Genomic DNA, 57671 nt, shown 5'->3' with positions numbered 1-57671 from the left:
TTGATCAGACCGGCTGCGCCCGAAGCGGATTCGGTGTGACCGATGTTGGTCTTCACCGAGCCCATCAGTAGCGGCCGGTCGGCGTCGCGCGAGGCGCCGTAGGCGGCGGCCGCGGCCTGCACCTCGATCGGATCACCCAACGGGGTGCCCGTCCCGTGCGCCTCGAGGTAGTCGACGTCCCCGCCGGCCAGACCCGCACGAGCCAGCGCCATCCCGATGAGCCGTTGCTGCGCACCACCATTGGGCACAGTCAAACCGCTGGACGCGCCGTCCTGGTTGACCGCGCTGCTGGTGATCACCGCGCAGATCCGGTCGCCGTCGCGCTCCGCGTCGCTCAACCTCTTCAGTACGAGGATTCCGCAGCCCTCGCTGCGCACGTAACCGTCGGCGGAGGCGTCGAACGTCTTGCATCGGCCCACCGGGGAAAGCATCCGCGCGCGGGAGGCCGCGATGACCGTCACAGGACTCAGCAGGACGTTCACTCCGCCGGCCAGCGCCATGTCGCAGTCGCCGGACCGCAACGCCTGGCAGGCCTGATGGACGGCCACCAGCGCCGAACTGCATGCGGTGTCGATCGCCACCGCCGGTCCCTCGAGTCCCAGCGCGAAGGCGACCCGACCGGAGATGGCGTTGAGCGCATTGCCGGTGATGAAGTGCGGTTCGATCTTGTCGATCGACTCCGATGACAGCAGATGCGCGTATTCGTTGGCCGCCACACCGGTGAAGACTCCGGTTCGGCTGCCGCGCAATGCGGCCGGCGAGTACCCGGCGCGTTCCAGGCCCTCCCACGCCGTTTCGAGCATCAGCCGCTGCTGCGGCTCGATCCAGACGGCCTCGCGGGGCGAGATGCCGAAGAATTCGGGATCGAATCCGTCGATTTCGTCCAGGAATCCGCCGAACCGGGTGTAGGTCTTGCCTGGGGCGTCCGGATCCGGGTCGTAGAACTCGTCGATGTCGAATCGGTCCTCCGGGACCTCCCGGATCGCGTCGACCCCTTCGGACAGCACCTGCCAGAACGCTTCCGGGTCGGGCGCGCCGGGGAAACGGCAGGACACCGCGACGATCGCGATCGGTTCGTCCGTGCGGGTCGTCACCACCGCTGCCGGCTGGGACCGCGTTTTCGAGGACGTTTGATCGCGGAGCTCGAGCACGTCGCCGAGCAGGTAGTCGGCCACGTCGGACAGCCGTGGGTGATCCATCGCCAGGGTGGCCGGGACCTGCTTACCCACCCCTTCCTCGATGCGCCGACGCAATTCGACCGCCATCAACGAATCCATGCCGAGATCGAAAAACCCTGCGTCCTCGCGGATCTCGGCGGCGTCGACGCGGGTCACCTCCGCGACCGCATCACGCAGATAATCGGTCAACAGTTTCTTGCGCTGCTGTACCGGAGCGGCCGTGAGCCGGTCGACCAACGGGGTGTTCCCGGCCGGCGTCGCTGCGGGCACCGCAGCGGGCACCTCGCGCTCCAGCTCCGCCAGGAACGCCCGCCGACCCGCTTGCTGGTAGAGCGGCAAGAAGCGGGTCCAGTCGATTCGGGCCACTACTCCGTGGGCAGCGCCCCGCGCCGAGGCGGCCGCCGCCACATCGGACAACCCCGCAAGCGCATCGGCTGGTGCCAGCGTACGGATCCCGCGCTGATCCAGTCGCGCACGAGATTCCGCGTCGGCCATACCGGCCGCCCACGGCCCGAAGTTGACGCTCACGCCGAGGATGCCCTGTTCGCGCAGCCGCCACGCCAGCCCGTCCAGGAAGGCGTTCGCCGCGCCGTAGGCGCTCTGGCCGAATCCACCCCACACCGAGGCGATCGAGGACGTGCTGAGGAAGAAGTCGAGCTTCAGGTCCGTCGCCGCCTCGCTCAAATGCCAGGCGCCCCAGACTTTTCCGGCGAAGACGCGATCGACCTCGGCATCGTCCAAGGCGCTCAGGGGCGTGGTACCGATCTCCCCCGCGGCATGGACGATGCCGGCCAACGGCGGCAACTCGGCCTGCACGCCCGCCAGCAGGCGTGCGACGTCGTGCGCGTCGGCGACATCGGCTGCCACGACCCGGATTTGGCAGCCGTGCGCCTCACCGAGTGCGTCGATGCGCTGTCGGACCGCATCGGTCGGCGCGCGCCGACCGGTTAACACCAGATGCCCGGCGCCGTTGGCGGCCAGGTGCCCGGCGATCTCCAGCCCGATCGCACCCAGCCCGCCGGTCACCAAATACGTTGCGTCATTGCGCAATTGCAGCGACGTGCCGCTCGGGGTCTCGGTGCGCCGAACCAACCGGGGAACGTAGACCGCCCGATCACGCAGCGCGAGCTGGTCTTCCCTGATCGCCGCGTCGTCCGCGGGGGCGATCCGGTCGATGAGCGCAGTCCATTCGTCGGCGGTCCCCGCTGATAAGTCCGCGAGTCCGCCCCATACCTGCGGCAGCTCCAGCGATGCGGCGCGACTGAAGCCCCACAGGCTGCTCTGGTGCGGCGCCACCGTGTCCGTATCGGTGACGCGCTGCGCGCCGCGCGTCACGACCCAGATGGGACTGCGCAACTGCGCGGCGACCGCGGCACGAAACAGCCGCCGCGTCCCGCCGAGGATCCGGTGCTGCATCCGCAACAGTGAGCGCATCGACGGCGTGGTCCCCGCCTCCAGGGCCGCGGCATGCACGACGCGAAGCGTCGAATCGTCCGCAGCGGCGGCGCGAAACACGCCCACGAGGTGTTCCTCGTCCGCGTCGGACACCGGCAACCCGATGACCTCGAATCGGTCGTTGCGTGCGGTCAGCGCGTCGACCAACGGCTGGACCGCGTCGGTACCGTCGGCGACGATGACCCACCGCGACTCCCCGCCCACGTCTGCCGGTGACGGCTCGGCGGTCGATGTGTCCCAGCGGATCTCGTAGCGGTCGTTCTCGATGGACCGGGTGGTGCGCTGTTGATTGTGTTGTGCCGCAAGCTTGGTGAGCACCTGCAGGGTCTGATGATCGCCGCTCGCGCCGTCGAGCAGCGTCGCGAGTTCCTCGATCCGGCCGTCCTCGAGAAGGCGGACCGCTTCGGTGCGCGGCCCACCGACGTCGCGGCGTTGGTCGGGGCGCTCGCGGTCGTCGCGGAACCAGTACTGACGCCGCTCAAAGGGATAGGTGGGCAGGTCCAGCTTGCGTGCGTGCGCCTGCCCGAACGCCGCGAAGTCGGGCAGGTGGCCAAGGACATACGCGTCGGCAACCGCTTCGGTTATCTGCCGGTGGTCGGCGGTGTTACGGCGCAGCGACGTGATCGCCCGCGGTGCGGTGGCCGGGTCGGGCCATGCGCTCAGGGCCGAGGCGGTGAGCACCGGTCGCGGGCCGATCTCGAGCAACACCTTGCAGCTCAGCTCGGCGAGGGTGCGCACGCTCTTGGCGAATTCCACCGGCTGGCGCGCGTGACGGCGCCAGTAAGCGCCATCGAGCTTCACGCTGCGGCCCAGCGCCGCTCCGGTGCGGTTGTCGATCAGGATTCGTTGCGGCGCTTTGAAGTCGAACCGCCCCGCATACGTTTCGAATTCGTCGAGGATCGGGTCCAGCAGCGCCGAGTGGAAGGCGTGGCTGGTGTCCAGCCAGTCACACCGAACACCGTCGGCCGACACTGCGGCCACCGCCCGCTGCAGGTCCGCCACCGGACCGGACAACACGGTGTTGGCGCCGTTGTAGGCGGCCACCGACAGGCTGGGGAACTCGTCGGTGAGTCGCTCGACCCGCTCGGCGGCGGTGAAGACCGCGACCATCCGGCCACCCGAAGGCAGGCTGCCGAACAGACGACCGCGTTCGGCCATCAGCAGGGCACCGTCCTCGAGACTGAACACGCCCGCCACGCAGGCCGCCGAATACTGGCCGACGCTGTGGCCCAGCACCACGTCGGGCTCGAAGCCCCACGACTGCCAAAGCCGGGCCAGGCCCATCTCCACCGCGAACAGTCCGGGTTGCGCGTAGGACGTTTGCTGCAGCGTCGCTTCGCCGTCCGGGCCGTCCGCATCGAAAACAACGTCCAGCAAAGGCCTTTGGAGAACGTCGGCAACCGCGGCGGCGCACCGATTCAGCGTCTCGGCAAACACCGGCTCGCTGTCGAACAACTCTCGAGCCATGCCGGGGTATTGGCTGCCCTGACCGGTGAACAGCCACGCGGTCTTCGGTGGCTCCTGCGATTCTCCGCGGAACAACCCCGGTGCCGGGCGGTCGTCCGCCAGAGCGCCGAGTAGTTCCAGCGCGGATTCTCGCGAGTTGACCACCAGCGCGGCCCGCTGCTCCAGGTGTGCCCGACCCGCCCCGGCGGTGTAGCACACGTCCGCGAGGGTGGCCTCGGGGTGCGCGCTCAACCAGCTGCGGTAGTCGGCCGCGAGCCGCGCCAACGCGGCGGGCGTTCGCGCCGAAAGCGGGAGGATGCTGAACCGGCGGTGCCCGGAATGCTCGACCGGAAGCGGTGCCGGGGAAACGGGTTCCGTTTGCTCGGGAGCTTCGGAGAGAATGACGTGAGCGTTGGTGCCGGCGAAGCCGAACGAGCTGATGCCGGCAATGCGCGGCTCTCCGTTGCGTTCCCAGGCGGTGGGCTGCTCGACGACCTGCACCGCGAGCCGGTCCCAGGGGATGTGGGGCGACGGGTTCTCGAAGTGGAGGTGTTGCGGGATCAGTTCGTTCTCGAGCGACAGGATGACCTTGATCACCCCGGCGATGCCCGCGGCCGCTTCCAGGTGTCCGATGTTCGTCTTCACCGAACCCATCAGCAGCGGCCGGGAGGGTTCGCGCCCGGCGCCGAGCACCGCGCCCGCGGCCTGCGCTTCGATGGGGTCACCCAGCGACGTCCCGGTGCCGTGCGCTTCCAGGTATCCGACGTCGCGTGGTTCGAGGTCGGCCCGCTTGAGCGCATCGGCGATAACCCTTTGCTGGGCAACGCCATTGGGTACGGTCAGGCCCCCCGAGGCGCCGTCCTGGTTGATCGCACTGCCGCGGATCACGGCGCGGATCCGATCGCCGTCGCGGATCGCGTCCTCCAGGCGCTTGATCACGATGACGCCGCAGCCCTCGCCGCGCACGTAGCCGTCCGCGGCCGCATCGAATGTCTTGCACCGGCCGTCAGGGGCGAGCATGTGCGCGCTGGAGAACGTGATCATGGTCGCCGGGGTGAGCAGCACGTTCGCGCCGCCGGCCAGCGCCAGGTCGCATTCCCCGAGGCGCAGCGCCTGGCACGCCTGATGGATCGCCACCAGCGACGAGCTGCACGCCGTGTCGACGGCGACGGCCGGACCCTGCAGTCCCAGCCGATAGCTGATCCGGCCGGCGGCCGCGGCGTTCGAGGTCCCGATGGCCATGTAGGCCTCGATTTCGGGGTACGTCAGCTCGTCGGATGCCATTCCCAGGTAGTCGTGCGTGGCCAAACCGACAAAGACCCCGGTGTTGGTGTCAGCCAGATCGGTTGGCGCAGTGCCTGAATGCTCGACCGCGCGCCATGCCGTTTCCAGCAGGATGCGGTGCTGCGGGTCCATCAGCCTGACCTCGCGGGTCGACATGCCGAAGAACGGCGCGTCGAATCCCGTTACGTCATCGACGAAGCCGGCACGACGGGTGACGACCTTGCCGGGCGCCCCCGGTTCGGGGTCGAAGAATTCGTCGACGTCCCAGCGGTCTTGCGGCACTTCGGATATCGCGTCGCGGCCGTGCTGCAACAGATCCCAGAACTCGTCGGCATCGGCGGCTCCGGGGAATCGCGCCGCGTAACCGATGATCGCAAAGCCCGATGCCGGCTTGCCCAGACCTTCGACGGATGCCATGCGCTTGTCCTCTCCTGGCCGGTCACGATCGATCCCCACGGGACGCCGGTTGCGCTCGGAAGATCTTTTCCGGAGGCCGGCGCCGTCCCCGCAGCGCCGCACCGCGCAACGACAGCCGGTGTGACTGCCGCCCTGCGTCCCCGTCCGGCCGTTCGATCGCCACAACGGCCTGCCGGATCCGTGAGCGAGTGTAGGCGGTGGCTCGCGCACGCCTGCGACGGCGATCACTCGGAGGGTTTATCTTGGTCTCGCCGCCAGGGTGGCCGTGGTCGTTGCAACCGAGGAGGACGAAGTTTTGCGCATCGGGAAGATTACGATCGGCGCACTCGGTGATTGGACGGTGACGCCCGGGTCGGTGATCTCCTGGCACCCGACGGCCGCGGCGACCGAAAAGGTCAGGCACGCGCCGGTCAGCTCCGTGCCGGTCAGCTACATGCAGAGCCAGCATCTTCGCAATTACTGTGAACGGACCGCCGCGGGGCTGAATTTCTCCCGCCAGATCATCGCTACCTGTGAAGTGCCCGGGACGTGTGACGTTGCCGCCATGAACCATGCCGTCAACGCGTATCTGCGCCGGCACGACACGTTCCGCAGCTGGTTCGAGCACACCGCTGACGGAGAATTCATCAGGCATACCGTCGACGATGCCGACGCTATCGAATTCGCCCCGATCGAGCACGGTGAGATGACTCCCGACGAAATACACGCTCACGTCGTGGCCATTCCGAATCCGCTGGAGTGGGGCTGCTTCACCTTCGGGATTATTCAAAGCGAAGACCGCTTCACATTCTTTGCCGCCATGGATCATGTCCACGGGGACGCGACGTTGATTGGCACCACGATGATGGAGGCCAACGGCATGTACACCGCGTTGAGCGGCGGCGGGCAGGCGCTCACCCTTCCCGATGCCGGCAGCTTCGATGATTTCTGCACCCGCGAACGCGAGTACACGTCAAAGCTGACCGTCGATTCCCCCGAGGTGCGCGCGTGGATCGACTTCGCCGAAAACAACGATGGTGGCTTTCCCGAGTTCCCGCTCCCGCTGGGCGACCCGCAGGACTCCAGTAGCAGCGACATGACGTCCGAACTCCTGATGGACGCGGCACAGACCGAACGGTTCGAATCGGCCTGCGCGGCGGCCGGCGCACGGTTTGTCGGCGGCCTGTTCGCCTGCCTCGCCTTGGTGGAGCACGAATTCACGGGTGCCCTCACGTATTACGGGCTTACTCCCAGGGATTCCCGCAACGCCACCGACAATTTCATGACGCAGGGTTGGTTCACCGGTTTGATCCCCATCACCGTGCCCATAGCTGCCGCCTCGTTCGGCGATGCCGCGTGGGCGGCGCAGGCGTCCTTCGATTCGAATCTGGATATGGCGAAAGTTCCCTATTACCGCGTGTTGGAACTCGCGCCGTGGTTGCGCTGGCCGCAACCAAACTTTCCGGTGTCGAATTTCTTTCATGGCGGCGCCGCTCCGCTGAATGCCATTCTCGCCGCGGCCGACATGGGGTTGGCGAACAACATCGGAATCTATCCCGACGGCCGATATTCATACCAGCTGACCATTTACATATTCCGCTACGGGGAAGGCACGTTCATGGCGATCATGCACCCGGACAACCCGGTCGCCCGGAAATCGGTTGTCCGCTACCTGGAGGCGATGAAGTCGGTCTGCGTGCGGGTCGCCGGCAGCGGGAGCTGGGGACGCGTCGCGTAGCGTGGAGCACTTCGATGGCTCGTGAGGCGAATTTGCGTGGTGTGACCGGGCTCGGGCGGGTGCGGCCGAGAGTCCCCGGCGGGCACGCCCGACGGCGCCGAGCGGGGATGAGGGCGATATGCGACGGCTAGCCGATTTCGTGGTGCGGTGGCCCTGGGCAGTGGTGGGGATCTGGATTGCGATCGCCGTCGCGCTACCCCTGACTTTTCCCTCGCTGGGCGAGATGGCCGAGAAGCATCCGCTTGCCATCCTGCCCAGCGATGCGCCCTCGAGCGTGACCGCTCGAAAGATGACCGAGGCGTTTCACGAGTCGGGCTCAGAAAACCTGCTGTTGGTGGTGTTGACCGACGACAAGGGGCTCGGCCCGGCCGACGAGGCCGCTTACGGCAAAGTGGTGGATGCGCTGCGCCGCGACACGCGCGATGTCGTGATGCTGCAGGACTTCGCCAGCACGCCGGCGTTGCGCTCCGTCGTCACCAGCAAGGATCACAAGGCGTGGGTGCTGCCGGTCGGCGTCGCTGGTGAGTTGGGCACGCCCCGCTCGTACGCCGCCTTCAACCGGATCGGCGAAATCGTCAAGGGGGCGCTTACCGGCACATCGCTGACGGCAAACCTCACCGGCCCCGCGGCGACCGTCGCCGACCTCACCGACGCGGGCGCTCGGGACCGGATGCCGATCGAGTTGGCGATCGCGGTGATGGTCCTGATCGTCCTGCTGGTGATCTACCGCAGCGCGGTCACCATGCTGCTGCCGTTGCTGACGATCGGGATATCCCTGGTGATCGCGCAGGCGGTGGTAGCGGGCTACTCCCAACTGACCGGCTCGGGCGTCTCGAACCAGTCCGTTGTGTTCTTGAGCGCCATAATGGCCGGAGCCGGAACCGATTACGCCGTCTTTCTGATCAGCCGCTATCACGATTACCTGCGGTCGGGCGCGACTCCCGATCACGCGGTCAAGCGCGCCATGTTCTCGATCGGAAAGGTGATCGCCGCATCCGCGGCCACCGTCGGTGTCACCTTCCTGCTGATCAGCTTCGCCCGGATGGGTGTGTTCAAAACGGTCGGCGCGTCGTCGGCGATCGGGATCGGTGTGGCATTCCTCGCCGCGTTGACGTTGCTGCCGGCAGTCCTGGTGCTTGCGGGACGGCGCGGCTTGGTCAAGCCGCGGCGCGAGCTGACCGCCCGGTTCTGGCGGCGGTCGGGCATCCGCATCGTGCGACGACCGAGGGTCAACCTGGTTGCCAGCGTGCTCGTGTTGATCATCCTGGCCAGCTGTGCCGGCCTGGTGCGATACAACTACGACGATCGCAAGGCGCTGCGGGCGTCCGCCCCGAGCTCCATCGGGTATGCCGCGCTGGATCGTCACTTCCCGGTGAATCAGTCGATCCCGCAGTACATTTTGGTCCAGTCCCCGCACGACCTTCGCACGCCGAAGGCGCTCGCGGACTTGGAGCAAATGGCGGACCGGGTCAGTCAATTGCCGAATGTTGCTGCGGTCAGCGGCATTACGCGTCCCACCGGCAACGTGCCCGAACAATTCAGGGCCACCTATCAAGCGGGCGCTATCGGCACCCTGCTGGCCGGCGGGTCCACGCTGATCAAAGACCACACAGGCGACCTCAACCGGCTGGTAGATGGGGCCGGGACGTTGGCCGACAACCTCGGCAACATGCGGGGCCAGGTCATCCAGCTCGCCGCCGGCGTCCAGGAGCTGGAGACCGCCTTCTCGTCGACGAAGAACCAGTACACCGGCGACGCGCTGGTGAAAGAGGTCGATCTCGCGGCCCAGCTCGTGGACCATGTCAACGCGCTCAGCAACAACATGGGCTGGAACTTCTCGGCGGCCAAGAACATGTTCGCCTGGATCGGCCCGGTGCTGGGGGCGCTACAGGGCAACCCCCGATGCGACGTCGACCCCTCGTGCAGCGCCACCCGCGGGACATTCGAGCAACTGGTCGGTTCGCGCGATCAAGCAGACCTCGACGCCATCAATGACTTGGCGCACCAGCTGCAGGAATACCCGGACAAGCACGCGCTGAAAGCGTCGGCAGACCGCCTGCGCGCCGCATTGGCAAAGCTCACCACCGTGCTGCATTCGCTGGGGATGGACAAACCCGGTGGCCTGCAGTCGAACCTGAACACCTTGCAAGATGGCGCTAACCGTTTCGCCGGTGGCAGCCGGCAAATCGCCGACGCGGTGGCTCAGGTCGTCGACCAAGTCAAACAGCTCGGCAGCGGGCTCAACGACTCAGCGGCGTTTCTGTTGTCGCTGAAACGCGACGCGGCGCAACCGGCCATGGCCGGATTCAACATCCCACCCCAGCTGCTGCACCTGGCGGAATTCCAGAAGGCCGCCAAGGCATTCATCTCGCCGGACGGCCACTCGGTGCGCTACGTGGTGCAGACCAAACTCAACCCGTTCAGCACCGAGGCCATGGATCAGGTCAACGCGATCGAAGCGGCCGCGCGGGGAGCCCAACCGAACACCGCACTGGCGGACGCGACGGTGTCGATGGCCGGCTACACCGTCGCCCTCAAGGACACGCGCGACTACTACCAACACGACATCAAGTTCATCATCACGGTGACCCTGCTGGTGGTGCTGGTGACCCTGATCGCGCTGCTGCGTGCGATCGTCGCCCCGCTGTATCTCGTTGCCTCCGTGGTCATTTCGTACTTGTCGGCGGTGGGGATCGGGGTACTGGTGGTGCAATACCTGCTGGGTCAGCAACTGCACTGGAGTGTGCCCCCGCTGGCATTCGTGGTGCTGGTCGCGGTGGGTGCCGACTACAACATGCTGCTCGTCTCGCGCATGCGGGAGGAGTCGCCGCGCAGCATGCGTTACGGCATCATCCGGACCCTGGGTTCGACGGGCGGGGTGATCACCGCGGCGGGTCTGATCTTTGCCGCCTCGATGTGTGGTCTCTTGTTCTCCAGCATCAGCACCGTGGTCCAGGGCGGTTTCGTGATCGGGGTGGGAATTTTGCTGGACACCTTCTTGGTGCGCACCATCACGGTTCCCGCGATCGCCGCCCTGGTCGGGCGGGCGAATTGGTGGCCCTCCCGAGCGGGTGCGGTGGGCGCGCGGCGGCCGACGTCGCGGTTACCGGAGGGACGCGCCGAGGCGCAGCCCGGTTAGCACCCGTAGGGGATGTGTGTGAGACTACGAGGCGGATTCGAGCGGTAGGAGTTGGGATGAAGAAACTGCTCGCAGGAGTTTCGGCGCTGGTAACCGTAGCTGCCACAGGATGTTTCGGCGTCAATACCGCGACGGCTGACGACGCGCCGATCGGCGGTCCGCCGACCCCGGGGGCGCCGGGCGACCAGACGGCGTTCGCCCTCGGCGGCGCTCACGTTGCGGGCATCCCCTACGACGAATACATCCGCCAGGAAGGCGCCCAATGGTTCCCCGGCCAGCAGCGCCAGATCGTGCCCTACCCGGCGGGCCAGATCCAGGGCCACGTGCTGGAGCGACTCTTTCCGGGCATCGGCAAGCTCAATGACCAGTTCCCGGGTCTGGGAGTGGACGGCCCCAGCATCGGTGAGTCGGTCGTCGAGGGCATAGACAACCTCGATGCCGCGGTCCGCACCGGCCGCCCGGGCACGGCGATCGGCCTCTCCGAGGGCGGGTTCGTGGTCGACGGCGAGCAGGCCCGGCTGGCGACCGACCCGACCGCTCCCCCGCCGGACAGACTGAACTTCGCCACGTTCGGCGACCCCATTGGGCATCACGCCTTCGGGCAGAGCTTCCTGACCGCTATGTTTCCGGTCGGCAGCGTCGTTCCCGCACTCGACTACACCATGCCACCGCAGTACGAAAGTCAGTACGACACAAACAGATTCGTGGCGGCGTATGACTTGATCGCCGACTTCCCGGACCGGCCCGACAACATGTTCGCCCTGGCGAACACGCTGCTGGGCCTCGCCACCGGTCACACGGCGGTGGCTTTCACCAACCCGAGCATGGTGCCCCCGCAGAACATCAGGACGACGATCAACTCCAGGGGCGCGAAAGACACGACGATCATGGTTCCCGAAAAGCACCTTCCGCTCGTCATGCCGCTGGCCTACCTGGGGATCTCGGAAGACACGCTGAACAAGCTGGACGCCATCCTGATTCCCCGGGTGAATGCGGGCTACTCGCGAAACGACGACCCGGCGACCGCTCCGGTGCAGGTCGACCCGGTGCACGGCTTCGACCCGGCGCAAGTCATCGCGCCGGTCAACCAGGCCGCACTGGGCAGTGGCGATCCACTTTCCCAGATCGTCAGCGGAGCCACGTCCGCGCTGTCCAACGGCACCGGCTAGACAACGCGCCATGTCTGGATCATCGATTCTTGCCATGCTGCACGGGCGTGCCAGCCTGCGGCCCAACGACGTGGCGTACACGTTCACCGATTACTCCGACGACGCCGACGGCGTTGCGCAGAGCCTCACGTGGTCGCAATTATCCCGCCGGACCTTCAACGTGGCGGGCGAGCTCGGCCAGCACGGTTCGGTCGGTGACAGGGCGGTAATCCTGGCGCCGCAGGGCCTCGACTACATCGCGGCGTTCCTGGGATCGATGCAGGCCGGGCTCATCGCGGTTCCGCTTCCGCTGCCGCATCGCGGCTCGAGCGACGAGCGGGTCAGCGCCGTCCTCGCCGATACGTCACCGTCGATCGTGCTCACCACGTCCGCGGTCGCCGAAGATGTCGCCGAGTACGTCGATCGGGCGCGCATGGATGATGTCCCGAAGATCGTCGAAATTGATTCGATGAATCTGGACGCCGATCGCCAAACCGCCGTTCCGGCAACCGTTTTGCCCGACGTCGCGTATCTGCAATACAGCTCGGGTTCGACCCGAACCCCGACCGGTGTGATGATTTCGCACCACAACCTGCAGGTGAATTTCGAGCAGCTGATGCGCAGCTTCTTCGCCGACTCCCGCAGAAAAGCCCCGTCGGACACCACGATCGTCTCGTGGCTGCCCTTCTACCACGACATGGGTTTGGTGCTGGGCGTGTGCGCGCCGATCCTGGGCGGCTGGCGCGGTGACCTGATGAGTCCCGTCGCGTTCTTGGAGCGGCCGGCAAGATGGGTGCGATCCCTGGCCGCGAACACGTCTTCGTGGTCGGCCGCCCCCAACTTCGCCTTCGACCTGGCGGCCCGCAAGACCAGCGACCGTGACCTGGCCGGACTCGACCTCGGCGGCGTGCTGGGCATCATCAGCGGCGCCGAACGCGTCGAGCCGGCCACCCTGAGCCGCTTCGTCGATCGGTTCGCGCACTTCAACTTTCGGGACGACATGATGCGTCCGTCCTACGGCTTGGCGGAGGCAACCGTCTTCGTGGCCAGTGGCACCTGGAGTGACGAGGCGACGGTTCACTTCGATATCGACGAGCTGTCCGCGGGCCGCGCAAAGCCGTGCGCGGCAGGCGCCGGCTCGTCGCTGGTGAAATACGAACCGCCGCAATCCCCGGCACTGCGAATCGTCGACGGCGACACCGACCGCGAGTGCCCGCCGGGGGTGGTCGGCGAGATCTGGGTGCGCGGCGCCAACGTGGCCGAGGGGTACTGGCGCAAGCCGCCGGCAGAACAGCGCTGCTTCGGCGCGACGCTCGTCGACCCGTCGCCGGGTACGCCGGACGGGCCATGGCTGAAGACCGGTGACCTGGGTTTCATCCACGAGGGTGGGCTGTTCATCGTCGGCCGCATCAAGGACCTGCTGATCATCCGGGGACGAAATCACCATCCCGAGGACATCGAGGCGACGGTCCAGGAGATCACCGGCGGTCGGGTCGCGGCGATATCGGTTCCGGTGAACAGCACCGAGAAGCTCGTCACCGTCATCGAGTACAAGAAGCGAGGCGACTCCACCGAGGCGGCCATGCACTCGCTAACCTCCGTCAAACGCGACGTCACCTCGGCGATTTCCAATGCGCACGGCGTGAATGTGGGAGACCTCGTGCTGGTGCCGCCCGGCTCGATTCCCACCACCACCAGCGGCAAGATCCGGCGCGCCGCCTGCGTCGAGCAGTACCGCCGGCAGCAATTCGCCCGGTTGGACGCCTGAGCCGGGGCTACGGGCGCGCTACACGATGCCGATGGTGGTGACCGTCCTGGTGATGGCGCTGGCCGTCAGCGTCGAACCGTTCCGAGTCGGAATGACCGTGGTCATGCTGAACAGGCCCAGACCGGCGCTGCAACTGCTTGCGTTCCTGTCCGGCGGTTTCGCCATGGGAACGGCGGTGGGGCTGGTTGTCTTGTTCGCCTTCCGACGCGCCATGCTGGGCTCGAACTACTTCGCGTTGCCCAAGGTGCAGATTGTGGTCGGCCTGCTGGCGCTGACGGTCGCGGCGGTCGTGGCCACGAATCTCCCCGCGCGGTTGGGTGCGCGGCCGACGGGATTGGCCTCGCCGGTCCAACGTTTGCTTAGCCGGCATTCGCTGGCGGTCGCCGGCATCGCCGGCCTCGGCATCGCATTGCCGTCGGTCGACTACCTTGCCGCGCTGGCCGTCATTCTGGCCTCCGGGGCGACGGCCCTGACGCAGGTCGCGGTGCTGTTGATGTTCAACGCCGTGGCCTTCGCCCTGATCGAGATTCCGCTGCTGGCCCACCTGCTGGCGCCCGAGGCGACCGCCACGCGGGTGGCGGCGCTGCATGAATGGATTCGCTCGCGCCGGCGCGTCGACGTTGCGCTCCTGCTGGCCGCGGCCGGTTGCGCTTTCCTCGCGGTCGGCGCGGCCGGCCTTTGACCCTTCGTCAACCGACGCGTCACCGCTGAGAAGATAATGAGTCCAATCCGCACCGGCAAAGGAGCCGCGATGAGCAAGGCAAGCACCGACCGTCCGCTACGCGTGATCCAGTGGACGACCGGCAACATCGGTCGGCGTTCGCTGCACGCCATCATCGGGCGACCCGACCTGGAACTGGCCGGCGTGTACGCACACGGCGCCGACAAGGTCGGCGTCGACGCCGCCGACCTGGCGGGCTGGCCGGAGCCGACTGGGGTGCGGGCGACCAACGACATCGATGCGCTGCTGGCCCTGGGCGCCGACGCGTGTTGCTATAACCCGTTGTGGCCCAACATCGATGAGCTGGTGCGGCTGCTGGAATCCGGAGTCAACGTGTGCACCAGCGCCGCGTGGATCACCGGCGGGAAGCAGACACCGCAGGACCGCAAACGCATCGAAGATGCTTGCCGGAAAGGCAATTCGACAATCTTCGGCAGCGGTGCGCACCCTGGCATGACGAACATGGTGGGCATGGTGCTGTCCGCATCGTGTGAGCGCGTCGACGAGATCCGGATCACCGAGTCGGTGGACTGCTCGACCTACGAATCGGCGGAAACCCAGACGGCCATGGGCTTTTCGCAGGATCCGGATACCCCCGGGCTGGCCGAGAACGTCCGGCGCGAAAGCGAGGTCTTCGCGGAGTCGGCCGCGATGATGGCCGACGCGATCGGGGCGAAGCTGGACAAGATGACCTTCGACGTCACCTTCACCGCGGCCACCGACGACTCCGATCTGGGCTTCATGAAGATCCCCGCCGGAACGGTCGGCAGCGTCTACGGCTACCACCGCGGCTGGGTCGGTGACCGCAACGTCGTCAGCGTCGGGTTCAACTGGACCATGGGCAGTCACGTCGTCCCGCCCAAGCCCCTGGAGCACGGGCACGTCATTCAGGTGTTCGGGCTGCCCAACATGCGAACCGTGTTGCACTGCCTGCCGCCCAAAGACTGGACAGAGCCCGGATTCATGGGGCTGGGAATGATCTACACCGCGATGCCGGTTACCAATGCCGTCCCGGCGGTGGTGGCCGCCGAGCCGGGAATCGTGACGCTGGCGGATTTGCCGCCGGTCACCGGTCGGCTCGCGCACTAGCGTATGCCGTACGCCACAGGTGGTGGCCCCAGGAGGAACGCTTGCGTGCACTAAGGTTAATATCCCCAACTGAGCAAATGTTCCGTTGACAGTGGTGTCGTCGGCGACGGTTGGTGAGCTTTGCGGAAGGCGGTCAGGTGGTGGCTAGTCCAGACTCGGGTACCCGCCCCGGCCTTCTCAGCCGCGTATTGAGACGAGCGTGGATCCCGCTGGTGCTGGTGGTCGTTCTGTCACTGTCGGCGCTCATCGTGTCGCGACTGCACAAGATCTTCGGCTCGGAAGATCTCAACGCAAACGCCGGCAAGGGGATCGAAATCGTGCAGTTCAACCCGAAGGTCGTCGTCTACGAAATCTCCGGTGCCCCGGGCACCACGGCGAACATCAACTACTGGGACGAGAACGCCAACACGCATCAGGTCAACAACGCCGCCCTGCCCTGGTCGACCACCATCTCGACCACGCTGCCCTCGGTGAGCGCAAACATCATGGCGCAGAGCGACGGCAGCACGATCAGCTGCAAAATCACCGTGGACGGCATTGTCCGGGACAACCAGAATTCCGCCGGCCATAACGCCCAGACCTTCTGCCTGGTGAAGTCCGCATGAGCGACGTGCACAATCAGACCGAGCGCGACCTGAACGCCGCCGACACCGGCCCGATCGGCACCCGGGGGTTGTCGAAGGCCGAGCGCGGCCATCGGCCCTACCTCCCCCACGCAATCCGCATCTTCGCGATACCGATCATCATCGGGTGGGTCGCGATCACCGTGTTGGTGAACGTCATCGTGCCCACGCTGGAGAAAGTCGGCGAGGCGCACTCGGCGCCGATGACACCGCTCGACGCGCCGTCGATGAAGGCGATGATGCGCCTGGGCCACAACTTTCACGAGTTCGACTCCAACAGCACCGTCATGATCGTGCTGGAGGGTCAGCATCCGCTGGGCCCCGACGCGCACCAGTATTACGACAAGCTGATCCGGCAACTTCGCCAGGATCCCAAGCACATTCAGCACATTCAGGACTTTTGGGGCGACCGGCTGACGGCCGCGGGCGCGCAGAGCGCCGACGCCAAGAGCGCCTATGTGCAGGTGAACCTCGCCGGTAACCAGGGCACGACGCTGGCCAACGAGTCGGTGGACGCGGTTCGCAAGGTGATCGACGAGAACAGGGCGCCGCCCGGTGTGAAGGCCTATGTCACCGGTCCCGCTGCGCTGTCCGACGACATGCACATCATCGGTAACGCCAGCCTGGCCAAGATCACGCTGTTCACCCTTGGTGCCATCGCGATCATGTTGCTGCTGGTCTACCGGTCCATCGTCACCACGCTCGTGCAGCTGTTCATGACCTTTGTCGCGCTGGCCTGTTCGCGCGGGGTGGTCGCGGTTCTGGCGTATCACAACGCATTCGGGCTCACCACCTTCGCGGCCAACATCCTCACCATGCTGGCCATCGCCGCGGGAACGGACTACGGCATCTTCCTCGTCGGCCGCTACCAGGAGGCGCTGGCCGCCGGCGAGGATCGAGAAGAGGCGTACTACACCACATTCAAGGGCGTCGCCCCGGTGGTGTTGGGTTCGGGCCTGACAATCGCGGGCGCGACCTATTGCCTGAGCTTTTCGCGGCTGCCGTGGTTCAACACCATGGGCGCGCCCGTGGCGATCGGCATGCTGGTCGTGGTGCTCGCCGGTATCACGCTGGGCCCCGCGGTGGTTTTTGTCGGCAGCCGCTTCCACCTGTTCGAAAGGCAGGCCAAGCGTGGTCGGCTGTGGCGCCGGGTGGGCACCGCCGTGGTGCGTTGGCCCGCACCGGTTTTGGCCGTCAGCGCGGCCATCGTGCTGGTCGGCATGATCGCCCTGCCGAGCTTCCACACCAGCTACAACGACCGCCACTACCTGCCGCTGTCAGCCCCGTCCAATCAGGGGCAAGAGGCCGCGAATCGGCATTTCTCCGAAGCGCGGATGAACCCCGACCTGTTGATGGTCGAGTCCGACCATGACATGCGCAACCCGGCCGACATGCTGGTATTGGACCGGGTGGCCAAGAACGAGATGCGCACGCTGGGCATCGCCATGGTCCAGGACATCACCCGGCCGCTGGGCATTCCGATCCAGCACAGCTCGATCCCGTTCCAGAACAGCGTCCAAAGCCAGACGACGATGCAGAACATGAGCTTTCTCAAGGAGCGCATGAACGACATCCTCAAGATGGCCGATGATCTGCAAACCCAGATCGACACCACGCAGCGCCAATACGAGGTGTCGCTGGATCTGGCCAACGCCGCCGACGACAGCGCGAAGACCACGGCGGTGACGTCGCAGATCACCGACACCCTGCGCGACCACATCGCCGACTTCGACGACACCTTCCGCCCGGTCCGCACGTACTTCTACTGGGAGAAGCACTGCTACGACATCCCGCTGTGCTACGGGCTGCGGTCCCTGTTCGACACTTTGGATGGCTTCGATCAGCTCGCGGAGCAGTTCCATTACCTCACGGGCGACATCCAGCACACCGCCAAAGCAACCCATGATCTGAATGCGTTGTTCCCCACGCTGATCACCACGCTGAAGACCACCCGGGGCATCACGCTGACGCTCTACCAGACGTTCAAGGCGATGATCAATCAGATGGAGGCGATGAGCAATACCGCCATCGTGATGGGGCAGAGCTTCGACGCGTCGAAGAACGACGACTTCTTCTACCTGCCGCCGGAAGCCTTCGACAACCCCGATTTCCAGACGGGTCTTCGGATGTTCTTGTCACCGGACGGTAAGTCGGCGCGGTTCTTCATCACCCATCAGGGCGATCCGATGTCGCCGGAGGGTATCGCGCGGGTCGATGCCGAACGCACCGCCGCGCAGGAGGGGCTGAAGCAATCCTCGCTCTCGGATGCCCGGGTGTATCTCGGCGGAACCGCCGCGACGTTCAAGGACATGGCAGACGGCGAGAAATACGACCTGATGATCGCCGTGGTGTCGGCCCTCACGCTGATCTTCATGATCATGCTGCTGCTGACCCGCAGCGTGGTGGCCGCACTGGTGATCGTCGGCACCGCGGCCAGCTCGATCGCGGCGTCTTTCGGTCTGTCCGTGCTGATTTGGCAGGACCTATTCGGCATCAGGATCCACTGGATCGTGATGGCGCTGTCGGTCATCATCCTGCTGGCCGTGGGATCCGACTACAACCTGCTGCTCGTTTCCCGGTTCCGCGAAGAGATCCATCGCGGGCTCAAGACCGGGATCATCCGGTCGATGGCCGGTACCGGCGGTGTGGTGACGGCGGCGGGTCTGGTGTTCGCCTTCACCATGGCGTCCATGTTGGGCAGCGATCTGCGGGTGCTCGGTCAGTTCGGGTCGACCGTGTGCATCGGTCTGCTGCTCGACACGCTGGTGGTGCGCACGCTGCTGATGCCCTCGATCGCCACCCTGCTCGGACGGTGGTTCTGGTGGCCGCAGGTGGTGCACCCCCGTGGGGATAACGCACGACGGCCGGTGAGCGCCTGATTCGTTAGTGGCGCTCGTAACTACTCCGGCGGCAGCGCCACGGTGACCGCGACCGCGCCCGCACCGACATGCAGCGCGAGCACCGGTCCCAGCTCGGTGATGATCGCCGGTTCGCACGCCGGCAGCCGCTCGCCCAGCGCTGAGGCCACCTCCCGGGCGCCATCCGGGTTGTCGACGTGATGCACCGCCAGGGCGGCGGCATCGTTGCCGACGACCTGGCAGACCCGGTCGATCATTGCCTCGGTGGCATGGCTGACGGTGCGGACCCGTTGGGCCAGAACGAGTTTGCCGTCATCGATACGCAACAGCGGCTTGAGCGCCAGCGCGGTGCCCAGCCACGCCTTCGCCCCGCCGATGCGTCCGCTGCGGCGCAGGTTGTCCAGGCGGTGCACCACGATGAAGGCATGCCCGCGGTCCACGGCCGCGTGCGCGGCGTCCGCGACGGCGTCGAGGCTTGCGCCGTCGGCCGCCGCCCGCGCCGCGGCCAGCGCGACGAAGCCGGTGCCCATCGCGGCCGACTTCGAGTCGACGACCCGCACGTTCGGGTCCAGGTCGGCCGCGGTGCGTTCGGCGGCCCGGCACGTTCCCGACAGCGCCGACGAAATGTGTACGGCCACAACGCCGTCGGCGCCGCTGTCGGCCAGCGCCTGCTGATAGGCGTCGGCGAGTTCGGCCGGGGTGGCCGCCGCGGTGGTGGCCGCCAGTTTGTAGATGTCATCGGGAACGTCGTCCACACCGTCACGCAGATCCGCGCCGTCGAGCAAGATGTGCAGCGGCACGACCCGGATTCCCCACTTTTCGAGCAGGTCGGCCGGCAGCCGTGCCGACGAGTCGGTCACCACCATGACGGTCACCAGCGCTACCCGCGGGGCTTCTCGTTGGGCACGCCGGCCTGATTGCGCGGCGCCTCCTCATCGCGCTGCGCGTCCCCCGCAAGCGGGAGGTGCCCCCGCTGCATCGTTGCCACGCCGGCCTCGGCGAGCGCCTTGAGCATCAACTCCGCGACCGCCTGGTGGGCTTCGAAGTTCCAGTGAATCCCGTCCGGGTTTCCCCGACCGCTCATCACCTGTTCGGCGACAGCGGCTTTCAGATCGACCAGGGGCACGTTGTGGTTTTGCGCCCATTCGGTGATGGCGGCCGCCGTGCCCGCGCGGCCGTGGTGGGCCCGGCCGTAGGTGTCGGCGATGTGCACCGACGGCAGCGACGCCACGATCGGAATACCGGGCCGGTTGAAATCGATTGCGCCACGGGTCTGTTCGAGGTAGTCCGCACTCAGGTGTGGTGGCAGCGCCGATCTGGCCACCGGCGAGAGCCTGGGCTGCAGCCAGCCATAGCCGTCGCGGACCCAGCGCCGCAGCCACGGCGGCCGCACATAGCGGATCAGCTCGCGCAGCGCGGTGGGCAACACCGACGGCAGCGAATCCATGCCGCCGGTCGCGAAGATGACCGCGCCCGCCCTCGGTAGCGCCGCCCACGCCCGCGGGTCCTGGGTCGCCGCCCACCAGATGTCGCGGCACGTCCACCCGATGCGGCCGATCAGCTCGACGTCCCAACCCAGCTGCGCAGCAACGATATTCGGCCAGATCCGGGGATCGTCGGCGGGCAGCCCTCCCGTCGGGCCGTAATAGGCCAGGGAGTCGGCGAATATCAGCAGGGTGGGCTTCGGCGGCCGCTCAGAGGACATCGTTGGACACCTGCGCCGAAGCGTTCCACACATCCAGACGCCAACGGATGCTGTCGAATTCGTCGGCCGGATCGTCGTTGTGGCCGGACAGCTGCACCCAGCTGGCATTGCCCATGCCACCCAGGATCGGCCAATTGGCGACGGGAAGCTTCAACAGCGCGGCCGACAAAGCGGCGATCAGCCCGCCGTGGGCCACCAGCACCACCGGGCGATCGGGCCCGTCGGGCTCGCCCCACTCCGGCTCGCCGGTCACCAGTTCGGCAACCAACGGCACGCTGCGAGCGGCGACGTCGACCCTGCTCTCACCGCCGTGCGGTGCCCAGGTGGCGTCTTCGCGCCAGGCCAGCCGGGCGCCGGGGGCCTGTTCGTCGACCTCGGTGTGCGTCATTCCCTGCCAGTCGCCGAGATGGGTTTCCCGCAATCGCTGGTCGACCCGGATCGGCAGGCCGGTCAGCTCCCCCAACCTGACCGCCGTGTCGTAGGCGCGATGCAGATCCGACGACACGATGAGCAACGGCTGCAGTTTGCCCAGCACCTCGGCGGCCGCGACGGCCTGGGCCCGGCCGAGTTCGCTGAGTTCGGAATCCAGCTGACCCTGCATCCGGCTGCCGGCGTTGAACTCGGTTTGCCCGTGCCGCAACATGATCAGACGACGGACCCTCATGACGCACCCGACTCATCGGAGTTGGCGCGGCCCTCATCGAGGTCTACCGGCACCACCGGGCAGTCACTCCACAGCCGGTCGAGGGCATAGAAGTCGCGGTCCTCCTGGTGCTGAATGTGGACGACGATGTCGCGGTAGTCCAGCAGCGTCCAGCGGCCTTCCCTGGTTCCCTCGCGACGCGCCGGCTTGTAACCGGCCTTGCGCATCTTCTCCTCGACCTCGTCGACGATGGCGTTGACCTGTCGCTCGTTGGAGGCCGAGGCGATCACGAAGCAGTCCGTGATGGCCAACTGCGCGGAGACGTCGATGACGATGACATCGTCGGCAAGCTTCGACGCGGCGGCACCGGCGGCCACCGTGGCCATGTCGATGGCCTCCTGGGTGGCGCTCATGGGTGATCCCCTGCGCTCAGGCGTGTTTCGCTGGCCGGCACCGGCGGCACGACGTCGTCGCGGTAGAGCCGGCGCTTGGAGACGTACTGCACGACGCCGTCGGGCATCAGGTACCACAGCGGGCGGCGCTGCGCCGCGCGGCGGCGGCAATCGGTCGAGGAGATGGCCAGCGCCGGGATCTCGACGAGGGTCAGCGCGTCGTCGGGCAGCTCACCGAGCACGCCGGTGACGTGTTCGCGGCGCAGCTCGTAACCGGGCCGGCTGACCCCGATGAAGCGGGCCAGCTCGAACGCCGTCTCCCAGCCCTGCCACGACAGAATGGAGGCCAGCGCGTCGGCCCCGGTGATGAAGTACAGCTCGGAGTCCGGGTTGAGAGCGTGCAGGTCGCGCAAAGTGTCCTTGGTGTAGGTGGGGCCGGCGCGGTCGATGTCGACCCGGCTGACCGTGAAACGGGGATTGGACGCCGTGGCGATCACCGTCATCAGGTACCGGTCCTCGGCGGCCGAGACGTGCCGGTCCTTCTGCCAGGGCTGGCCGCTGGGCACGAACACCACTTGGTCGAGGTCGAACAGGTCGGCGACCTCACTGGCGGCAACCAGGTGGCCGTAATGGATGGGGTCGAACGTCCCACCCATCACCCCTAACCTGCGAAGCTGCTTTTGCACGATTTGCCAGCTTACTTGAGCCGGTGTTACGGCCCGATTTCCCTGGTCGGGCGGCGGCGCTGCGACCCTATCCCGGCATCGGGTCGATCGGTGAGACTGGTGTACCCACAGCTTCGATCGCTTCTCCGGCGGCCAGACACAGGTCCTCGCGGTAGCGGCCCGCAACGATCTGCACGCCGACCGGCGTGCTGCCGAGCAGACCGGTCGACACGGTCAGTGCCGGCAGCCCGAGGTAGGGCAAACCGAGCTGGGTGAGCTGTGCGGCCCATACCCGCGCGAAGGCGGCGTCGCCTTGCATATCGAGATGGTTCGCGAAGGGCAGCTCGGCGCTGACCGGTATCACCAGGACAGAGTAATTCTCGAACAGCGTCAGCCAGTCACGCAGAAGTGTGGCTCGGCGACTCAGCGACTTGGAGAACGCGGTCAGGTCGAAAGCGACGGCTTGCTCGCGCAGACGCGCCAGCACATTCAACGCGCCCGGGTCGCCCTCCCGTTGGGCGGCCGCAAGCTTGTCGTCGTACCCGTCAAGGAACGCGAGTTTGGTTTGCGCATCGGCTGCTTCGGCGAGTGGCGGGGTGGTGGCCAGCTCGTCCACGTCCCACGCCGCGGCGTTGAGCCGCTCGGCCGCGTCGCGGACCGCTTGCGCCACTTCAGGTCTGGTGCCAAGCCCGTCCGGCGCCACGCAGAAAGCCGCTCGCCTGGCCACAGGGGGCGGACCTGACAGGGGCGCGGGCACCCACCACGGGTCGCGGGCGTCTCGAGCCGCCATCGCCGCGAATGCCAGCCGGAGGTCGGCGACGCTGCGCGCTAACGGGCCTGAAACTCGCCCGAGCTGGGCGCCGATGGTCGGTTCGGGGAGAGAGGCGTTGAACGCGGGGACGCGGCCAAGTGTCGGGCGCAACCCGTGTATCCCACACGCGTACGCCGGATAGCGGATCGAACCTGCGATGTCGGTTCCGTGGGCAATCGCGCCGATGCCCGCCGTGACTGCCGCGGCGGCCCCGCCCGACGAGCCACCAGGGGTTAGGTCCGCGTTCCGTGGGTTGCGGGTTTCCCCGTGCAATTGATTCGAGGTGAACCAACGGAGGCAGAATGCGGGCGCATTCGTCCGGCCGATGAGCACCGCACCGCTCTTCAGAAGATTGTCGACGACGGGGCTGTTGGTTTTGGCGGTGAGGTCACGCTGTAGCGTCACGCCGTCGGTGGTGGCGTAGCCGGCCTGGTCGACGTTGATCTTCACCGTTACCGGCACACCGGCCAGCGGTCCAACCTCATCGCCGCGGCGCAGCCGTTCGTCGATCATGGCTGCGGCGGCCAATGCCTCGTCGCGGTGATGATTAACCACCGCATTGATCGCACCGTTGACGTCATCGAGCCGATCCAAGGCCGCCTCAACGACCTCGCGCGCCGAGACTTCGCGCGATCGGACCAAGCTGGCGAGTTCGGTCGCGGGCAGTTGCCATAGCCGCACTGGCGAAACTCCTTTGTTCGTCACGGGTGCTGCACGTACGACTCGCCCTAATCGTCGCCGTTGCACTTGACGACTTGCAATGACGATTGGGCGGGCACACTTGCGAAGTCGGGGTCGATTTTGACGTCGGTTTCGTGGCTCGGCCTGATGACTAGGGTGCTTGAGATCGTGCGGGCGGTCGTGATCCGCGCCGCGGGCGCCCGGCAACGCACCGCGACCGGCGCCCGGGAAGATGAGCGCCCTCCGCCGCAGTGGAGCATATGGCCATGCGGCGAGCGCTTCGGTGCCGAGGCTATACGGGCAGCAGCTGGTCGATCACCGCGGCCAACTGCTTGGCGGACCGGCATTCGTGCATCGGGATGACCTCTTGATAGCGCGGCACCGCCGAGTCACCGCTGCCCCACAGGTGCCTGGGCTCGGGATTCAGCCAGTGCGCGTGCCGGCTGGCGGTCACCATGTGACTCAGCAGCTCGATCTCCGGATTGCGGTAATTGGTGCGGCCGTCGCCGAGCACCAGCAGCGAGGTGCGCGGTGAGAGCACATTCGGGAACGCCTGCACGAACGACGCGAAGGCGTTGCCGTAGTCGGAGTGGCCGTCGCGGCTGTAGACGCCGGATTCGCGGGTGATCCGCTGAATCGCCACCGCCAGATCGGCTTCCGGGCCGAACATGTGGGTCACCTCGTCGGTGGTGTCGATGAAGGCGAACACCCGTACACGTGAGAACTGTTGGCGCAGAGCGTGAACCAGCAACAGGGTGAAATGGCTGAAGCCGGCGACCGAACCGGACACGTCGCAGAGCACCACCAGTTCCGGGCGCGCCGGACGTGGCTTGGCCAGCACGACGTCGATCGGCACCCCGCCGGTGGACATCGACTTGCGCAGCGTCTTGCGCAGATCAATCGTCCCCGCCCGGCTGCGCCGCCGGCGCGCCGCCAGCCGGGTTGCCAACGTGCGGGCCAGCGGCGCCACCACCCGGCGCATCTGGCGCAGCTGCTCACCGGAGGCGCGCAAAAATTCCACGTTCTCGGAAAGCTGTGGGATGCCGTACATCTGGACGTGATCGCGGCCCAGCTGCTCCGCGGTGCGCCGTTTGGTCTCGGCGTCGACGAGCTTACGCAGCTGGCTGATGCGCTGCGCGGCAAGAGCTTTGGCGATTTCTTCCTGGCTGGGTGTGGGTTCGTCGCCGTACGAGGCGAGCAGTCCGGCCAGCAGCTTGCCCTCGAGTTCGTCGAGCGCCATCGCCTTGAGCGCCTGATACGACGAGAAAGACGGGCCGCGGCTGGAGCTGTATTTGCCGTAGGCCTCGACGATCCGGGCGATCATCGCGACCAGGCGCTCGTCCATGTCGGCGAGGTCGGGGTTCTCGGTCAGCAGATCGGCCAGCATCTGGCGCATCGCCTCGACATCGTCGGGCGGCAACGCGCCGTCGTCGCGCGAGTCGTCGGCCTCCTCCTCGGTGACCACCGCGCGTGCGCCCAGCGCCGCCGGGAACCACAGATCGAACATCGCGTCATAGGTCTCGCGGTGATCCGGGCGGCGCAGCACGGCGCACGCGAGGCCCTCGCGCAGCACCATGCGGTCGCCCAGGCCGAGCGTCGCCATCACCCGACCGGCGTCCACCGTCTCCGAGGGGCCGACCGAAATCCCCGCTCCGCGAAGGGCTTCCACAAATCCCACCAGGTGGCCCGGCAGCCCGTGCGGGGCGAGCGGCCGGGTGGGTCGGACACGGCGGGTGGCCATCGCAGACTTCCTAATTCAGCCGCAGTTCGCCGGTCGCGCGCTGCTGGTCGGATTGATGTTTGAGCACCACGCCCAGCGTGGCCGCCACGACGACGTCGTCGATGGTGTCCAGGCCCAGCGCGAGCAGCGTGCGGCCCCAGTCGATGGTCTCGGCGATCGACGGGACCTTCTTGAGCTGCATCCCGCGCAGCACGCCGATGATGCGCACCAGCTCCTCGGCCAGGTGCGCGGGCAGCTCGGGGACCCGCGACAGCAGGATGCGGCGTTCCAGGTCGGGACTGGGAAAGTCGATGTGCAAGAACAGGCATCGACGCTTGAGCGCCTCGGAGAGTTCGCGGGTGGCGTTGGAGGTGAGCACCACCAGCGGCGTCCGCTCGGCGGTGATGGTGCCCAGCTCGGGGACGGTCACCGCGAAGTCCGACAGCACCTCCAGCAGCAGGCCCTCGATCTCGATGTCGGCCTTGTCGGTCTCGTCGATGAGCAGCACTGTGGGCTCGGTGCGCCGGATGGCGGTCAGGAGCGGACGCTGCAGCAGAAACTCCTCGCTGAACACGTCGTCTTTAGTCTGGTCCCAGTCCCCCGACCCGGCCTGGATACGCAGGATCTGCTTGGCGTGGTTCCACTCGTAGAGCGCGCGGGCCTCGTCGACGCCCTCGTAGCACTGCAGGCGCACCAGGCCCGAGCCGGTGGCCTGCGCGATGGCGCGGGCCAACTCGGTCTTGCCCACGCCGGCCGGCCCTTCCACCAGCAACGGCTTGCCGAGCCGGTCGGCCAAGAACACTGCCGTCGCGGTGGCGGTGTCGGGCAGGTAGCCGGTCTCGGCCAACCGCCGCGAGACGTCGTCGATGTCGTCGAACAACGGCTTGGACCGGGCGGGCACACTCACAATCGGTTCTCCTAAAGCACTTGCTGCACGCGGGGCATCAGACCGGACGGGTCTGTCCGTCTCCCCACGCGATCCATTTGGTCGAGGTCAATTCGGGCAGCCCCATCGGACCGCGGGCATGCAGTTTCTGGGTGGAGATGCCGATTTCGGCACCGAAACCGAACTGCTCGCCGTCGGTGAAGGCGGTGGACGCGTTCACCATCACCGCGGCAGCGTCAACACCGTCGGTAAACTTTTGCGCCGCAGCCATATTGGTGGTCACGATGGCCTCGGTGTGTCCGGTGCCGTACTCGTTGATGTGCGCGATCGCGGCGTCGATGCCGTCGACCACCGCCACCGCGATGTCCATCGACAGGTACTCCCGGCGCAGGTCGTCCTCGTGCGCATCCTTGGAGAATCCGCCGTGCACCGTCACGCCGGCGTCTTGCAGGGCGTTCACCAGCCGGGGCAGCGCCTCTTCGGCGATCGCGACGTCGACCAGCAGCGTCTCGGCGGCGTTGCAGACGCTGGGCCGACGGGTCTTGGAATTCAGCAGGATTCGCTCTGCCACGTCCAGGTCGGCGCCGTCGTGCACGTACACGTGGCAGTTGCCGACGCCGGTCTCGATGGTGGGCACCTGCGCGTCGCGAACCACCGCGTTGATCAGGCTCGCGCCGCCGCGCGGAATCACTACGTCGACCAGGCCGCGCGCCTGGATCAAATGCGTCACAGTCGAGCGATCATCGGCCGAAAGTAGTTGCACCGCATCGGCGGGCAGGTCCTCGCTGACCAGCGAGGCGCGCAGCACCTGGACCAGCGCCTGGTTGGACCGGGCCGCCGACGAACTCCCGCGCAACAACACGGCGTTGCCGGACTTCAGCGCCAGACCGAAGGCATCGACGGTCACGTTGGGCCGGCCCTCGTAGATCATGCCGACGACCCCGAGCGGTACCCGCTGCTGACGCAGCTGCAGCCCGTTGGGCAACGTGTAGCCGCGCAACACCTCCCCGACCGGGTCCGGCAGCCCGGCGACCTGGCGCAGGCCGGCGGCGATGCCCTCAACGCGCTTGGAGTCCAATGCCAACCGGTCCAGCATCGCCGCGGGCGTCCCGGCGGCCCGGGCGGCCTCGAGGTCTTCGGCGTTGGCCGACAAAATCAACTCGGTGTGGGCGGTGATCGCGTCGGCCGCGGAGCTCAGCGCCTGGTCCTTGGCAACCGTCGGCAACAACGCCAGGACACGGGATGCGGCCCTGGCGCGGCGTGCGGCGTTGTGCACCTCCTGGCGCAAGTCAGGAAGCGATGGTGCTTGCAGACTCATTGAACCAGGGTATCCGGCGAAAAAAGCCAGGGTGAGGCGGCCCGTTACCCCGACGGTGGCGACCCGCATCGCCCGGCACCGCCGCGCTCGCGATCGCCACTACCACCGACGGTGGCGACCCGCATCGCCCGGCACCGCCGCGCTCGCGATCGCCACTACCCGACCCGCTCACCGCGCCGGGCGCTGCGCACCTTGCTGCGCCGCTCCTCGATGATGTTGCCAAAGTTCTGCAGCAGCAGGGGCGCCCGCGTCACCAGGTGTTCGATGTGTTCCCGGTCGATTTCCAGCGCCGTCACCTCTTCCAGCGCGTACGCACTGGCCAGATTCGGCTGCCGGGTCAGCGCCGTCAGCCCCAGGAACGACCCCTCGACCAGCGTGCTGATCGGCACCGTCGACCCGTCGTCGGCGGTCGCGGTCAGCTGCACCCGCCCGGCGACCAGGAACGTCATGGTCGTGGGCACCTGGCCGGCGTACTCCACCACCTCGTCGGCGCCGTACCGGACGATCCTCGCGGCGGACCGCAGCGATCGCTGCTCCTCGGCGCCGATCCGCAGCGCCGGCGCCACCACCGTGTGCAACGCATGCTCGACCCGTTCGATGGTGGAGAAGTCGTCGTCGGCGCCGTCGAGGTGCAGGTCCTCCCGTCGCGCGGCATACCAGGCCCAGCGCAAGAAGATCGCCTTGGCGGCGCCGGCGTCCGCCGGTGAATTCAACCCGATGGTCGTGCGGTACTCGCCCGCTCCCACCGGGACCGTCCGCGGCACGCTGCCGGCCTTGAGCTGAGGCAGCCCCTCAGCGATGCGCGACAGCAGCGCACACACCCGGTCCGGCGGGTCGACGGTGGAGAACGTGGTCGTCACCGCCAGCTTGTGGGTGCCGGGCGGGCGGCTCAGATTGGTGAACGCATTGCCGGCGAGCATCGCGTTCGGCATGACCCGAATCCCGCTGCCGGTATCGATGTGCACGGCGCGCCAGTTGACCTCGACCACCCGTCCGCGCGCGGTGCCGGTGTCCAGCCACTCGTCGATGCGGAAGGGCTGCTCGAACAGCATGAACAAGCCCGACACGATCTGGCCGACGGAGTTCTGCAACATCAGACCGATGACGACCGACGTGACGCCCAGCGCGGTGAAGATGCCGCCGATCCGCACACCCCAGATGTAGGACGACATCACCGCCAGGCCGACGCCGATCACCACCAACCGCGCGCAGTCCAGGAAGATGCCGGGTAGCCTTTTGCGCCAACTCTTTTCGGGCGCGCCTTCGAACATCGTGGCGTTGAGGCCGGACAGCACGAGGACGAGCACCAGCAGACCGAAAACCGTGGTGAGGACGCGCACCGGAACGTCGCCGGCGGGGACCTGGGAGGCCTGGACCAGCAGCAACAACAGCGCACCGAGCGGCAGCAGGTAGTTGCGCAGCAGGCTCACCTGCCTGGCGAGCGGACTGTTCCTGCGCAGCAGCGCGTCGTGCAGCTCGGTGAGCGCGATCAACCCGAGTGGCAACCCGACCGCGATGCCGATCGCCCAATAGAACCACGACGAGTTGAACAGGTTCATCAGCGCTCCTGCAACCGGTAGATGGCCTGGTCGGTACCGCCGACGGAGATCGTGCCGGCGGGGGTGAACTGCCGGACATCTCGCATCGCCTCGTACACCTGCGAGCTGACATAGATGCCCGGTTGCGGTGCGCCGCTGTGCATTTGATAGGCCAGGCTGACCGCGCCGCCCCACATGTCATAGACCAGGCTGGACCGGCCGACCAGCCCGCTGACCACGTTGCCCGTGTTGACGCCGACACGCAGCCCCAGCTGGTGTGCCGCCTGGCTGTTGAACCGATCGATGATGCGACCGATTTCCAGGGCGAAGTCGACGGCGCGGTGGATGCTGTCCAGCCGGGGCGTGACCACCCCGCAACTGGCCAGATATCCGTTGTGGAACGTCCGAATCCGTTCGACACCAAGGGCTTCGGCCGCCGAATCGAATTGCCGGAAGAGATCGTTGACGGTCGCGACCAATTCGTCTTCCGGCACGTCGCTGGAAATCTCGTCGAGGCCGACGATGTCGGCGTAGATGACGGCCACGTCCTGATGTTTCTGGGCGATGGTCTCCTCGCCCTCGCGATAGCGCCGCAGCACCGACTCGGGCATCAGCGCCAGCAACAGGCGGTCGTTTTCCCGGCGTTGCTCGTTGAGCAGCTCTTCCTTGATGGCCAGGTTGCGGCTCATTTCGTTGAAAGCCGCTGTGAGATCCCCGATTTCGTCGCGGCGCCGGACGGGGATATTGATCTCGTAGTCACCCGAGCTGATCTTGCGGGTGCCTTCCTCGAGACGCCGGACCGGTCGCACCGCGGCCTGCGCGACGAACATCGAGGCCACACAGATGGCGAAGATCATCGCGGCGACCGCCACCACTAGCGTCTTGCTGAACCTGCCGAGGCGGGCGAACGCATCGGAGTTGTCGCGCGTCGCCAGGATCGACCAGTGCAGGTCGGAATTGGGGATACTCAGCGGCGCATAGGCTTCCAGCTCCCTGTTGCCGGTGTAGTCGGTGGCGCTGACCACCCCCGTCTCGCCGCGCTGGGCCGCGCGCAGCCCGGCCGTGTCGACCGGCTGCACCAGGGTGGTGCTGCCCAGCCGGAGCGCTCGGTCCACCACATCGGGTGGCGTGCCGGCGTCGATCGCCTGGCGCCGATAGCCCTTCGGGTCCTCAATGAAATCCCGCGAATCGGAACGCATCAGGTCGTCGGGGCCCGCCAGATAGGTCTCGGTCGCCGGCCCCATTCCGGCGGCGTCCCAGCGTTTGTCGGCGGTCATGATCTTGTTGATCTTCGCGACCGGAACCGGCAGCGCCATCACGCCTTCGAATTTGCCGTTCATGCCGACCGGTGACACCACCCACGCCGTGGGGGTGTCCAGGTGCGGCTGGTACTGCTGAAAGTCGGTGATCCAGACGAAGTCGAGGTCGTTGGACGCCAAGGCCTTTTGGTATGCCTCCCGCAGCTTGGATTCGCGATAGGGGCCCGTGAGGATGTTGGTGCCCAGATCGGGCCCCTTCATCACGCTGTAGACGACATTTCCCTGCATGTCGAGCAGCAGCGCGTCCTGATAGTCGAATCGGGTCACGATGCCGCGCATGTAGAAGTCGAAGCGGGCGTTGGCCGCCGACCATGCGCTGCCGTCACCGGCGTCCTGGACGGGCAGGCCGTCGGGGCCCGGCCGGGGGGCGGCGGTGTAGTAAGCCTGAATGTATTTCTGCGCGTTGGAACTTGGCAGGACCGCCCTGATGTCAATGGTGTCCCCGGTGATCTGCTTGATCGGTTTGATCATGTCGTCGTCGTAATAGTTGACCAGCGACTGTTGTTGCACGGGCGTGATCGTGGCGTTGCCCAGCTGACCGAATCCGGTGGTCAGCGTCGTCATCGCCTCGTTGACGCTGAAGCCGCCGCTGTAGACGATCAGCGAATTCGAGACCTCCCGGAACAGCGCCTGTACGGCCCGCTTCTGCGACTCGCGCAACTCGATCAACCGTTCCGATTCGACTTGGCGCAACGCGTTACGGCCGGACACGGCGCCGATGAGGCCGATCACCGCCACACCCAAAATGCTCGACAGCAGCATCGTGATCAAGATCTTGGACTGGATACCGAACCGGAAGCGGGCCAGGGCGCGCTGCCGCACGCGCTTTGCGGCCGGTTGGGCCGGACCGGTATCGGTATGGGGTTCGGCGTCCGTCAGCTCGCTCGTGGTCAATCGCCTGCCCTTTTCTCGTTCGATCCTGCACCCCTAACGCAGCAGAATATCGCGCGGACATCGAGATATTCGGCGTTTGCCAGGACGCGATTCGGCGTCGAAAGCGCCGGTCGCCCCGGTGTGCTTTGGCATCCCGGCCCGACTAACGTCGGCGGCATGACACGCGTTTGTGTAGTGGGCAGCGTGAATCTCGATCTGTCGTTGGGCGTGGACGCCCTTCCACGGCCTGGCGAAACGGTTTTGGCGTCGTCGTTGACGCACACCCCCGGCGGCAAGGGGGGCAATCAGGCGGTGGCGGCGGCGCGCGCGGGCGCGACGGTGCAGTTCGTCGGAGCGCTCGGCGATGACGCGGCCGCGGGCCGACTGCGCTCGCACCTCGAGGCCAACGGCGTCGGGCTCGACGGGGCCGTCGAAATCCCCGGACCCAGCGGCACGGCCATCGTGGTGGTCGACGCCAACGCCGAGAACACGATCGTGGTGGCGCCGGGCGCCAACGGTCGCTTCACGCTCAGCGACGAGCGTGCCCGCTCGGTCGTCGGCGACTGCGATGTGATGTTGACCCAGCTCGAGATTCCGGTGCCCACGGCCGTCGCGGCCGCGCACCACGCGCGCTCGGCCGGAGCGGTCGTCGTCGTGAACGCTTCGCCGGCCGGCCAGGATCCCGGCTCGTTGGGTGACTTGGCGGCCGCGGCGGACGTGGTGATCACCAACGAAGAGGAGGCCGACGAATGGCCCTGGCGCCCAGAACATTTGGTCGTGACGCTGGGCGCGCACGGCGCCCGTTACGTTGGCGCGGACGGCGAATACACGGTACCGGCCCCGACGGTGGCCGCGGTGGACACCGCCGGAGCCGGTGACGTGTTCGCCGGCGTCCTGGCCGCGAATTGGCCACCCAACCCCGGCTCGGCGGATCAGCGGCGACTGGCGTTGCAGCGAGCCTGCGCAGCGGGTGCGCTGGCGACCCTTGTCGCCGGCGCCGGTGATTGCGCGCCGGACGCCCAGGCGATCGACAAGGCGCTGCGGGGCGCGTCCTAGCCGCTGCGCCCGCCGACATCGTGGGCGATTCGCAGGCCGTCGCCGGTTTCGAGCTCGTCGGCGGACTGGCTGAGCAGCACACGACTTCGGCTCGGCGACAGTAGGCCCGACAGGTAGTGATGCGGTGCGTCGGCCGCGTACACGAGGCGGTTGACCCGCAACACGGCGGCGCCGATCGGCATGTCGAGCAGGTGCGCGTTGCGCGGACCCGCGATTTCGGCCGTGATCTCGTGCCGCACCCGGTTCACCGTGACTGCATTGTCGGACAACAGCTCGTAGAGCGGCGCGCGCCGCAACGCCGCCTCGGTCAGCACCGGGGCCAGCTCCGGGGGCAGCCAAGCGTCGGTCACCAGCAACGGCTCACCGGTCCTGCGTTGCCGCCGCACCCGCACGATGTGCAGCAGATCGCCGCCGCGCCGCAGGGTTTCGGCGACCACCCGTGGGGGCGGCCGGGTGCCCAGTTCGACGACCTCGACCTCGGTTTCGAATTGGGTCTGACGCAGTTCTTGCAGGTATGAGCGACTCGCGGGCACGTCGGCCGGATCATGTTGGCGCACAAAAGAACCCACACCCTGCCTGCGCTCGATGTAGCCCTGTTCGGCAAGGTCGGCCAGCGCGCGGCGCACGGTGATGCGGGAGACCCCGAACTGATCGCACAGCGTCTGCTCGGTAGGCAACGCCTCGCCGGGGGCGATGACCCCGCGGTCGATCTCGTCGTGCAGCACCAGGAACAGCTGCCGGTGCAACGGCACACCGGCGGCCGCGGACACCGGGCCGGCCTTGTCGCTGCGCTGCTGCACGGTGCCCAATGCTTCCACACCGCCTCCCTTGCGCGACCGCATTAGTTGTTATAGACATATAACAACTCACACGTCTACTAGCCCGAGGGGGTCGCGATGACCGCGGTGCAGCAGCGGGCCGCCACCGATCCGGCCGGACCGACCGGGCGCCTGGCCACCTGGGTCGCCGATCTCACGCTCGACGACGTCCCGCCCACCGTCGTCGAGCGCGCCAAACACCTCCTGCTCGACGGCGTCGGCTGCGCCCTGGTGGGCGCCCAATTACCGTGGTCGCGCGTCGCCACCGACGCCGTGCTGGGTCTGGAGGGATCCGGCGACAGCGTCGTGATCGGCACCGGACAGCGGACCAGCGCGCCCGCGGCCGCGGTGCTCAACGGCACGTTCATCCAGGGTTTCGAACTCGACGATTTCCATCCGCTGGCCCCGCTGCACAGCTGCTCGCTGCTCATCCCGGCGCTGCTGTCGACGGCGTCGACACGCCCGGTGCCGACGACCGGGGCCGACCTGGCACTGGCGGCCATCGTCGGGTTCGAGGTGGGTCCGCGCGTCGGCTACACCCTGCACGGCACCCAAATGCTGGACCGCGGATGGCATTCGGGACCCGTCTTCGGCACCCATTCGGCGGCAATGGCGTCCGGCAAATTGCGCGGCCTGCCACCGGCGCAGCTGGAGGACGCCCTGGGTTTGGCCGCAACCCAGTCGGCGGGTTTGATGGCCGCTCAATACGAAGCGATGAGCAAACGCATGCACCACGGCCTGGCCGCCCGCAACGGCTTCTACGCTGCGGGTCTGGCGGCCGGCGGTTACACCGGAATCAAGCGGGTGTTCGAGCGCGAATACGGCGGCTTCCTCAGCGTTTTCGGTGAGGGCCACAACCCGGATGCCGCGGCGCTGACCGGCGAGCTCGGCCAGCGCTGGGAGACCACCGTCATCATGGTCAAATCCTATGCGGCGATGGGTGGGCTGCACGGCGCCATCGACGCCGCCCGGGAATTGCGGAATTCGATTGCACCGGAAGATATCTCGTCGGTCGACATCACCGTCGGGGAGACCGTGTACAAGCATGGGTGGTGGCAGCCGCAGCGCCCGCTCCCCCCGATCGGGGCCCAGATGAACATCGGATACGCCACCGCGGCCGCGCTGCTCGACGGCAACGTGCTGCCCGAACAGTTCACCCCCGCGCGCCTTGATGCCGACGACATCTGGTCACTGATCGCGGCCACCACGGTGCACCTCGACGAATCGCTGGCCGACGCCGGCATCACCGAGAAGTTCCGCACCGACCTCGCGGTGACCACCCGGGATGGAACCGTGCGCCGCGCGCGCGTCGCCCTGCCGCACGGCGCGCCCGACGATCCGGTCACCAACGACGAACTGGTGGCCAAGTTCCACGCCCTGGCCGACCGGGTCACCAGTCGCGGCCGCGCCGCGGCGATCGAGCGCGCGGTGACCGGGCTCGACGACCTGACCGACATCAACGACCTCATCGATGTGCTCGCCGGCCCCGTCGCGGGCGCACTGGACTGAAAGGACTCGGATGGCGACAACACCGGCCCGCTCTCGGCTCAAAGAATTGTTGAACAAGCGCGAATTGATCGTCGCGCCGGGCGTTTTCGACGGAATATCGGCACACCTGACCAGACGGACCGGACACGTCGCGGCATATCTGACCGGCGCCGGTGTGGCCGCGTCGGGATTCGGACTGCCCGACATCGGCCTGGTCACCGCGACGGAAATGGCCGATCGGGTCGCGATGGTCACCGACGCCCTGGGCGACGTGCCCCTGATCGCCGACGCCGATACCGGCTATGGCGGACCCATGAACGTGGTGCGCACCGTCCGTTCCTACGACGCGGCCGGGGTGGCCGCCATCCAGTTGGAGGACCAGGTATTTCCCAAACGCTGCGGGCACCTGCCGGACAAGCAGGTCGTCGACGCGACGGTGTTCGAACGGACGCTGGCGGCCGCACTGGATGCCAGATCCGACGACAACCTGCTGGTGGTGGCCCGCACCGACGCGCGCGGCCCACTCGGGCTGGACGCCGCGATCGAGCGCGCCAACCGGTACGCACAAGCCGGGGCCGACATCATTTTCGTCGAGGCGCCGCAGGACGTCGGCGAAATCGAGCGCATCGCAGCCGAAGTGGACGCCCCCCTGCTGATCAACCTGGTGCTCGGCGGCCTCACACCGTTGCAGTCGGCGTCGCGCCTGCAGGAGTTGGGTTACGCGATCGCCATCCATCCGAGCAATCTGTTGATGCAGACGACGTTCGCCATGCTGCAGAGCCTGTGCGAACTCAACGGCACCGACCTCGCCACCCAGCTGCCGAGCTCCCCGGAAGACTTCTTCAACCTGGTGGGCATGGCGCAATGGCGGGCGCTCGACGACAAGTACGCACAGATCGGGGACCGCTCATGGGCATGACCGTCATCGAAAAGATCTTCGCCCGCAAGGCCGGGTTGGACTCGGTGGCCCCGGGTGACACCGTCGTGGTCGACGTGGACATGACCGTCCTGATCGACCTGCAGTTCGGCACCATGTGGATACAGCCCAACCGAATTCACGATCCCGACAAGCTCGCGGTGATCATGGATCACGCCGTGCCCGCCCCGACCATCAAGGACGCCGAGGGCGGTCAGCACGCCCGCAGATTCGTCGCCGACTTCGGCATCGAGCGCTTCTACGACGTCGGCCGCCACGGCATCTGCCATCAGGTGATCGCCGAGAACGGCTTGGCGCGCCCGGGAGAACTGTTGGCCTGCACCGACTCTCATACCTGTGCGGCCGGCGCGTACAACACCGCCGCCCGTGGCCTGGGTCCCGCCGAGATCTATTCGATCATGTGCACCGGCTCCACGTGGTTCCAGGTCGCGCCGACGATCCGCTACGAATTCGACGGCGCCAAGCCGGACGTGGTGAGCGGCAAGGACATCTTCCTGCACATCGCCAACGAGTACGGCGATGCGCCCAATCAGAACCTCGAATTCGGCGGGCCCGGCCTGGCCGGCATCCCGATGCACGACCGGCGGACCATCGCGACGCAGGGCGCCGAGGTGTCGGCCGATTTCAGCACATTCGAGCCCGACGATGTGTTGGCGTCGTTCCTCGCCGAACGCGGCGTCACCGGATTCGAGGCCGTCTCACCGGATTCCGATGCCGCCTATCAGGACGTGCGGCGAGTGGACCTGGCGGCGCTGGAACCGTACGTGGCGCGGCCGGGCACCGTCAGCCGCAACGGATCGCCGGTATCACGATTGGGCAGACAGAAAATCGATCAGGCCTTCATCGGTTCCTGCGCCAACGGACAACTCGAGGACCTGCAGATCGCCGCGCAGGTGTTGCGCGGCAAGACCGTTGCGCCGGGCGTGCGGCTGCTGATCACGCCCGCGTCCCAGGCCGTGTACCGCGAGGCCATGCGTCGCGGCTACCTTCAGGACCTCGCCGACGCCGGCGCCGTCGTCACCAACTCCACCTGCGGCGCCTGCTTCGGCTACCACATGGGTGTGGTGGGGCCGGGCGAGGTCTGCATCACGGCCAGCACCCGTAACTTCACCGGGCGCATGGGCAGCAACGAGGCCGAAATCTTTATGGCCTCCCCGGCCACCGTCGCCGCATCCGCGGTCACCGGCTACATCAGCGACCCGAGGAGTGTGACCGCATGACACTGCGCTTCAGCGGCAAGGTATGGGTGTTCGGCGACAACCTGAACACCGACGCCATGTATCCGGCGTTCGCCATGAAGATGGATCCGGCCGAGGCCGCCAAGCACATCTTCTACGAGGTGCGGCCCGGCTGGACCGACGACGTCTCCCCCGGCGATATCGTGTTGGCCGGCAAGAACTTCGGGCTCGGCTCGTCACGCCCCGTGGCGGCGCTGTTCGTCGAACTCGGCGTCGCCGGCCTGGTCGCCGAGGAATTCAACTCGCTGTTCTTCCGCAACGCCGTGAACTCCGGGCTGCCGGCGATCACCGTCCCCGAGGCCACCTCGGCGTTCAGCGACGGCGACACCGGAACCTTCGACCTCGGCGACGGCAGCTGGCACAACGACACCACCGGGGCCGCGGGCACCGTCGCGCGCCTGCCCGACCTGATCCTCGACATCATCGAGAGCGGCGGTGTGCTGCCCCGGCTCGCCCGGCAGGGCTACCTGCCCGCCGAAATGGGCGACCTGCTGCGCTCACCCGCGGTGGCGATGCGCGGCGCGGGCAGCGGCGCGTGATCGAGCGTCTGGGCCGGGCGTTGCGCGGGGTGCGCGCGGGTGCCCGCCGAAGCCCGCTCGCCGGCGGCGCGTTCGAGGCACCCACGACCATCGCCGTAACCAGCACCGCGTTCACCGACGGGGGCGCCATGCCGGCGTCCAGCGCCGGCAAGGGCGTCGGCGACAACGCCTCCCCGCCGTTGCGCTGGGACGCGCTGCCGGGCCGCACCCGCCAGGTCGTGCTCGTCATGGACGACGTCGACGTCCCGCTGCCCCGGCCCCTGTTGCACACCGTCGCGGTGATCGACCCGAGCGTCGGCGGCGTGGCCGCGGGTGCGCTGCAGCCGGGATGCCCGGGAATCCGCTTCCCGCGGGCCGACCTGGGTCACCGCGGCTATGCCGGGCCACGGCCGATCCCCGGCCATGGGCCACACCACTACCGCTTTCAGGTATTCGCGCTCGATGTCACCATTCCGGACGCCGTGACCAACGCCAAGGGGCTGCTGGCCGCGATGCGCGGTCACGTGCTGGCGCGGGGCACGCTGACCGGAACCTACGAGCGCTAGCCACCGATCGCCCCGCTGACCTGCGGTTGGCAGTGTTTGGCAGCGCCCGGCGTCGATCTGGCAGTGGGCTGGGAGCAGCGTCGGTAGCGATCGCAGTCCGCCAGAGGAAGGAACATCATGTCCGCTATCACGCTTGACCGCACCGGTACCCGGGACGGCTTGCTTCGGCTCGCCATGCGCGCCGACGCCGCCATCAGCGGGCTGGTCGGGCTGGCCGGTCTGCCGTTTGCCGGCTGGCTCGCCGACCTCTCGGGCACCACGAAGGCGTTCGAGTACGCCATGGCCGCGTTCTTGATCGCGTACGGCGTGGTGGTGTTCGGGCTGGCCAGCCTGCCATCGGTGCGGCGCGCCGGCATGGGCGTCATCATCGCCAACGTGGCATACACGGTGGCCGCGATCGTTCTGGTGCTCGCGGACGTCTTTCCGTTGACGTCGGCCGGCGTCGTGTTGAACCTGGCGGCCGGCGCTTACACGCTGGTGTTCGCCGAAGTGCAGTACCAGGGGTGGCGGCGCGCCAAGGCGTGAGCGCGAATGCTCGCAGGCCCGCTCGGTGATCCGGGCGGGCCCGTGCGCGCAGGCTAGTCCTTGGGGATTTCGCGTTCGATCTCGTCGAGCCAGATGCGCGCGGACATGTCGGACGGCGCGCGCCAATCCCCCCGCGGCGACAGCGAACCCCCGTGCGACACCTTGGGCCCGTTCGGCAGCGCCGAGCGCTTGAACTGGCTGAACGAATAGAACCGCTGCACGAAGACCTGCAGCCAGTGCCGGATCTCCTTGAGCGTGTAGGACGGCCGCTTGTCCTCGGGGAAGCCGGGGGGCCAGATGCCGTGGTCGGGATCGCTCCAGGCGTGCCAGGCCAAAAAGGCGATCCTGGACGGCCGGAATCCGAAGCGAAGCACATGGAACAATGAAAAGTCCTGCAGCGCAAATGGTCCCACTTTTGCTTCGCTGCTCTGCAGCTCTTCTTCCTCGCCGCTGGGCACCAGCTCCGGGGTGATCTCGGTGTCGAGCACCGACTGGAGCACCTCGCTGACCTCCGGTTCGAACTGCTCGGACGAGATGACCCAGCGGATCAAGTGCTGGACCAGTGTTTTGGGCACGCCGGCGTTGACGTTGTAGTGCGACATCTGGTCGCCCACCCCGTAGGTCGACCAGCCCAGTCCCAACTCGGACAGGTCGCCGGTGCCCAGCACGATGCCGCCACGCTGGTTGGCCAACCGGAACAGGTAGTCGGTGCGCAAACCGGCCTGGACGTTTTCGAAGGTGACGTCGTACACCTTTTCACCGCGCGCGAACGGGTGATCCATCTCCTTGAGCATCAGTTCCGCGCTCTGGCGAATGTCGATCTCCGCGAACGTCACACCCAGCGTGCGGCACAGCTCGGACGCGTTGCGTTTGGTGCGGTCCCCGGTGGCGAAGCCGGGCAGCGTGAACGCCAAAATGTCGCTGCGCGGCCGTTGTTCGCGATCCATCGCGCGGGCGGCCACGATCAGGGCGTGCGTCGAGTCCAGTCCACCGGAGATCCCGATGACCACCTTCGGGAAATCCAGCGCGCGCAGGCGCTGTTCGAGGCCGGCGACCTGGATGTTGTAGCCCTCGAAGCAATCCTGTTCCAGCCGTTGCGGATCGGCGGGGACGAAGGGGAAGCGCTCGATTTCGCGGCGCAGGCCGATGTCCCCGCCGGGTGGGTCCAACCGAAATTCGATGTGCCGATAGGCATCCGTGGTCGTCCGGTGGTGGCGCCGGTTGTCATCGAAGGTGCCCATCCGCAGCCGCTCCGAGCGAAGCAGTTCGACGTCGACGTCGGCGATGCTGCGCCGCTCCCCCTTGGGAAAGCGCTCGGAGGAGGCCAGCATCACGCCGTTTTCGAACACCATGGTTTGGCCGTCCCAGGCCAGATCCGTCGTCGATTCGCCTTCTCCGGCAGCCGAATACACGTAGGCGGCCAGGCAACGCGACGAGGCCGACCGGGCCAGCAGGCAGCGGTCCTCGGCGCGCCCGATCGTGATCGGGCTGCCGGACAGGTTGGCCAGCACCGTCGCACCCGCCAGCGCGGCCTCGGCGCTCGGCGGAATCGGCACGAACATGTCCTCGCAAATCTCCACGTGCAGCACGAAGCCGGGCACGTCGGAAGCCGTGAAGAGCAGGTCGGGACCGAACGGCGCCTCGACGCCGGCCAGCCGGATGGTGCCACGCTCGTCATCGCCGGGTGCGATCTGGCGGCGCTCGTAGAACTCCCGATAGGTGGGCAGGTACGACTTCGGGGCCACCCCCAGCACCGCGCCGCGATGGATCACCACCGCGGCGTTGTAGATCCGGTGCCGATGACGCAGCGGGGCACCGACGACCAACACCGGCAGCAGCTCGGCCGACGCCGCGACGATCTCCTCGATGGCCGTCTCGACGTCGTCGAGCAGCAGGTCTTGCAGCAGGATGTCTTCGATGGAATAGCCGGACAGGGTCAGCTCCGGGAACACGGCCAGCGCGACGGCGTCGTCGTGGCACTCCTGCGCCATCCGCAGGACCGTCTCGGCGTTGGCGGCCGGGTCACCGATGGCGGTGTGGTGGGTGCATGCGGCGACGCGGACGAACCCCTGGCTGTAAGCGTTGTAAAAGTCCATCGCCCTTCCATTGTCGTCGCTGGCGTGTCAACTCGCCGCGGCCGGGTATCCCCGACGACATGAGCGACACTGCTGTCCTGGTAGTCGACATGTTGAACACGTATCAGCATCCCGACGCTGAAAATTTAATACCCAATGTCGAGAAGATCATCGAGCCTTTGACCGATTTGGTCCGCCGGGCCCGTGAAACCGACGACGTCGACTTGGTGTACATCAACGACAACTACGGCGATTTCACCGCCCAGTTCTCCGATATCGTCCGGTCCGCATGCGACGGGGCCAGGCCCGATCTGGTGAAGCCGATCCTGCCGGCCGACGAGTGCCGCGTGATGACCAAGGTGCGGCACAGCGCTTTCTACGCGTCACCCCTGGACTACTTGCTCAACCGGCTGGAGACCAAGCGGGTGATCCTGACCGGCCAGGTCACCGAGCAGTGCATTCTCTACACCGCGCTGGACGCCTACGTGCGCCATTTCCCCGTCGTTATCCCCACCGACGCCGTCGCCGGGATCGACAACGAACTGTGTGAGGCCGCCCTGAAGATGATGGAGCAGAACATGTCCGCCGAGCTCACGACGGCCGCGGACTGCCTGGGCTGAGCCTCGTACTCTGGGTGTGGTGACCGTCGGCTGCGCAGAATCCCCGGAACTGGTCACGCTGTTGGCAGGGCGCCGGATCGCGGTGCTGACGGGCGCGGGCCTGTCCACCGATTCGGGCATCCCCGATTACCGCGGGCCCGATTCGCCGCCGAGCAACCCGATGACCATCCGCCAGTTCACCAGCGATCCGGCGTTTCGGCAGCGGTATTGGGCGCGCAACCACGTCGGTTGGCGCCACATGGCCGACACGCTGCCCAACGCGGGCCACCGGGCGCTGGCCGCGCTTGAGGACGCGTCGGTGGTCACAGGTGTGATCACCCAGAACGTCGATCTGCTGCACTCCAAGGCGGGCAGCCGAAACGTCATCAACCTGCACGGCACCTACGCGCGGGTGATCTGCCTGAGCTGCGGCTCCACCATGGCCCGCGCCGCGCTGGCCGACCGGCTGGAAGAGCTCAACCCCGGATTCATCGAGCGCGCCGAGGCCATCGGTGGGCTGGCGGTGGCGCCCGACGCCGACGCCGTCGTCGCGGACACCGCGTCGTTCCGGTATCTGGATTGCGAGCGCTGCGGCGGCATGCTCAAGCCCGACATCGTCTACTTCGGCGAAAGCGTCCCCAAAGACGTTGTGGCCCAAGCGTATAGGTTGGTCGAGGCGGCGGATGCGCTGCTGGTCGCCGGTTCGTCGCTGACCGTGTTCTCCGGCTACCGGTTTGTGCGTCACGCCGCCGCGCTGGGCATCCCGGTGGCCATCGTCAACCGTGGCGGTACCCGCGGCGACGATCTGGCCAGCGTCAAGGTCGATGGCGGCTGCTCTGAGTTGCTGGCCCTGCTCGCCGACGAGTTAGCGCCCCTGGCAACGCATTAGAAGGTGCACGGCATGCTGCGGATGGCGTGCACGAAGTTGCCCGCCAGGTAGGACGGCTCGCCTGCCGCGATGTCGGGCAGTTGACGGAACAGCTCGCCGAAGATGGCGCGCAGCTGCGCGCGCGCGACGTGGGCACCGAGGCAGAAGTGCAGCCCGCCACCGCCGAAGCCGACGTGGGGGTTGGGGTCGCGGCTAAGGTTCAAGCGCTCCGGGTGGTCGAACGCCTCGGTGTCCCAGTTGCCGGACGGGTAGAACATGACCACCTTCTCCCCCGCCCGGATGGCCTGACCGCCCAGCTCGATATCCGTTGCGGCGGTGCGGCGGAAGGTCATCACCGGCGTCGCCCACCGGATGAACTCCTCGATGGCCGTGCCGATTCGGTTGTCGAAATCCTCGAGCAGCCATGCCTTCTCGCGGGGAAAATCGGTGAGCGCCCGCAGGGTATGACTGATGGTCTGACGGGTGGTGTCGTTGCCCGCCACCGACAGCAGGACGAAGAACGCCGCCACCTCCGCGTCTTCCAGCCGGTCGCCGTCGACTTCGGCGATGACCAGGCTGCTGATCAGGTCGTCACCCGGGTGTTCGCGACGTTCGGTGGCCAGCGTGCCGACGACTTGGTGCAGATACATTTGGTTTTCCAACAGGACCTCCAGCGCCGGGCGTCCGGCGAGGAACTGCGGGTCCGCCCAGGAGACCAGGGCATCGGTGGCGTGCGCCATGCGCTCACGTTCGGATTCCGGAATCCCCATCATGTCCGACAGGGTGCGGATGGGCAGTTCCTTGGCGCAGTGGTCGACGAAATCCGCGCCGCTGCCTGCGGATCGGAGCTCTTCGACGATGGTCTTGGCGTTGGCCTTGATCGAGTCTTCGATGCGGCGGACCTGGCGGGGGCTCAGCGCGGCGTGAGCGAGCTTGCGCAGCTTGGTGTGTCGCGGCGGGTCCATCGCCAGGAACGACTGCGACGCCTCGAGCAGCTCCACCGGGATGCTCTCGAACATCACCCCGTGGCCGGACAGGAAGACGTCGTTGTTGCGGCTCACCGCGACGATGTCGGAGCGCCGGGTGACCGCCCAGAAGCCGGGGTCGGCCGGATCGGGCATCAGCGAATCCTCGACCGGTGGATGCCAGCTCACCGGCCGCTCGGCCCGCAGCACGGCAAAGGAGCGCTCCCGATCGGCCGCGGTGGTGGACCAGAACGCGCGCGAGGACAGATCGATCTCGTCGTAGGCACGGCCGGACTTGTCGGTCCCGGACTTGCCCGTCAGCACGGCCATGGTGGTGATCCTCCGTCTCGTATGACACCGGTCACAGGCTCCCTGCGACGATATGCCTAGACAATCTGTCTAGTCAATATGTCGAGTACTCGGTTATGCTCGGCGCATGCCGTCGCTCACCCGCAAGCCGCAGGGCAACCGCAGCCTGGGCCGCGAGCAGCGGCGCGAGCGGATGGAGCGCCGGCTGCTGGACGCCACCGAACGGCTGATGCGCGACGGCGCGAGCTTCACCGAACTCAGCGTGGATCGGCTCTCCGGTGAGGCCGGCATCTCCCGGGCCAGCTTCTACATCTACTTCGAGGACAAGGGGCATCTGCTGCGCCGGCTTGCGGGCCAGGTATTCGGCGATCTGACCGACGGCGCGCGGAGTTGGTGGAGCGTGGCCGGGCGCCGTGACCCCGAGGACGTGCGGACCGCGATGAGCCGCATCATCGCCACCTACCGGCGCCACCAGGCGGTGCTGGTCGCGCTCAACGAGATGGCCGCCTACGACCCGCTGACGGCGGACACGTATCGCGAACTGCTGACCGGCATCTCCGAGCAGCTCACCCACGTCATCGAAGACGGCCAGGCGGACGGCTCGATCCGCCCGGAGCTGGCCGCGCTCACCACGGCCAGCGCGCTGACGTGGATGGTCGAGCGGGCCTGCCAGCAGAACCTCCCGACCAAGCCCGGCGACTATGACGCCGAACTGGCCGCCACCCTGGCCGAGATCGTCTGGGGCGCACTGTATCTCAAGCCCATCTCGGAGCACTGACCCGACCGCCGCAATTGCGCTAGCACATGCGCTAGTTCGTTCCGGAAGGTCGTCATGGTCCCGAGGCGGTGTCCGCCGGGGACCTCCTACACCGCCACCAAGTCGTCGGCGTGCACCGCGGGCCTGCGCAACTCGCCGGGCAGCTCGGAGGTCGAGCGGCCCATCATGGTGACCAGTTCGGTCGCGTCGTAGGCGACCACACCGCGGGCCACCATCACCCCGTCCGGGTCGCGCAACTCGACCACGTCGCCGGCGTAAAAGCGGCCCGAGACCGCGGTGATCCCGGCGGGCAGCAGCGAGCGACGCTGGCGCACCACCGCGCGCACCGCACCCTCGTCCAGGGTCAGGGCACCGGCAGCCTCGGCGGCGTAACGCACCCAGAACCGCCGGGCCGACATCCGCACCGGGCGTGCCGCGAACACCGTGCCGACCGAAGCGTCAGTGAGCGCGGTCGCGGCGTCGGCGGCGGCTGCCAGCAACACCGGCACACCGGCATCGGCGGCCAGCAGCGCCGACGACATCTTGGAGGTCATGCCGCCGGTGCCCAAATCGCTTCCGGGGCCGGCGATTACACCGATCAGATCCGCGGAGCTGGACACTTCCGCGATGAACCTGGCGCCTTCGGTCTTTCGAGGATCCGCGTCGTAGAGTCCGTCGATGTCGGACAGCAACACCAGCGCCTCGGCGCCGACCAGGTGAGCCACCAGCGCCGAAAGCCGGTCGTTGTCACCGAACCGGATCTCGTTGGTGGCCACCGTGTCGTTCTCGTTGACGATCGCCACCGCATGCAGGGCGCGCAGCCGATCCAGCGTGCGCTGGGCGTTGGTGTGCTGGGCCCGCATCGAGATGTCGTGCGCGCTCAGCAGCACCTGGCCGACCGTGCGGCCATAGCGGGCGAACGCGGCGCTCCACGAATTCACCAGCGCGACCTGACCGACGCTGGCCGCGGCCTGTTTGGTCGCCAAATCCCTTGGCCGACGGGATAATCCGAGCGGCTCGATGCCGGCGGCGATGGCTCCCGACGAGACGATGACGACGTCGGTCCCCGCCTTCATCCGGGCCTCGATCGCGTCGGCGAGCCCGGCCAGCCGGCCCGCGTCGAACACCCCGGCCGGTGTGGTCAGCGCGTTTGTGCCCACCTTGACCACCAGGCTGCGCGCAGTGCGGATGACGTCGCGGTGCGCGGTCACTGCTCCTCACCGCGTACTCTGGTTCTGCGCCGCTCCTCAGCATCGCTGCGCTCTGCATCGTCGCCGGCGCGCCGCTGGCGCCGGGCGGCCTTGCGTTCGGCCGCGCCGACGCGCTCGGTGCGCTCCAGCCTCGTGTCGGTTCCGCGACCGGATAGCGCAACCTGTTGTCCCGCAGGCGTTTGCGGCTCCCAATCGAACGTCATGTCCCCGATGGTCACTGCGCAGCCCGGCCGCGCGCCCAGCCGCAGCAACTCCTCTTCGACGCCGAGGCGCGCCAACCGGTCGGCCAGATATCCCACGGCCTCGTCGTTGTCGAAGTTGGTCTGGCGGATCCAGCGTTCGGGGCGTGCGCCGCTGACCACGAAGGCGCCGGGCTGCTGGGGATCCGGCTGCACACTGAAGCCGCTGTCGTCGACGGGTACCGGCCGGATCACCGGGCGCCGCGGCACGATCTCGGGCTGGGCCGCCTTATAGTCCGAGATGATCTGCCACAGCCCGAATATCAACGGCTGCAGGCCTTCTCGTGCCACGGTCGACACCAGGAACACCGGCCAGCCGCGCTGGGCGATCTCGTCACGGACAAACTCGGCAAGCTCGCGCGCCTCGGGGACGTCGATCTTGTTGAGCACTACAGCGCGGGGCCGCTCGGTCAGATCACCCAGTGCCGCATCCCCTTGCAGGGTGGGCGTATACGCGGCGAGTTCGGCCTCCAGCGCATCGATGTCGGAGATGGGGTCACGGCCGGGATCCGCGGTGGCGCAGTCGACGACGTGCACCAGCACGGCGCACCGCTCGATGTGGCGGAGGAAATCCAGGCCCAGGCCGCGGCCCTGCGATGCACCCGGGATCAGGCCGGGCACGTCGGCGACGGTGAAGGTGTGTTCGCCCGCCGATACCACCCCGAGGTTGGGCACCAGCGTGGTGAACGGATAGTCGGCGATCTTGGGCTTGGCGGCCGAGATCGTGGACACCAGCGAAGATTTGCCGGCCGAGGGAAAACCGATCAGGCCGGCGTCGGCCACGGTCTTGAGTTCCAGCGTCAGGTCGCGGGTCTGGCCCTGCTCGCCCAGCAGCGCAAAGCCGGGAGCCTTGCGGGCCCGCGAGGCGAGTGCGGCGTTGCCCAGCCCGCCGCGTCCACCCGCGGCCGCTTCGAACCGGGTGCCCGCGCCGACCAGGTCGGCGAGCAGCCGACCGTTTTCGTCGAGGACGACGGTGCCGTCGGGCACTTTGACTTCCAGGTCGGCGCCGGCGGCGCCGTCGCGATTGTTGCCCATGCCCTGCTTGCCCGACGGGGCGGTGACGTGGGGGTGGAAATGGAAGTCGAGCAGGGTGTGCACCTGCGGATCGACGACGAACACGATGCTGCCGCCGCGCCCGCCGTTACCGCCGTCGGGGCCTCCGAGCGGCTTGAACTTCTCGCGATGGACGGAGGCGCATCCGTTACCGCCGGCACCGGCACGCGCATGGATGACGACGCGGTCGACGAACCGAGGCATCGTGGGTCCTCTCACCTACCACCGGGCGCCGAAATCACCGGGCTGGGCCCGGAAACACACCTCAGTCGGTGGCTTGCCCGGCGGCCACGATGTTGACGGTCTTGCGGCCGCGCTTGATGCCGAACTCGACGGCGCCGGCCTCCTTGGCGAACAACGTGTCGTCCCCGCCACGCCCGACGCCCACGCCCGGGTGGAACTTGGTGCCGCGCTGCCGGACGATGATCTCGCCCGCCTTGACGACCTGGCCGCCGAATCGCTTCACGCCCAGCCGCTGCGCGGCGGAATCGCGACCGTTGCGCGAGCTGGAAGCGCCCTTCTTGTGTGCCATCTCTGCCGCCTTCGCTACTTGATCCCGGTGACCTTCAGGACCGTCAGCTGCTGACGGTGTCCCTGACGCTTGTGGTAGCCGGTCTTGTTCCTGAACTTGTGGATGCGGATCTTGGGACCCTTGGTGTGCTCGAGCACCTCGCCGGTCACCGCGACCTTGGCCAGCGCGGCCGCGTCGGTGGTCACCTTGGCGCCGTCCACCACCAGGGCAACCGGCAGCGACACGTTCGAGCCGGGCTCGGATTCGAGCTTCTCGACCTTGACGACGTCCCCGACGGCGACCTTGTACTGCTTGCCGCCCGTCTTCACGATTGCGTAGGTCGCCATCGTCGTTCTGCTCCTTCTTCTAGCCGCTGCTCTGCGCGTCGCGCGCCAACCAGCCGCGGTGCACGTGGTGGGTCTGGGTGCGGGCCTGCGCCGATTACCCGGGAGTCCCGCTGCCGCCGGCCGAAGTTTTCCTCGTCCGGCCTGACGACAACTGTCCAAGGGTACGTGACCAGCGGCTACAGGGTCAAACCGGGCATGACCGGCTCAGTCCGCGTGGATCGGCGGGCCGGCCGGCCGGCCCGCAGCGCGCCTGCGTCGGGGTCGAGCCGGTCCGGCCTGTTCGGCCCCACCGGAGAACTGGCCGGCGTCGGTGTCGTCGGAATCGTCATCCTCGGTGTCCAGGTCCTCGTCGTCGTCGTCGAGCTCGAGATCCTCGTCGTCGTCGCCGAGGTCCTCTTCGTCGTCGATGTCCTCGTCGTCGTCGTCGAGGTCGTCGTCGTCCGAGTCCTCGTCGTCGGTGTCTTCGTCGTCCTCGTCGTCCGAGTCCTCGTCCTCGGTGTCCTCGTCGTCGGTGTCCTCGTCGAAGTCCTCTTGGTCGGTGTCCTCGACGCCGCGCGCCGCCTTCTTCTGCTCCAGCTCGTCGGTGGCTTCAGTGGCCTCGTCGGAGTCGTCCTCGGAGTCGCCCTGCGTCGAGGAGCCGGCGGCCATCGCCTTGAACATCGGATGCTCGCCCGGCGCGTGGGCGGGCACCTTGGCCACCACCTGCTCTTCGGCCTTGTTCTTCTTGCGCCTGCCCCGGCGGCCGCCGCCACCGGATTCGGACTTGCGCCCGTTCGACGAGGCCGAGTCCACCGGGTCGGCGTGCAGCAGGATCCCGCGGCCACCGCAATTCGGACACGACGTCGAGAAGGCCTCGATCAGGCCGGTGCCCAACCGCTTGCGGGTCAGCTGGACCAGGCCGAGCGACGTCACCTCGGACACCTGATGGCGGGTGCGGTCGCGGGCCAGCGCCTCGGTCAGCCGGCGCAGCACCAGGTCGCGGTTGGACTCGAGCACCATGTCGATGAAGTCGATGACCACGATGCCGCCGATGTCGCGCAGCCGCAGCTGGCGCACGATCTCCTCGGCCGCCTCGAGGTTGTTCTTGGTGACCGTCTGCTCGAGGTTGCCGCCGGACCCGGTGAACTTGCCGGTGTTGACGTCGACCACCGTCATGGCCTCGGTCCGGTCGATCACCAGCGTGCCGCCCGAGGGCAGCCACACCTTGCGTTCCATCGCCTTGGCGAGTTGCTCGTCGATGCGGTGCACCGCGAACACATCGGGACCGTTCTCGGCGGTTTCGTATTTGTTCAGCTTCGAAACCAGGTCGGGCGCAACCGAATTCACGTAATCGTTGATGGTGGTCCAGGCTTCTTCACCGGACACGATGAGGCCGGCAAAGTCCTCGTTGAACAAGTCGCGGATGACCTTGACCAGCACGTCGGGCTCTTCGTAGAGCGCCACCGCGGCGCCGGCGGCCTTCTCCTTGATCTCAATGGCCTTGGCCTCGATCTGTTGCCAGCGCTCCTGCAGGCGGGTGACGTCGCTGCGGATGTCCTCTTCTTTGACGCCCTCGGACGCCGTGCGAATGATCACACCCGCGTCGGACGGCACCACTTCGCGCAGGATCTCTTTGAGCCGCTGACGTTCGGTGTCGGGCAGCTTGCGGCTGATCCCGGTCGACGACGCCCCCGGCACGTAGACCAGGTAGCGGCCCGCCAGTGACACCTGCGTGGTCAGCCGCGCGCCCTTGTGTCCGACCGGGTCCTTGCTGACCTGGACGACGACGTAGTCGCCCGGTTTGAGCGCCTGTTCGATCTTGCGGTCGGATCCGCCGAGCCCGGCGGCTTCCCAGTTGACCTCACCGGCATAGAGCACACCGTTGCGGCCGCGGCCGATGTCGACGAACGCCGCCTCCATCGACGGCAGCACGTTCTGGACGATGCCCAGGTAGATGTTGCCCACCAGCGAGGCCGACGCGGCCGACGTGACGAAGTGCTCGACGACGATGCCGTCCTCGAGCACCGCGATCTGGGTGTAGCGCGAGCCCTGGTGCGGCGGCTCGGTGCGGACCCGGTCGCGCACGACCATCATCCGCTCGACGGCCTCGCGGCGGGCCAGGAATTCGGCCTCGGTCAACACCGGGGGGCGGCGCCGTCCGGCATCGCGGCCGTCCCGGCGCCGCTGCCGCTTGGCTTCTAGCCGCGTCGAGCCGTTGATGCCCTTGATCTCGTTGTTGGCGCTGGCGGAGTCGTCTCCGCCGCCGCCCTTGCCGTTGCGGGGCGGGCGCTCGTGCACCACGGTGTTCGGCGGATCGTCGGGCGACGAGCCCTCGTCGTTGTCGTCGCCGGATCCGGATTTGCGGCGGCGGCGCCGGCGGCGGCGCCGATTGCCGCCATCCGCCGAGCCGTCGTCACCGTTGTCGGAGTCGTCGGAATCGTCCGAGTCGTCGGTGTCCTGGCCGTCGGAGTCCTCGGCGTCGCCGGAGTCGGGTTGGCCGCCCTTCCTACCCCGCGGTTGGCCCTCGTCGTCGTCGCCGTCGTCGCCCTGGCCGTCGGGTCCGCCCTGCTCACCGCGTCCGCGACCGCGACCGCGGCGGCCGCGGCGGCGCCGCTTGTTCGACGGCCGGTCAGCCTGCTCGTCATCGTCGGAGTCGGCGTCATCCGAGTCGTCGCCATCGTCGTCGCTGCCGGCGTCGTCCTCGCGGGCGTCGATCGGCTGGGGTGCGACGAACAACGGCATGTAATGCGGCCGCTCGGCGGCGGTGTCGGGGGTCTCGAGCAGCAGCCGGGATTCGGGCTCCTCGGCTGCGGCCGCCGGCGCGGGGTCCGCATCTTCCGGGGTTCCGGCGGGCTGTGCGGCCGCCAGCAAGTCTCGCACCCGCACCGCGTCGTCGCGGTCCACGGTGGAATGCGCGCTGCGGATGCGCCCGTCGAGCTCGCTGAGCGCGTCCAGCACCCGCTTGCTGGTGGTTCCCAACGTTCGGGCCAGCGAATGAACTCTCAGGCGGTCCGGCAGTTCCTGCGGCCGAGTCGATTCTTCTGATGGGTCTGCAGTCGGTGCACCGTCTACCACGTATTCTCCTCAAGCCCCCGGGCGCGTCGTTGCGACGCGGCCACGCGAGGGCTTCGCTATGGGCCCGGGTCACTTCTCCCGGACTTGTGATGGTCTCGCCCCGAGCGGCCCAGGATCGCAGACCCACTCGGCGCCGTGCTGAATGACGGCCTGACATGCAGCGAACCAAGGCGACGGGGCTATTGGTCGCGCTTGTCTAAGTCTTCATTCGGGTGTCTGTCGCCGGTCCGGCGACGTTCACCCGAGACCAGTATCCCACATCACGTGGCGGTCCCAGCCACACCTGAGCCAGCCCGCGCCAGCAAAGTCGCTGCGGACCGCGCCGCGGCGCCATCACCGCAGCTCTACGCGTTGGGAAACCAGAGCGCGATTTCCCGCTTCGCGGATTCAGTGGAATCCGACCCGTGCACCAGGTTGAGCTGCGTCTCGAGCCCGAAGTCGCCGCGGATGGTGCCGGGAATCGCCTTTTCCACCGGGTCGGTCCCGCCCGCGAGCTGCCGAAACGCGGCGATCGCGCGGGGCCCCTCCACGATGGCCGCCACCACCGGTCCGGAGGTGATGAACTCCAGCAGCGAGTCGAAGAACGGCTTGCCCTCGTGCTCCGCGTAGTGCTGGGCGGCAAGGTCGCGGCTGACCGCCCGGAGCTCCAGCGCGGTGATGGAGAGGCCTTTGCGCTCGATGCGGCCGACGATCTCCCCCACCAGGTGCCGCTGGACGCCATCGGGCTTGATCAGTACCAATGTCCGTTCGGTCACGGCGGACAGCGTACATAACCGGGCGGCGAAGAGTCGGGCGACGGCGGTCGGGAGGTCATCGCCGGCCCGCGCCGCTAGCCCTGGCGGCGCCGGACCTCGGCCCGGAAGTAGGCGATCAGGGCCCACAGCCCGGTGAACAGCACGCCGATGAACCCCACCCCCGGATAGACCGCGAAGCCGGCCAGCAGGATCGCCTGGACCCCCAGGTTGGCCCAGATCGCCCAGGGTTTGCGCTGCACGCCGGCCATCAGGATCAGCAGCACGGCCAGCCCGATCAGGTAGCTCAGCGACACCGTCGTCAGGCCGCCGCCGACCGCACCCACCACCGGGATCGCCAGCAACACCACGATCGCTTCCAGGATCAGCGTCAACGCCATCACCGCGCCAAAGCTCCGCCACGGGTCGGCCTGCGGCGCCGGGGCCTGCGAGTCAGGGTTCTCGGGGACGTCGGTCATTGCGGATCACGACCGAACAGGGTCCGGGCCGCCCCGGCGGTGACGACCGAGCCGGTGATGACGATGCCGGTACCGGAGAACGCTTCGGCCGGGCCGTCGGTCGCGGCGTCATCTACCAGCGCGGTCGCGACGTCGATGGCGTCGCGCAGGTTCTCGGCGGTGCTCACGCGGTCGGGCCCGAACCGCTCGCGCGCGGCCAGGGCCAGCGATTCGACATCGAGTGCCCGCGGGGATCCGTTGTGCGTGATCACGACGGCGTCGAACACCGGCTGCAGGGCGGCGAGAATGCCGTCGACGTCCTTATCGGCGAGCACGCTGAGCACCCCGACGAGATAGCGGAAGTCGAACTCGTCGGCCAGGGTCTGCGCCAGCGCGGCCGCGCCGGCGGGATTGTGCGCGGCGTCGATGAATACCGTTGGGGCGCTGCGCATCCGCTCGAGCCGGCCGGGGCTGGCGACCGCGGCGAAACCGGCGCGAACCGCGTCGACGTCGAGCTGGCGCTGCGCACCGGCGCCGAAAAACGCCTCGACAGCCGCGAGGGCCAGCACGGCGTTGTGCGCCTGGTGTTCGCCGTGCAGCGGCAGATAGACATCCGAATACACCCCGCCGAGGCCCTGCAGCTGCAGCACCTGCCCGCCGATCGCCACCTGACGGCCCAGCACCGCGAACTCCGAATCCTCGCGGGCCACCGCGGCGTCGGCCTGCACGGTTCGGTCCAACAACACTTCCATCGCCTCGGGCGCCTGACGCGCGATGACGGCCACGGTATCGGGCGCTCCCTCGGGCGCGCGGGTGATGATGCCGGCTTTCTCCCCCGCGATGCCGGCGAGGTCGTCGCCCAGGTATTCGACGTGGTCGATGGAGACCGGGGTGATGACGGCGACCGGGGCGTTGATCACGTTGGTGGCGTCCCAGCGGCCGCCCATCCCCACCTCGACGACCGCGACGTCGACGGGGGCGTCGGCGAATGCGGCGAACGCCATCGCGGTCAACACCTCGAACTTGCTCATCGCCGGCCCACCGTCGGCCTGCGACTGCGCATCGACCATCTGCACGAACGGCTCGATCTCGCGATAGGTCGCCACGTACCGGGCCGGGCTGATCGGCTTGGAGTCGATCGAGATGCGTTCGACCGCCGATTGCAGGTGCGGGCTGGTGGTGCGCCCGGTGCGCCGGTGCAGCGCGGTGATCAGCGCGTCGATCATCCGGGCCACCGAGGTCTTGCCGTTGGTGCCGGCCACGTGGATCGACGGGTAGGCCAGCTGCGGGGAGCCCAGCAGGTCCAGCAACGCGCTGATCCGGGTCAGGCTGGGCTCGATCTTGGTCTCCGGCCAGCGCTGGTCCAGCAGGTGTTCGACCTGTAACAGCGACGCGATCTCGTCGGGGGTGGGGACCGGGTCGGGAAGCTCGGTGGGAACCTCGTCCTGCGGCCACTCGGGCTCGGTCATCGAACGCTCACTGCAGCCCGGCTAGCCGCGCGTTGATCCGCTCGGTCTCCTCCTGGGCCAGGCGCTGACGGTCCCGGATCTTGTCGACGACGTGTTGCGGCGCCTTGCCCAGGAAGTCCTCGTTGGCCAGTTTGGCGGTGGTCGACGCGAGCTCCTTGTGCGCCGCGGCCAGGTCCTTTTCCAGGCGGCGACGTTCGGCGGCGACGTCGATGGTGCCCGAGGTGTCGAGCTCGACGACGACGGTCCCGCGGTGCAGCCGGACCTCCACCGACGCCGACGGTTGGAACTGCGGGCCCGCTGCGGTGAGCCACGCCAGCGAGGTCACCGCGCTCACCTGGGTGCCCAGATCGGATTCGTCGACGTCGGCCATCCGGGCCGGCACCTTCTGCCGGTCCGCCAGCCCTTGGTCGCTGCGGAACCGGCGCACCTCGGTCACCAGCTTTTGCATGTCGGTAATCCGCTGCGCGGCAACCTGATCCAGGCCGATACCGGACGGCTGCGGCCAGTCGGCGATCACCAGCGACTCGTGTTCGGCCTCGTCACCGGTGAGGGCCTGCCACAGGGCCTCGGTGATGAAAGGGATCACCGGGTGCAGCAACCGCAGCAGGGTGTCCAGCGTCGCCGCCAGCACGGCCGTGGTGTGCGTGATCCCTTCGGCCAGTTGGGTTTTGGCCAATTCCACGTACCAGTCGCAGAATTCGTCCCACGCGAAGTGGTAGAGCGCCTCGCAGGCGCGACTGAACTCGTAGCTGTCGAACGCCGAATCAACTTCCGCGCGAACCTCTTCCAGCCGGCCGAGGATCCAGCGGTCGGCGTCGGTGAGTTCGGCCGGCGGCGGCAGCGGGGCCAGCTTGGCGCCGTTGAGCAGCGCGTAGCGGGTGGCGTTGAACAGCTTGGTACAGAAGTTGCGCGACGCCCGGACGTGATCTTCGCCGACCGCGAGGTCACCGCCGGGGCTGGCGCCGCGCGCCAGCGTGAACCGCAGCGCGTCGGCGCCGAACGCGTCCACCCAGTCCAGCGGATCGATGACGTTGCCCTTGGACTTGCTCATCTTGCGGCCGGACTCGTCGCGGATCAGCCCGTGCAGGAAGACATCGGTGAACGGCACCTGCGGGCCGCGGCGGCCGCCCAGGGTGATGGCCTCGTCGTCGCCGACGAAGGTGCCGAACATCATCATCCTGGCCACCCAGAAGAACAAGATGTCGTAACCGGTGACCAGAACGCTTGTGGGATAGAACTTCTCGAGCTCCGGGGTCTTGTCCGGCCAGCCCAACGTGGAGAACGGCCACAGCCCCGAGGAGAACCAGGTATCCAGCACGTCGGGGTCCTGCTCCCAACCCTCCGGCGGGGTCTCGTCGGGACCAACACAACGCTGTTCGCCGTTGGGGCCGTACCAGATCGGAATGCGGTGACCCCACCACAGCTGACGCGAAATGCACCAGTCGTGCATGTCGTCGACCCAGGCGAACCACCGCGGCTCCAGGCTGGCGGGGTGAATCACGGTGTCGCCGTTGCGCACCGCGTCGCCGGCGGCCTTGGCGAGCGATTCCACCCGGACCCACCACTGCAGCGACAGCCGCGGTTCGATCGGCTCGCCGCTGCGCTCGGAGTGTCCGACGCTGTGCAGGTAGGGCCGCTTCTCCTCGGTGATCCGGCCCTGCGCCGCCAGCGCCTCGCGCACCGCGACCCTGGCCTGGAATCGGTCCATGCCGTCGAATTGCGTTCCGGTGCCGGTGATTCGGCCCTTGGTGTCCATGATCGAGATCATCGGCAGCTCATGGCGCAGTCCGATCTCGAAGTCATTGGGGTCGTGCGCGGGAGTGACTTTGACTGCGCCGGTACCGAATTCGGGATCCACGTGTTCGTCGGCCACCACCACGAGCTGACGGTCCACGAACGGGTGCGGCAGGTTGGTGCCGACCAGATGCCGGTAGCGCTCGTCGTCGGGATGCACCGCGATCGCGGTATCGCCGAGCATCGTTTCCATCCGGGTGGTGGCCACCACGATGTGTGGCTGCGAGTCGTCCATCGATCCGTACCGGAACGACACCAGCTCGCCTTCCACCTCCTGGTAGTCGACCTCGATGTCCGAGATGGCTGTCTGCAGCACCGGCGACCAGTTGACCAGCCGTTCGGCCCGATAGATCAGCCCGGCGTCGTAGAGGCGCTTGAAGATCGCCCGGACCGCTCGGGACAGCCCCTCGTCCATGGTGAACCGGTCGCGGCTCCAGTCCACGCCGTCGCCGAGCCGGCGCATCTGGGCACCGATGGCGCCGCCGGACTCCCGCTTCCAGTCCCAGACCTTCTCGATGAACAGCTCTCGGCCGAAGTCCTCTTTGGTCTTGCCGTCGATTGCGAGTTGCTTTTCGACCACGCTCTGCGTCGCGATGCCGGCATGATCCATGCCCGGCTGCCACAGCACCTCGTAGCCCTGCATTCGCTTGCGCCGCGTCAGGGCGTCCATCATGGTGTGCTCGAGCGCGTGGCCCATGTGCAGGCTGCCGGTCACGTTCGGCGGGGGCAGCACGATCGAATACCCGGGCTTGGCGCTGTTCGGGTCCGCCGCGAAGTAACCCGCGCCCACCCACTTCTGATAGATCGCGCTTTCGGCCGCAGCTGGGTCCCACGACTTGGGCAGGTCGGTGGCGGGGCTGCGGCTGGCGGTCACCCGTCAATTCTAGGGAGCGGTGTTTACCCACGTGTAAGCGCCCAAAATGCGTGACCCGGGTCACTAGGCCAGCCGCTCTACCTCCAATGTGACGCCCGCGGCCGGGAAACGGTCCAGCAGTGCGTCGCCCATCGCTGCCGCGGGCGTGAGGACGCCGTGCAGGTCGGGGAGCTTGTCGCGGTCCAGCGCCAGCGCGAGGCCGCACTCCCCCAACAACACCGACGTCGCCTTGTACCCCGGGTCGCCGCGCTGCTCCATGCGCGCCACGAACCGGGCGCCGGTGGTCGTGGTGGTGAACGTCTCGATCCGGTAGTAGCCGCGTTCCCGGGCCTTCTCGCTCGGGCCGGTGCCGGGCTTGGGCACGATGCGCTCCACCAGCCGGCGCGGCAGCAACCGGAAGTAGCGGCTGCCCAGTCCGAAGGTAGCGGCACCCACCCCGCCCACCACAGCGGACGCCACCGGGGCCAGCGGCGACGAGCCCAGGCTCATGCTTTCGCTGTAACGCAACTGGCGGCCGTAGGCCCAGTCCAGCAAGGCGTTGCTGCGCCGCACGATTCGGGTGTTGTACGGCGCCATCAGGAAACCCGCCGTCCACAGGCCGCTCAGCTCCGGCGCGATCCGGCCACCGCGGCGCAGGGGCAGATCGGGCTGGGGGCCGATCTCGGGTTCGGCACTGCGGTCGGTGGTCAGGGTGTACGGATCGGCGAGTCGGCGGCGGGCGTCGGGATCGCGCGAGGCGGTGTCCAGCACTTCCAACATCGAGGCGACGGTGCCCCCGGATATGCCGCCCGAGAAGGAGCGGACCACCAGGTCGGTGTCGACGAGTTCTCCCGCGCCGCCGTCGCGCGCGGCCCGGTAGAGCGCGTACACGCTGAGGTCCGAAGGGACGGAATCGAATCCGCACGCGTGCACGATGCGCGCGCCGGTGTCCGCGGCCTGCTTGTGATACAGGTCGATGCTGTCGCGGACGAACATCGCCTCGCCGGTCAGGTCGGCGTAGTCGGTGCCGGCGCCGGCGCAGGCGGCCACCAGCGGCAACCCATAGCGGGTGTAGGGCCCGACCGTGGTGATGACGACGTGGGTGCGGGCCGCCATCTCATCGAGCGTCGAGGGCGAGGACGCGTCGGCGTTCACAATGGGCCACGACTGCGCCGCTTCGCCCAACGTGTCGCGGATGGCGCGTAGGCGGTCGGCCGATCTGCCGGCCAGTGCTATCCGCTTGTCCGGCGCCGAGCCGCCCAGGTATTCGGCGGTCAGTTTCCCGACGAAGCCCGTCGCCCCATACAGCACAATGTCGAATTCGCGCGGCGTTGCGGTCACGGGCCCGACGCTACCCGACGCTGGGGCCCCAACCCCTGGAGCTAAGAAGTGCCGGGCCCGGTGGCCCGGCACTTCTTATATGTATGTCAACAGTCGCGTGGGCGTCGGCTCAGCCGCGGCGTCCGCAGACCGGCCAAGCGCCGATGCCCTGCGAGTGCAGCACGTTCTCGGCCACCCGGATCTGCTCCTCGCGGCTCGCGCCGGACGGGGAGCCACTGCCACCGTTGGCGTGCCAGGTGCTCGGGGTGAACTGCAGTCCACCGGAGAAGCCGTTACCGGTGCTGATGCCCCAGTTGCCACCCGACTCGCACTGCGCGATGGCATCCCAGTTCACGCTGTAGGCGCGGTGGGCAGGCGGCGGCGGGACATCCGGGCCGGGCGGCGGAGCGTCGGGAGCCGGCGGCGGCGGAGCGTCCGGAGCCGGCGGCGGCGGAGCGTCCGGAGCCGGCGGCGGCGGAGCGTCGGGAGCCGGCGGCGGCGCCCGGGACAGCGCGGGG

General features: G+C 67.7%; 44 protein-coding genes (1 of these 44 running past the window's edge). 18 read left to right on the top strand and 26 right to left on the bottom strand.

Annotated features, from left to right (window positions below):
• On the bottom strand, positions 1-5780 hold the 5' portion of the coding sequence (locus A5624_RS14100; protein WP_066867123.1) for a type I polyketide synthase. 5260 nt of this gene lie to the left of the window's left edge; 5780 of the gene's 11040 nt are visible here — the first part of the coding sequence; the start codon lies at positions 5778-5780; its stop codon lies off the left edge, out of view.
• A 295-nt stretch (positions 5781-6075) separates the two neighbouring features.
• Here A5624_RS14100 and A5624_RS14095 point away from each other — a divergent pair, with 295 nt between their 5' ends.
• From A5624_RS14095 to A5624_RS14060, 8 genes are all read left to right on the top strand, one after another.
• Positions 6076-7497 (top strand): condensation domain-containing protein, encoded by a 1422-nt coding sequence (locus tag A5624_RS14095; protein ID WP_066867142.1) that lies wholly within the window; start codon positions 6076-6078, stop codon positions 7495-7497.
• Positions 7498-7615: 118 nt separating this feature from the next.
• Positions 7616-10636, top strand: a complete 3021-nt coding sequence (locus A5624_RS14090; RefSeq protein ID WP_197518964.1) for an RND family transporter — start codon at positions 7616-7618, stop codon at positions 10634-10636.
• Between the two features lie 56 nt (positions 10637-10692).
• Positions 10693-11805: an acyltransferase PE gene (gene pe / locus A5624_RS14085; RefSeq protein ID WP_066867119.1), complete on the top strand. Its 1113-nt coding sequence runs from the start codon at positions 10693-10695 to the stop codon at positions 11803-11805.
• 10 nt (positions 11806-11815) lie between these two features.
• Positions 11816-13552: an AMP-binding protein gene (locus A5624_RS14080; protein WP_082990568.1), complete on the top strand. Its 1737-nt coding sequence runs from the start codon at positions 11816-11818 to the stop codon at positions 13550-13552.
• A gap of 31 nt (positions 13553-13583) precedes the next feature.
• A complete protein-coding gene (locus A5624_RS14075) occupies positions 13584-14234 on the top strand; it encodes a GAP family protein (RefSeq protein WP_066867140.1) in 651 nt (216 codons plus the stop codon).
• 69 nt (positions 14235-14303) lie between these two features.
• On the top strand, positions 14304-15362 hold the full coding sequence (locus A5624_RS14070) for a dihydrodipicolinate reductase (RefSeq protein ID WP_066867138.1): 1059 nt from the start codon (positions 14304-14306) through the stop codon (positions 15360-15362).
• A 137-nt stretch (positions 15363-15499) separates the two neighbouring features.
• Positions 15500-15967: an MmpS family transport accessory protein gene (locus A5624_RS14065; protein WP_197498087.1), complete on the top strand. Its 468-nt coding sequence runs from the start codon at positions 15500-15502 to the stop codon at positions 15965-15967.
• On the top strand, positions 15964-18864 hold the full coding sequence (locus A5624_RS14060) for an RND family transporter (protein ID WP_066867113.1): 2901 nt from the start codon (positions 15964-15966) through the stop codon (positions 18862-18864). The genes A5624_RS14065 and A5624_RS14060 overlap by 4 nt, the downstream gene beginning before the upstream one ends.
• Before the next feature lie 20 nt (positions 18865-18884).
• On the opposite strand, the gene A5624_RS14055 is transcribed toward A5624_RS14060, so the two are convergent.
• The 11 genes from A5624_RS14055 to A5624_RS14005 all read right to left on the bottom strand — a co-directional run bounded on the left by A5624_RS14055 (position 18885) and on the right by A5624_RS14005 (position 31415).
• Positions 18885-19718, bottom strand: coding sequence for a DegV family protein (locus A5624_RS14055; protein ID WP_066867111.1), 834 nt, complete (start codon positions 19716-19718; stop codon positions 18885-18887).
• A 5-nt stretch (positions 19719-19723) separates the two neighbouring features.
• Positions 19724-20548, bottom strand: a complete 825-nt coding sequence (gene octT, locus A5624_RS14050; RefSeq protein ID WP_066867109.1) for a diglucosylglycerate octanoyltransferase — start codon at positions 20546-20548, stop codon at positions 19724-19726.
• On the bottom strand, positions 20538-21212 hold the full coding sequence (gpgP, locus tag A5624_RS14045) for a glucosyl-3-phosphoglycerate phosphatase (RefSeq protein WP_066867107.1): 675 nt from the start codon (positions 21210-21212) through the stop codon (positions 20538-20540). The genes octT and gpgP overlap by 11 nt, the downstream gene beginning before the upstream one ends.
• The gene (gene rsfS, locus A5624_RS14040) at positions 21209-21604 is read right to left on the bottom strand and encodes a ribosome silencing factor (protein WP_066867105.1); all 396 of its coding nucleotides are present in this window, start codon (positions 21602-21604) and stop codon (positions 21209-21211) included. Before rsfS ends, gpgP begins: the two co-directional genes overlap by 4 nt.
• Positions 21601-22269, bottom strand: a complete 669-nt coding sequence (nadD, locus tag A5624_RS14035; RefSeq protein WP_082972548.1) for a nicotinate-nucleotide adenylyltransferase — start codon at positions 22267-22269, stop codon at positions 21601-21603. The genes rsfS and nadD overlap by 4 nt, the downstream gene beginning before the upstream one ends.
• A 67-nt stretch (positions 22270-22336) precedes the next feature.
• Positions 22337-23764: an amidase family protein gene (locus A5624_RS14030; protein WP_197518963.1), complete on the bottom strand. Its 1428-nt coding sequence runs from the start codon at positions 23762-23764 to the stop codon at positions 22337-22339.
• Positions 23765-24032: 268 nt separating this feature from the next.
• Positions 24033-25481 (bottom strand): VWA domain-containing protein, encoded by a 1449-nt coding sequence (locus tag A5624_RS14025; protein WP_066867099.1) that lies wholly within the window; start codon positions 25479-25481, stop codon positions 24033-24035.
• 10 nt (positions 25482-25491) lie between these two features.
• A complete protein-coding gene (locus A5624_RS14020; protein ID WP_066867097.1) occupies positions 25492-26367 on the bottom strand; it encodes a MoxR family ATPase in 876 nt (291 codons plus the stop codon).
• A 37-nt stretch (positions 26368-26404) separates the two neighbouring features.
• On the bottom strand, positions 26405-27664 hold the full coding sequence (locus A5624_RS14015; protein WP_066867095.1) for a glutamate-5-semialdehyde dehydrogenase: 1260 nt from the start codon (positions 27662-27664) through the stop codon (positions 26405-26407).
• A gap of 155 nt (positions 27665-27819) precedes the next feature.
• Positions 27820-29223: a mechanosensitive ion channel family protein gene (locus A5624_RS14010; RefSeq protein ID WP_066867092.1), complete on the bottom strand. Its 1404-nt coding sequence runs from the start codon at positions 29221-29223 to the stop codon at positions 27820-27822.
• Positions 29223-31415: an adenylate/guanylate cyclase domain-containing protein gene (locus tag A5624_RS14005; protein WP_066867090.1), complete on the bottom strand. Its 2193-nt coding sequence runs from the start codon at positions 31413-31415 to the stop codon at positions 29223-29225. The genes A5624_RS14010 and A5624_RS14005 overlap by 1 nt, the downstream gene beginning before the upstream one ends.
• Before the next feature lie 156 nt (positions 31416-31571).
• Here A5624_RS14005 and A5624_RS14000 point away from each other — a divergent pair, with 156 nt between their 5' ends.
• On the top strand, positions 31572-32450 hold the full coding sequence (locus A5624_RS14000) for a ribokinase (RefSeq protein WP_066867088.1): 879 nt from the start codon (positions 31572-31574) through the stop codon (positions 32448-32450).
• On the opposite strand, the gene A5624_RS13995 is transcribed toward A5624_RS14000, so the two are convergent.
• On the bottom strand, positions 32447-33259 hold the full coding sequence (locus tag A5624_RS13995) for a GntR family transcriptional regulator (RefSeq protein ID WP_066867137.1): 813 nt from the start codon (positions 33257-33259) through the stop codon (positions 32447-32449). The two genes, A5624_RS14000 and A5624_RS13995, sit on opposite strands and share 4 nt — an antisense overlap.
• A gap of 87 nt (positions 33260-33346) precedes the next feature.
• Between A5624_RS13995 and A5624_RS13990 the strand changes: the two genes are divergently transcribed.
• The 6 genes from A5624_RS13990 to A5624_RS13965 all read left to right on the top strand — a co-directional run bounded on the left by A5624_RS13990 (position 33347) and on the right by A5624_RS13965 (position 38540).
• Positions 33347-34777 (top strand): MmgE/PrpD family protein, encoded by a 1431-nt coding sequence (locus tag A5624_RS13990; protein ID WP_066867086.1) that lies wholly within the window; start codon positions 33347-33349, stop codon positions 34775-34777.
• 10 nt (positions 34778-34787) lie between these two features.
• Positions 34788-35675 (top strand): oxaloacetate decarboxylase, encoded by an 888-nt coding sequence (locus tag A5624_RS13985; protein WP_066867084.1) that lies wholly within the window; start codon positions 34788-34790, stop codon positions 35673-35675.
• A complete protein-coding gene (locus tag A5624_RS13980; protein ID WP_066867082.1) occupies positions 35666-36913 on the top strand; it encodes an aconitase/3-isopropylmalate dehydratase large subunit family protein in 1248 nt (415 codons plus the stop codon). The genes A5624_RS13985 and A5624_RS13980 overlap by 10 nt, the downstream gene beginning before the upstream one ends.
• Positions 36910-37470, top strand: a complete 561-nt coding sequence (locus A5624_RS13975) for a 3-isopropylmalate dehydratase (RefSeq protein ID WP_066867080.1) — start codon at positions 36910-36912, stop codon at positions 37468-37470. Before A5624_RS13980 ends, A5624_RS13975 begins: the two co-directional genes overlap by 4 nt.
• Positions 37467-38015 (top strand): YbhB/YbcL family Raf kinase inhibitor-like protein, encoded by a 549-nt coding sequence (locus A5624_RS13970; RefSeq protein ID WP_066867077.1) that lies wholly within the window; start codon positions 37467-37469, stop codon positions 38013-38015. The genes A5624_RS13975 and A5624_RS13970 overlap by 4 nt, the downstream gene beginning before the upstream one ends.
• Positions 38016-38132: 117 nt before the next feature.
• Positions 38133-38540, top strand: a complete 408-nt coding sequence (locus A5624_RS13965; RefSeq protein ID WP_066867075.1) for a hypothetical protein — start codon at positions 38133-38135, stop codon at positions 38538-38540.
• Between the two features lie 53 nt (positions 38541-38593).
• Here the strand turns inward: A5624_RS13965 and A5624_RS13960 are convergent, their stop codons facing one another.
• Positions 38594-40636, bottom strand: a complete 2043-nt coding sequence (locus A5624_RS13960) for an NAD(+) synthase (protein ID WP_066867072.1) — start codon at positions 40634-40636, stop codon at positions 38594-38596.
• A 59-nt stretch (positions 40637-40695) separates the two neighbouring features.
• On the opposite strand from A5624_RS13960, the gene A5624_RS13955 reads away from it, so the two are divergent.
• Both A5624_RS13955 and A5624_RS13950 read left to right on the top strand, forming a co-directional pair.
• Positions 40696-41235 (top strand): cysteine hydrolase family protein, encoded by a 540-nt coding sequence (locus A5624_RS13955; RefSeq protein WP_066867070.1) that lies wholly within the window; start codon positions 40696-40698, stop codon positions 41233-41235.
• A gap of 19 nt (positions 41236-41254) precedes the next feature.
• Positions 41255-42103 carry an NAD-dependent protein deacetylase gene (locus A5624_RS13950; RefSeq protein ID WP_066867135.1) on the top strand — a complete coding sequence of 283 codons (849 nt, stop codon included), beginning with the start codon at positions 41255-41257 and terminating at the stop codon, positions 42101-42103.
• Here A5624_RS13950 and A5624_RS13945 read toward each other — a convergent pair.
• Positions 42100-43377 carry a cytochrome P450 gene (locus tag A5624_RS13945; RefSeq protein WP_066867068.1) on the bottom strand — a complete coding sequence of 426 codons (1278 nt, stop codon included), beginning with the start codon at positions 43375-43377 and terminating at the stop codon, positions 42100-42102. The genes A5624_RS13950 and A5624_RS13945 overlap by 4 nt on opposite strands.
• Positions 43378-43483: 106 nt before the next feature.
• Here A5624_RS13945 and A5624_RS13940 point away from each other — a divergent pair, with 106 nt between their 5' ends.
• A complete protein-coding gene (locus A5624_RS13940) occupies positions 43484-44134 on the top strand; it encodes a TetR/AcrR family transcriptional regulator (protein WP_066867067.1) in 651 nt (216 codons plus the stop codon).
• An 86-nt stretch (positions 44135-44220) separates the two neighbouring features.
• Here the strand turns inward: A5624_RS13940 and proB are convergent, their stop codons facing one another.
• From proB to A5624_RS27440, 11 genes are all read right to left on the bottom strand, one after another.
• Positions 44221-45324 carry a glutamate 5-kinase gene (proB, locus tag A5624_RS13935; protein WP_066867065.1) on the bottom strand — a complete coding sequence of 368 codons (1104 nt, stop codon included), beginning with the start codon at positions 45322-45324 and terminating at the stop codon, positions 44221-44223.
• A complete protein-coding gene (gene obgE, locus A5624_RS13930; protein ID WP_066867063.1) occupies positions 45321-46820 on the bottom strand; it encodes a GTPase ObgE in 1500 nt (499 codons plus the stop codon). Before obgE ends, proB begins: the two co-directional genes overlap by 4 nt.
• Before the next feature lie 61 nt (positions 46821-46881).
• Complete coding sequence (gene rpmA / locus A5624_RS13925; protein WP_008255217.1) at positions 46882-47148, bottom strand: 50S ribosomal protein L27; 267 nt, start codon at positions 47146-47148, stop codon at positions 46882-46884.
• A gap of 14 nt (positions 47149-47162) precedes the next feature.
• Entirely contained in the window at positions 47163-47474 is a 312-nt protein-coding gene (gene rplU, locus A5624_RS13920; protein ID WP_007769829.1) for a 50S ribosomal protein L21, read from the bottom strand.
• A gap of 204 nt (positions 47475-47678) precedes the next feature.
• Positions 47679-50528, bottom strand: a complete 2850-nt coding sequence (locus A5624_RS13915) for an Rne/Rng family ribonuclease (protein WP_066867061.1) — start codon at positions 50526-50528, stop codon at positions 47679-47681.
• A gap of 344 nt (positions 50529-50872) precedes the next feature.
• Complete coding sequence (ndk, locus tag A5624_RS13910) at positions 50873-51283, bottom strand: nucleoside-diphosphate kinase (protein WP_066867059.1); 411 nt, start codon at positions 51281-51283, stop codon at positions 50873-50875.
• Between the two features lie 74 nt (positions 51284-51357).
• On the bottom strand, positions 51358-51738 hold the full coding sequence (locus A5624_RS13905; protein WP_066867057.1) for a DUF4233 domain-containing protein: 381 nt from the start codon (positions 51736-51738) through the stop codon (positions 51358-51360).
• On the bottom strand, positions 51735-53186 hold the full coding sequence (locus tag A5624_RS13900; RefSeq protein ID WP_066867055.1) for a folylpolyglutamate synthase/dihydrofolate synthase family protein: 1452 nt from the start codon (positions 53184-53186) through the stop codon (positions 51735-51737). The genes A5624_RS13905 and A5624_RS13900 overlap by 4 nt, the downstream gene beginning before the upstream one ends.
• Positions 53187-53193: 7 nt before the next feature.
• Entirely contained in the window at positions 53194-55854 is a 2661-nt protein-coding gene (locus A5624_RS13895; RefSeq protein WP_066867053.1) for a valine--tRNA ligase, read from the bottom strand.
• Positions 55855-55917: 63 nt separating this feature from the next.
• A complete protein-coding gene (locus tag A5624_RS13890) occupies positions 55918-57174 on the bottom strand; it encodes a trans-acting enoyl reductase family protein (protein WP_066867051.1) in 1257 nt (418 codons plus the stop codon).
• Positions 57175-57283: 109 nt separating this feature from the next.
• A partial coding sequence (locus A5624_RS27440; protein ID WP_304441842.1) for a transglycosylase family protein occupies positions 57284-57671 on the bottom strand: 388 nt, incomplete at its 5' end.

The sequence above is a fragment of the Mycobacterium sp. 1482292.6 genome (genome assembly GCF_001672995.1).
In the GTDB taxonomy this organism is placed as follows: domain Bacteria; phylum Actinomycetota; class Actinomycetes; order Mycobacteriales; family Mycobacteriaceae; genus Mycobacterium; species Mycobacterium europaeum_A.
This window is presented reverse-complemented; position numbering and strand designations above follow the sequence as displayed.

Coding starts and splice junctions, on each gene's coding strand:
- A5624_RS14090 (WP_197518964.1), top strand. CDS start 7,616: ATGCGACGGCTAGCCGATTTCGTGGTGCGGTGGCCCTGGGCAGTGGTG.
- pe (WP_066867119.1), top strand. CDS start 10,693: ATGAAGAAACTGCTCGCAGGAGTTTCGGCGCTGGTAACCGTAGCTGCC.
- A5624_RS14080 (WP_082990568.1), top strand. CDS start 11,816: ATGTCTGGATCATCGATTCTTGCCATGCTGCACGGGCGTGCCAGCCTG.
- A5624_RS14075 (WP_066867140.1), top strand. CDS start 13,584: ATGGTGGTGACCGTCCTGGTGATGGCGCTGGCCGTCAGCGTCGAACCG.
- A5624_RS14070 (WP_066867138.1), top strand. CDS start 14,304: ATGAGCAAGGCAAGCACCGACCGTCCGCTACGCGTGATCCAGTGGACG.
- A5624_RS14060 (WP_066867113.1), top strand. CDS start 15,964: ATGAGCGACGTGCACAATCAGACCGAGCGCGACCTGAACGCCGCCGAC.
- octT (WP_066867109.1), bottom strand. CDS start 20,548: ATGTCCTCTGAGCGGCCGCCGAAGCCCACCCTGCTGATATTCGCCGAC.
- gpgP (WP_066867107.1), bottom strand. CDS start 21,212: ATGAGGGTCCGTCGTCTGATCATGTTGCGGCACGGGCAAACCGAGTTC.
- rsfS (WP_066867105.1), bottom strand. CDS start 21,604: ATGAGCGCCACCCAGGAGGCCATCGACATGGCCACGGTGGCCGCCGGT.
- A5624_RS14025 (WP_066867099.1), bottom strand. CDS start 25,481: ATGGCCACCCGCCGTGTCCGACCCACCCGGCCGCTCGCCCCGCACGGG.
- A5624_RS14015 (WP_066867095.1), bottom strand. CDS start 27,664: ATGAGTCTGCAAGCACCATCGCTTCCTGACTTGCGCCAGGAGGTGCAC.
- A5624_RS14010 (WP_066867092.1), bottom strand. CDS start 29,223: ATGAACCTGTTCAACTCGTCGTGGTTCTATTGGGCGATCGGCATCGCG.
- A5624_RS14000 (WP_066867088.1), top strand. CDS start 31,572: ATGACACGCGTTTGTGTAGTGGGCAGCGTGAATCTCGATCTGTCGTTG.
- A5624_RS13990 (WP_066867086.1), top strand. CDS start 33,347: ATGACCGCGGTGCAGCAGCGGGCCGCCACCGATCCGGCCGGACCGACC.
- A5624_RS13985 (WP_066867084.1), top strand. CDS start 34,788: ATGGCGACAACACCGGCCCGCTCTCGGCTCAAAGAATTGTTGAACAAG.
- A5624_RS13980 (WP_066867082.1), top strand. CDS start 35,666: ATGGGCATGACCGTCATCGAAAAGATCTTCGCCCGCAAGGCCGGGTTG.
- A5624_RS13975 (WP_066867080.1), top strand. CDS start 36,910: ATGACACTGCGCTTCAGCGGCAAGGTATGGGTGTTCGGCGACAACCTG.
- A5624_RS13965 (WP_066867075.1), top strand. CDS start 38,133: ATGTCCGCTATCACGCTTGACCGCACCGGTACCCGGGACGGCTTGCTT.
- A5624_RS13960 (WP_066867072.1), bottom strand. CDS start 40,636: ATGGACTTTTACAACGCTTACAGCCAGGGGTTCGTCCGCGTCGCCGCA.
- A5624_RS13955 (WP_066867070.1), top strand. CDS start 40,696: ATGAGCGACACTGCTGTCCTGGTAGTCGACATGTTGAACACGTATCAG.
- A5624_RS13945 (WP_066867068.1), bottom strand. CDS start 43,377: ATGGCCGTGCTGACGGGCAAGTCCGGGACCGACAAGTCCGGCCGTGCC.
- A5624_RS13940 (WP_066867067.1), top strand. CDS start 43,484: ATGCCGTCGCTCACCCGCAAGCCGCAGGGCAACCGCAGCCTGGGCCGC.
- obgE (WP_066867063.1), bottom strand. CDS start 46,820: ATGCCTCGGTTCGTCGACCGCGTCGTCATCCATGCGCGTGCCGGTGCC.
- rpmA (WP_008255217.1), bottom strand. CDS start 47,148: ATGGCACACAAGAAGGGCGCTTCCAGCTCGCGCAACGGTCGCGATTCC.
- rplU (WP_007769829.1), bottom strand. CDS start 47,474: ATGGCGACCTACGCAATCGTGAAGACGGGCGGCAAGCAGTACAAGGTC.
- A5624_RS13905 (WP_066867057.1), bottom strand. CDS start 51,738: ATGACCGACGTCCCCGAGAACCCTGACTCGCAGGCCCCGGCGCCGCAG.
- A5624_RS13900 (WP_066867055.1), bottom strand. CDS start 53,186: ATGACCGAGCCCGAGTGGCCGCAGGACGAGGTTCCCACCGAGCTTCCC.